The 56,041-nt window shown below is 34.4% G+C and carries 70 protein-coding genes, 3 pseudogenes and 1 riboswitch (1 of these 74 cut by a window edge); of the genes and pseudogenes, 46 read left to right on the forward strand and 27 right to left on the reverse strand.

Going from position 1 to position 56,041, the window contains the following annotated elements; genetic code table 11:
* Positions 1–81: 81 nt before the first annotated feature.
* Positions 82–210 carry a hypothetical protein gene (locus tag CWS20_RS29040; RefSeq protein WP_276328322.1) on the forward strand — a complete coding sequence of 43 codons (129 nt, stop codon included), beginning with the start codon at positions 82–84 and terminating at the stop codon, positions 208–210.
* A gap of 451 nt (positions 211–661) precedes the next feature.
* Here CWS20_RS29040 and CWS20_RS29045 read toward each other — a convergent pair whose 3' ends face one another.
* Positions 662–793, reverse strand: a complete 132-nt coding sequence (locus CWS20_RS29045; protein ID WP_276328323.1) for a hypothetical protein — start codon at positions 791–793, stop codon at positions 662–664.
* A gap of 122 nt (positions 794–915) precedes the next feature.
* Between CWS20_RS29045 and CWS20_RS18640 the strand changes: the two genes are divergently transcribed.
* Positions 916–1,203, forward strand: coding sequence for a hypothetical protein (locus CWS20_RS18640; protein ID WP_066197367.1), 288 nt, complete (start codon positions 916–918; stop codon positions 1,201–1,203).
* Here CWS20_RS18640 and CWS20_RS29050 read toward each other — a convergent pair.
* Complete coding sequence (locus tag CWS20_RS29050) at positions 1,182–1,313, reverse strand: hypothetical protein (RefSeq protein ID WP_276328324.1); 132 nt, start codon at positions 1,311–1,313, stop codon at positions 1,182–1,184. The two genes, CWS20_RS18640 and CWS20_RS29050, sit on opposite strands and share 22 nt — an antisense overlap.
* A 329-nt stretch (positions 1,314–1,642) precedes the next feature.
* On the opposite strand from CWS20_RS29050, the gene CWS20_RS28780 reads away from it, so the two are divergent.
* The 4 genes and pseudogenes from CWS20_RS28780 (at position 1,643) to CWS20_RS18660 (ending at position 3,479) form a co-directional block, all read left to right on the forward strand.
* Positions 1,643–1,816 carry a hypothetical protein gene (locus tag CWS20_RS28780; protein ID WP_241504218.1) on the forward strand — a complete coding sequence of 58 codons (174 nt, stop codon included), beginning with the start codon at positions 1,643–1,645 and terminating at the stop codon, positions 1,814–1,816.
* Positions 1,817–2,049: 233 nt separating this feature from the next.
* On the forward strand, positions 2,050–2,400 hold the full coding sequence (locus tag CWS20_RS18650; RefSeq protein ID WP_066197369.1) for a hypothetical protein: 351 nt from the start codon (positions 2,050–2,052) through the stop codon (positions 2,398–2,400).
* 46 nt (positions 2,401–2,446) lie between these two features.
* Positions 2,447–2,662, forward strand: a complete 216-nt coding sequence (locus CWS20_RS18655; protein ID WP_276328327.1) for a phage holin — start codon at positions 2,447–2,449, stop codon at positions 2,660–2,662.
* Between the two features lie 126 nt (positions 2,663–2,788).
* Positions 2,789–3,479, forward strand: a pseudogene (locus CWS20_RS18660) (N-acetylmuramoyl-L-alanine amidase).
* Between the two features lie 213 nt (positions 3,480–3,692).
* Here CWS20_RS18660 and CWS20_RS18665 read toward each other — a convergent pair.
* On the reverse strand, positions 3,693–4,061 hold the full coding sequence (locus CWS20_RS18665; RefSeq protein ID WP_066197375.1) for an S-Ena type endospore appendage: 369 nt from the start codon (positions 4,059–4,061) through the stop codon (positions 3,693–3,695).
* A 218-nt stretch (positions 4,062–4,279) separates the two neighbouring features.
* On the opposite strand from CWS20_RS18665, the gene CWS20_RS29345 reads away from it, so the two are divergent.
* The gene (locus CWS20_RS29345; RefSeq protein WP_206392680.1) at positions 4,280–4,702 is read left to right on the forward strand and encodes an S-Ena type endospore appendage; all 423 of its coding nucleotides are present in this window, start codon (positions 4,280–4,282) and stop codon (positions 4,700–4,702) included.
* Positions 4,703–4,882: 180 nt separating this feature from the next.
* Here CWS20_RS29345 and CWS20_RS18675 read toward each other — a convergent pair whose 3' ends face one another.
* The 5 genes from CWS20_RS18675 to CWS20_RS28105 all read right to left on the reverse strand — a co-directional run bounded on the left by CWS20_RS18675 (position 4,883) and on the right by CWS20_RS28105 (position 6,592).
* On the reverse strand, positions 4,883–5,080 hold the full coding sequence (locus CWS20_RS18675) for a hypothetical protein (protein ID WP_066197381.1): 198 nt from the start codon (positions 5,078–5,080) through the stop codon (positions 4,883–4,885).
* 200 nt (positions 5,081–5,280) lie between these two features.
* Positions 5,281–5,838: a cupin domain-containing protein gene (locus tag CWS20_RS18680; RefSeq protein ID WP_066197384.1), complete on the reverse strand. Its 558-nt coding sequence runs from the start codon at positions 5,836–5,838 to the stop codon at positions 5,281–5,283.
* Positions 5,839–5,950: 112 nt separating this feature from the next.
* Complete coding sequence (locus tag CWS20_RS18685; RefSeq protein WP_066197387.1) at positions 5,951–6,157, reverse strand: helix-turn-helix domain-containing protein; 207 nt, start codon at positions 6,155–6,157, stop codon at positions 5,951–5,953.
* 55 nt (positions 6,158–6,212) lie between these two features.
* Entirely contained in the window at positions 6,213–6,332 is a 120-nt protein-coding gene (locus CWS20_RS18690; RefSeq protein WP_326135195.1) for an anti-repressor SinI family protein, read from the reverse strand.
* An 83-nt stretch (positions 6,333–6,415) separates the two neighbouring features.
* Positions 6,416–6,592, reverse strand: a complete 177-nt coding sequence (locus CWS20_RS28105) for a hypothetical protein (protein WP_157090533.1) — start codon at positions 6,590–6,592, stop codon at positions 6,416–6,418.
* 586 nt (positions 6,593–7,178) lie between these two features.
* On the opposite strand from CWS20_RS28105, the gene CWS20_RS18700 reads away from it, so the two are divergent.
* On the forward strand, positions 7,179–8,612 hold the full coding sequence (locus CWS20_RS18700; RefSeq protein WP_066197390.1) for a spore germination protein: 1,434 nt from the start codon (positions 7,179–7,181) through the stop codon (positions 8,610–8,612).
* A gap of 105 nt (positions 8,613–8,717) precedes the next feature.
* On the opposite strand, the gene CWS20_RS18705 is transcribed toward CWS20_RS18700, so the two are convergent.
* Both CWS20_RS18705 and CWS20_RS29505 read right to left on the reverse strand, forming a co-directional pair.
* Positions 8,718–9,065: a hypothetical protein gene (locus CWS20_RS18705; protein WP_066197393.1), complete on the reverse strand. Its 348-nt coding sequence runs from the start codon at positions 9,063–9,065 to the stop codon at positions 8,718–8,720.
* Positions 9,066–9,096: 31 nt separating this feature from the next.
* On the reverse strand, positions 9,097–9,360 hold the full coding sequence (locus CWS20_RS29505; RefSeq protein WP_491523029.1) for a YqxI family protein: 264 nt from the start codon (positions 9,358–9,360) through the stop codon (positions 9,097–9,099).
* 37 nt (positions 9,361–9,397) lie between these two features.
* On the opposite strand from CWS20_RS29505, the gene CWS20_RS18710 reads away from it, so the two are divergent.
* From CWS20_RS18710 to CWS20_RS18725, 4 genes are all read left to right on the forward strand, one after another.
* Positions 9,398–9,853, forward strand: a complete 456-nt coding sequence (locus CWS20_RS18710) for a S8 family serine peptidase (protein WP_241504220.1) — start codon at positions 9,398–9,400, stop codon at positions 9,851–9,853.
* 128 nt (positions 9,854–9,981) lie between these two features.
* Positions 9,982–10,446, forward strand: coding sequence for a YxiG family protein (locus CWS20_RS18715; RefSeq protein WP_066197401.1), 465 nt, complete (start codon positions 9,982–9,984; stop codon positions 10,444–10,446).
* 19 nt (positions 10,447–10,465) lie between these two features.
* Positions 10,466–10,798, forward strand: coding sequence for an amidase domain-containing protein (locus tag CWS20_RS18720; RefSeq protein WP_158237018.1), 333 nt, complete (start codon positions 10,466–10,468; stop codon positions 10,796–10,798).
* A gap of 18 nt (positions 10,799–10,816) precedes the next feature.
* A complete protein-coding gene (locus tag CWS20_RS18725; RefSeq protein WP_066197410.1) occupies positions 10,817–11,167 on the forward strand; it encodes a hypothetical protein in 351 nt (116 codons plus the stop codon).
* Between the two features lie 125 nt (positions 11,168–11,292).
* On the opposite strand, the gene CWS20_RS18730 is transcribed toward CWS20_RS18725, so the two are convergent.
* Positions 11,293–11,499, reverse strand: a complete 207-nt coding sequence (locus CWS20_RS18730) for a helix-turn-helix domain-containing protein (protein ID WP_066197413.1) — start codon at positions 11,497–11,499, stop codon at positions 11,293–11,295.
* A gap of 104 nt (positions 11,500–11,603) precedes the next feature.
* Positions 11,604–12,026, reverse strand: a complete 423-nt coding sequence (locus tag CWS20_RS18735) for a hypothetical protein (RefSeq protein ID WP_066197418.1) — start codon at positions 12,024–12,026, stop codon at positions 11,604–11,606.
* Between the two features lie 522 nt (positions 12,027–12,548).
* Here CWS20_RS18735 and CWS20_RS18740 point away from each other — a divergent pair.
* The 3 genes from CWS20_RS18740 to CWS20_RS18750 all read left to right on the forward strand — a co-directional run bounded on the left by CWS20_RS18740 (position 12,549) and on the right by CWS20_RS18750 (position 15,135).
* The gene (locus CWS20_RS18740) at positions 12,549–13,244 is read left to right on the forward strand and encodes an ArsR/SmtB family transcription factor (RefSeq protein WP_066197421.1); all 696 of its coding nucleotides are present in this window, start codon (positions 12,549–12,551) and stop codon (positions 13,242–13,244) included.
* Between the two features lie 11 nt (positions 13,245–13,255).
* Complete coding sequence (locus CWS20_RS18745) at positions 13,256–14,491, forward strand: MFS transporter (RefSeq protein ID WP_066197424.1); 1,236 nt, start codon at positions 13,256–13,258, stop codon at positions 14,489–14,491.
* Between the two features lie 143 nt (positions 14,492–14,634).
* Positions 14,635–15,135, forward strand: coding sequence for a hypothetical protein (locus CWS20_RS18750; protein WP_066197427.1), 501 nt, complete (start codon positions 14,635–14,637; stop codon positions 15,133–15,135).
* 489 nt (positions 15,136–15,624) lie between these two features.
* Here CWS20_RS18750 and CWS20_RS28110 read toward each other — a convergent pair whose 3' ends face one another.
* A complete protein-coding gene (locus CWS20_RS28110; RefSeq protein ID WP_157090534.1) occupies positions 15,625–15,801 on the reverse strand; it encodes a hypothetical protein in 177 nt (58 codons plus the stop codon).
* A 365-nt stretch (positions 15,802–16,166) separates the two neighbouring features.
* Positions 16,167–16,361 carry a hypothetical protein gene (locus tag CWS20_RS18755; RefSeq protein ID WP_066197430.1) on the reverse strand — a complete coding sequence of 65 codons (195 nt, stop codon included), beginning with the start codon at positions 16,359–16,361 and terminating at the stop codon, positions 16,167–16,169.
* A gap of 798 nt (positions 16,362–17,159) precedes the next feature.
* Between CWS20_RS18755 and CWS20_RS18760 the strand changes: the two genes are divergently transcribed.
* Together CWS20_RS18760 and CWS20_RS18765 are read left to right on the forward strand one after the other, a co-directional pair.
* Positions 17,160–17,348: a hypothetical protein gene (locus tag CWS20_RS18760; protein WP_066197433.1), complete on the forward strand. Its 189-nt coding sequence runs from the start codon at positions 17,160–17,162 to the stop codon at positions 17,346–17,348.
* 15 nt (positions 17,349–17,363) lie between these two features.
* A complete protein-coding gene (locus tag CWS20_RS18765; RefSeq protein WP_066197435.1) occupies positions 17,364–17,603 on the forward strand; it encodes a hypothetical protein in 240 nt (79 codons plus the stop codon).
* 86 nt (positions 17,604–17,689) lie between these two features.
* Here the strand turns inward: CWS20_RS18765 and CWS20_RS29055 are convergent, their stop codons facing one another.
* Entirely contained in the window at positions 17,690–17,818 is a 129-nt protein-coding gene (locus CWS20_RS29055) for a hypothetical protein (protein WP_276328325.1), read from the reverse strand.
* Between the two features lie 385 nt (positions 17,819–18,203).
* Here CWS20_RS29055 and CWS20_RS29060 point away from each other — a divergent pair, with 385 nt between their 5' ends.
* Positions 18,204–18,338, forward strand: coding sequence for a DUF6678 family protein (locus tag CWS20_RS29060; RefSeq protein WP_276328326.1), 135 nt, complete (start codon positions 18,204–18,206; stop codon positions 18,336–18,338).
* A gap of 320 nt (positions 18,339–18,658) precedes the next feature.
* On the opposite strand, the gene CWS20_RS28115 is transcribed toward CWS20_RS29060, so the two are convergent.
* From CWS20_RS28115 to CWS20_RS18775, 3 genes are all read right to left on the reverse strand, one after another.
* On the reverse strand, positions 18,659–18,811 hold the full coding sequence (locus CWS20_RS28115) for a hypothetical protein (protein ID WP_157090535.1): 153 nt from the start codon (positions 18,809–18,811) through the stop codon (positions 18,659–18,661).
* Positions 18,812–18,946: 135 nt separating this feature from the next.
* The gene (locus tag CWS20_RS18770) at positions 18,947–19,120 is read right to left on the reverse strand and encodes a YjfB family protein (RefSeq protein WP_083957367.1); all 174 of its coding nucleotides are present in this window, start codon (positions 19,118–19,120) and stop codon (positions 18,947–18,949) included.
* Between the two features lie 787 nt (positions 19,121–19,907).
* On the reverse strand, positions 19,908–20,561 hold the full coding sequence (locus CWS20_RS18775) for a uridine kinase family protein (RefSeq protein ID WP_066197438.1): 654 nt from the start codon (positions 20,559–20,561) through the stop codon (positions 19,908–19,910).
* A 229-nt stretch (positions 20,562–20,790) separates the two neighbouring features.
* Here CWS20_RS18775 and CWS20_RS18780 point away from each other — a divergent pair, with 229 nt between their 5' ends.
* The 3 genes from CWS20_RS18780 (at position 20,791) to CWS20_RS18790 (ending at position 23,924) form a co-directional block, all read left to right on the forward strand.
* Positions 20,791–21,555, forward strand: coding sequence for a hypothetical protein (locus tag CWS20_RS18780; protein WP_083957368.1), 765 nt, complete (start codon positions 20,791–20,793; stop codon positions 21,553–21,555).
* A gap of 336 nt (positions 21,556–21,891) precedes the next feature.
* Entirely contained in the window at positions 21,892–22,671 is a 780-nt protein-coding gene (locus CWS20_RS18785; protein WP_066197440.1) for a hypothetical protein, read from the forward strand.
* A gap of 2 nt (positions 22,672–22,673) precedes the next feature.
* The gene (locus CWS20_RS18790) at positions 22,674–23,924 is read left to right on the forward strand and encodes a glycosyltransferase family 2 protein (protein WP_066201568.1); all 1,251 of its coding nucleotides are present in this window, start codon (positions 22,674–22,676) and stop codon (positions 23,922–23,924) included.
* 224 nt (positions 23,925–24,148) lie between these two features.
* Here the strand turns inward: CWS20_RS18790 and CWS20_RS18795 are convergent, their stop codons facing one another.
* Positions 24,149–24,577 carry a hypothetical protein gene (locus CWS20_RS18795; RefSeq protein WP_066197443.1) on the reverse strand — a complete coding sequence of 143 codons (429 nt, stop codon included), beginning with the start codon at positions 24,575–24,577 and terminating at the stop codon, positions 24,149–24,151.
* Positions 24,578–25,457: 880 nt separating this feature from the next.
* On the opposite strand from CWS20_RS18795, the gene CWS20_RS18800 reads away from it, so the two are divergent.
* Both CWS20_RS18800 and CWS20_RS18805 read left to right on the forward strand, forming a co-directional pair.
* Positions 25,458–25,889, forward strand: coding sequence for a hypothetical protein (locus tag CWS20_RS18800; RefSeq protein ID WP_142385403.1), 432 nt, complete (start codon positions 25,458–25,460; stop codon positions 25,887–25,889).
* Entirely contained in the window at positions 25,889–26,746 is an 858-nt protein-coding gene (locus CWS20_RS18805; RefSeq protein WP_066197451.1) for a M14 family zinc carboxypeptidase, read from the forward strand. The genes CWS20_RS18800 and CWS20_RS18805 overlap by 1 nt, the downstream gene beginning before the upstream one ends.
* 280 nt (positions 26,747–27,026) lie before the next feature.
* Here the strand turns inward: CWS20_RS18805 and CWS20_RS18810 are convergent, their stop codons facing one another.
* On the reverse strand, positions 27,027–27,407 hold the full coding sequence (locus CWS20_RS18810; protein WP_066197456.1) for a Na-translocating system protein MpsC family protein: 381 nt from the start codon (positions 27,405–27,407) through the stop codon (positions 27,027–27,029).
* Between the two features lie 234 nt (positions 27,408–27,641).
* A riboswitch (cyclic di-AMP (ydaO/yuaA leader) is annotated at positions 27,642–27,778 on the forward strand.
* A gap of 441 nt (positions 27,779–28,219) precedes the next feature.
* Here CWS20_RS18810 and CWS20_RS18815 point away from each other — a divergent pair.
* From CWS20_RS18815 to CWS20_RS18845, 7 genes and pseudogenes are all read left to right on the forward strand, one after another.
* A complete protein-coding gene (locus CWS20_RS18815) occupies positions 28,220–28,615 on the forward strand; it encodes a sporulation protein (protein WP_066197458.1) in 396 nt (131 codons plus the stop codon).
* Positions 28,616–29,083: 468 nt separating this feature from the next.
* Positions 29,084–29,164: a potassium-transporting ATPase subunit F gene (locus CWS20_RS29350; RefSeq protein WP_083957369.1), complete on the forward strand. Its 81-nt coding sequence runs from the start codon at positions 29,084–29,086 to the stop codon at positions 29,162–29,164.
* A gap of 44 nt (positions 29,165–29,208) precedes the next feature.
* Complete coding sequence (kdpA, locus tag CWS20_RS18825) at positions 29,209–30,861, forward strand: potassium-transporting ATPase subunit KdpA (RefSeq protein ID WP_066201572.1); 1,653 nt, start codon at positions 29,209–29,211, stop codon at positions 30,859–30,861.
* Between the two features lie 65 nt (positions 30,862–30,926).
* Positions 30,927–32,945 (forward strand): annotated as a pseudogene (kdpB, locus tag CWS20_RS18830) (potassium-transporting ATPase subunit KdpB); the annotation flags it as partial.
* 28 nt (positions 32,946–32,973) lie between these two features.
* Entirely contained in the window at positions 32,974–33,552 is a 579-nt protein-coding gene (kdpC, locus tag CWS20_RS18835; protein ID WP_066197460.1) for a potassium-transporting ATPase subunit KdpC, read from the forward strand.
* Between the two features lie 89 nt (positions 33,553–33,641).
* Positions 33,642–34,793 carry a KdpD-like non-kinase potassium sensor gene (gene kdpDN / locus CWS20_RS18840; RefSeq protein WP_066201574.1) on the forward strand — a complete coding sequence of 384 codons (1,152 nt, stop codon included), beginning with the start codon at positions 33,642–33,644 and terminating at the stop codon, positions 34,791–34,793.
* A 599-nt stretch (positions 34,794–35,392) separates the two neighbouring features.
* Entirely contained in the window at positions 35,393–35,857 is a 465-nt protein-coding gene (locus CWS20_RS18845; RefSeq protein WP_066197462.1) for an NUDIX domain-containing protein, read from the forward strand.
* 260 nt (positions 35,858–36,117) lie between these two features.
* Here the strand turns inward: CWS20_RS18845 and CWS20_RS28785 are convergent, their stop codons facing one another.
* The 3 genes from CWS20_RS28785 to lexA form a co-directional block, all read right to left on the reverse strand.
* Positions 36,118–36,345: a DinB family protein gene (locus tag CWS20_RS28785; protein ID WP_241198753.1), complete on the reverse strand. Its 228-nt coding sequence runs from the start codon at positions 36,343–36,345 to the stop codon at positions 36,118–36,120.
* 751 nt (positions 36,346–37,096) lie between these two features.
* Positions 37,097–37,375: a DUF4257 domain-containing protein gene (locus CWS20_RS18855; RefSeq protein ID WP_066197464.1), complete on the reverse strand. Its 279-nt coding sequence runs from the start codon at positions 37,373–37,375 to the stop codon at positions 37,097–37,099.
* A 173-nt stretch (positions 37,376–37,548) separates the two neighbouring features.
* Complete coding sequence (lexA, locus tag CWS20_RS18860) at positions 37,549–38,172, reverse strand: transcriptional repressor LexA (protein WP_066201577.1); 624 nt, start codon at positions 38,170–38,172, stop codon at positions 37,549–37,551.
* A 154-nt stretch (positions 38,173–38,326) separates the two neighbouring features.
* Between lexA and yneA the strand changes: the two genes are divergently transcribed.
* The 6 genes from yneA to CWS20_RS18890 all read left to right on the forward strand — a co-directional run bounded on the left by yneA (position 38,327) and on the right by CWS20_RS18890 (position 42,936).
* The gene (gene yneA / locus CWS20_RS18865) at positions 38,327–38,662 is read left to right on the forward strand and encodes a cell division suppressor protein YneA (protein ID WP_066197466.1); all 336 of its coding nucleotides are present in this window, start codon (positions 38,327–38,329) and stop codon (positions 38,660–38,662) included.
* 26 nt (positions 38,663–38,688) lie between these two features.
* The gene (locus CWS20_RS18870) at positions 38,689–39,339 is read left to right on the forward strand and encodes a YneB family resolvase-like protein (protein ID WP_066197469.1); all 651 of its coding nucleotides are present in this window, start codon (positions 38,689–38,691) and stop codon (positions 39,337–39,339) included.
* Positions 39,340–39,480: 141 nt separating this feature from the next.
* A complete protein-coding gene (locus tag CWS20_RS18875) occupies positions 39,481–39,711 on the forward strand; it encodes a DUF896 domain-containing protein (protein WP_066197472.1) in 231 nt (76 codons plus the stop codon).
* A gap of 323 nt (positions 39,712–40,034) precedes the next feature.
* On the forward strand, positions 40,035–42,041 hold the full coding sequence (gene tkt, locus CWS20_RS18880; RefSeq protein WP_066197475.1) for a transketolase: 2,007 nt from the start codon (positions 40,035–40,037) through the stop codon (positions 42,039–42,041).
* A gap of 157 nt (positions 42,042–42,198) precedes the next feature.
* Positions 42,199–42,633 carry a sporulation inhibitor of replication protein SirA gene (sirA, locus tag CWS20_RS18885; protein ID WP_066197478.1) on the forward strand — a complete coding sequence of 145 codons (435 nt, stop codon included), beginning with the start codon at positions 42,199–42,201 and terminating at the stop codon, positions 42,631–42,633.
* Between the two features lie 84 nt (positions 42,634–42,717).
* Entirely contained in the window at positions 42,718–42,936 is a 219-nt protein-coding gene (locus CWS20_RS18890) for a YneF family protein (protein ID WP_066197481.1), read from the forward strand.
* A 354-nt stretch (positions 42,937–43,290) separates the two neighbouring features.
* Here CWS20_RS18890 and CWS20_RS18895 read toward each other — a convergent pair whose 3' ends face one another.
* On the reverse strand, positions 43,291–43,407 hold the full coding sequence (locus tag CWS20_RS18895; RefSeq protein WP_101226362.1) for an anti-repressor SinI family protein: 117 nt from the start codon (positions 43,405–43,407) through the stop codon (positions 43,291–43,293).
* 454 nt (positions 43,408–43,861) lie between these two features.
* Between CWS20_RS18895 and CWS20_RS18900 the strand changes: the two genes are divergently transcribed.
* From CWS20_RS18900 to CWS20_RS18910, 3 genes and pseudogenes are all read left to right on the forward strand, one after another.
* Positions 43,862–44,584, forward strand: coding sequence for an alpha/beta fold hydrolase (locus CWS20_RS18900; RefSeq protein ID WP_066197484.1), 723 nt, complete (start codon positions 43,862–43,864; stop codon positions 44,582–44,584).
* 305 nt (positions 44,585–44,889) lie between these two features.
* Positions 44,890–46,632, forward strand: a complete 1,743-nt coding sequence (locus CWS20_RS18905) for an ABC transporter transmembrane domain-containing protein (RefSeq protein ID WP_066197488.1) — start codon at positions 44,890–44,892, stop codon at positions 46,630–46,632.
* Between the two features lie 6 nt (positions 46,633–46,638).
* Positions 46,639–48,450, forward strand: a pseudogene (locus tag CWS20_RS18910) (ABC transporter ATP-binding protein).
* Positions 48,451–48,532: 82 nt separating this feature from the next.
* Here CWS20_RS18910 and CWS20_RS18915 read toward each other — a convergent pair.
* On the reverse strand, positions 48,533–48,706 hold the full coding sequence (locus CWS20_RS18915; protein ID WP_066197490.1) for an aspartyl-phosphate phosphatase Spo0E family protein: 174 nt from the start codon (positions 48,704–48,706) through the stop codon (positions 48,533–48,535).
* A gap of 307 nt (positions 48,707–49,013) precedes the next feature.
* Between CWS20_RS18915 and CWS20_RS18920 the strand changes: the two genes are divergently transcribed.
* From CWS20_RS18920 to CWS20_RS18930, 3 genes are all read left to right on the forward strand, one after another.
* Positions 49,014–49,721, forward strand: a complete 708-nt coding sequence (locus tag CWS20_RS18920; RefSeq protein WP_066197493.1) for a cytochrome c biogenesis CcdA family protein — start codon at positions 49,014–49,016, stop codon at positions 49,719–49,721.
* Between the two features lie 238 nt (positions 49,722–49,959).
* A complete protein-coding gene (locus CWS20_RS18925; RefSeq protein ID WP_066197496.1) occupies positions 49,960–50,319 on the forward strand; it encodes a response regulator in 360 nt (119 codons plus the stop codon).
* Positions 50,320–50,415: 96 nt separating this feature from the next.
* Entirely contained in the window at positions 50,416–50,907 is a 492-nt protein-coding gene (locus CWS20_RS18930) for a CcdC family protein (protein ID WP_066197499.1), read from the forward strand.
* A 70-nt stretch (positions 50,908–50,977) separates the two neighbouring features.
* Here the strand turns inward: CWS20_RS18930 and CWS20_RS18935 are convergent, their stop codons facing one another.
* Together CWS20_RS18935 and CWS20_RS18940 are read right to left on the reverse strand one after the other, a co-directional pair.
* Positions 50,978–51,403 carry a DUF2621 domain-containing protein gene (locus tag CWS20_RS18935; RefSeq protein ID WP_066197502.1) on the reverse strand — a complete coding sequence of 142 codons (426 nt, stop codon included), beginning with the start codon at positions 51,401–51,403 and terminating at the stop codon, positions 50,978–50,980.
* 80 nt (positions 51,404–51,483) lie between these two features.
* Complete coding sequence (locus CWS20_RS18940) at positions 51,484–51,666, reverse strand: hypothetical protein (RefSeq protein WP_066197506.1); 183 nt, start codon at positions 51,664–51,666, stop codon at positions 51,484–51,486.
* Between the two features lie 337 nt (positions 51,667–52,003).
* On the opposite strand from CWS20_RS18940, the gene CWS20_RS18945 reads away from it, so the two are divergent.
* The 4 genes from CWS20_RS18945 to CWS20_RS18960 all read left to right on the forward strand — a co-directional run.
* Positions 52,004–52,354, forward strand: coding sequence for a DUF485 domain-containing protein (locus tag CWS20_RS18945; RefSeq protein WP_066197508.1), 351 nt, complete (start codon positions 52,004–52,006; stop codon positions 52,352–52,354).
* The gene (locus CWS20_RS18950; protein WP_066197511.1) at positions 52,351–53,877 is read left to right on the forward strand and encodes a solute symporter family protein; all 1,527 of its coding nucleotides are present in this window, start codon (positions 52,351–52,353) and stop codon (positions 53,875–53,877) included. The genes CWS20_RS18945 and CWS20_RS18950 overlap by 4 nt, the downstream gene beginning before the upstream one ends.
* Positions 53,878–54,043: 166 nt before the next feature.
* Positions 54,044–55,216, forward strand: coding sequence for an alanine racemase (locus CWS20_RS18955; protein WP_066197513.1), 1,173 nt, complete (start codon positions 54,044–54,046; stop codon positions 55,214–55,216).
* Positions 55,213–56,041, forward strand: partial view of a D-arabinono-1,4-lactone oxidase gene (locus tag CWS20_RS18960; RefSeq protein WP_066197516.1) — the 5' portion only. Its footprint extends 506 nt past the window's final position; 829 of the gene's 1,335 nt are visible here — the first part of the coding sequence; the start codon lies at positions 55,213–55,215; its stop codon lies off the right edge, out of view. The genes CWS20_RS18955 and CWS20_RS18960 overlap by 4 nt, the downstream gene beginning before the upstream one ends.

Raw genomic sequence — 56,041 nt, forward strand, 5'->3', positions numbered from 1 at the left:
TTTAAAGAAACAAATTGATAGATCAGTTGTATTAAAGTCTTTAATGTTCTTTTAGAATTGTTTTGAAAGGTGGTTGTTGGAATGGAGACAATTTGCTTGATTAAAAAAATAATTGAAGATATTTGGTTAAATGAAATAAAGGATGATTACAATAATGACTTTATTACAAATGAAGATTCATTAAAAAACTTCATTTTACTTTCATCTTAGGAAAAATTAACTGATTCATTTTTAATCGAAAAAAATATACGAATCATTACAGAGCTAAGAGTACCTAAGTTTAAAGAAAGCAGAGTAGACAATGCAATTGCCTATTAAATATAATGGTGTTCAATTATTACTTAGAAATGAAGATATAAAGTTACTTGATAAAGATTTATTTAAGCTCAATTAATATGGAGATATTCATAATGACACTTTACTTGCAGTGCTTTTATTCACGAACATTACTATAATAACAGGTCTGGAATGAAGCGATTATCCGATGTTTCACAATTCCTACATAGTGAGGTATTAGAAAGGTTGTTAGAAATTGATGGTTTTAATTATGAATACACCGACGAGTTTATTACTTTAGTAAACAAAGGTAGGAGGAGTTAATTTGAAGAAGGCTGACAAAAGGGAAAGTAATTTACAAGGTTGAAGTCAGCCTTGAGAGAAATTATTTGTCAAACTCGCATAAATTTGTACCTATAGAACAACCTTGCGGGTCAACCTTTGCAGCGGAAACAGTAGTTGTCAAAGCAAAGGATAAAACTGTTATTAAGCCTAGTCTTATCAATAACTTTTTCATAATTTCACCTCCTTATAGTTATTCGATAATATATTAGCAGTTATTGGAAGAATCATAAACATATTTTTGTATTTTTCTGGTAAAATAGTTACTTATAACTATAAGTAAAGCGAGGGGTAAACTTGAAATTCACAAAACGATTTAATCAGATTAAAGATAGGATTGAGCGGTTAGAGGAGCACAGTGTTAATGGATATGTAAAATTAAATGTATTTACTTTGACCAATGATATAGAGTGGCTTTGCCATGTAGTTCATCTTCAACAAGAGGAGATAGAAAGGCTAGAAAAAGAAAATTCAAGATATTTTCAAGCTCTAAATCAAATAGAACCTATTCATAATAGTGGAAAGGTTAAGCAAATAGCAAGAGAAGCTTTAGGAAGGTTACATCAAAAAAATTCCCAGCAATAAATATTTGGTGCTGAGCAAGCATTTGTTCCAACTGTTGTTGCAGAAGCCGTAGACGAAACGGATGCAATTATTAATAATGCAAGGCCAATTCTTATAATACCTTTCTTCATATACTCACCTCCTTTAGTTATTCGATAATATATTAACAGTTATTGGAAGTTTGTGAAATATATATTTTGGACTTTCTAACCGTTATTTCTTACTAAAAGTAATAAAAGGGGGCAAATCATGGCTATTCCATGGGATAAGCGAATTTATGCGCTCTACAAAGGAGAAGAAAACATCACAGATGGCACGATATAAATTTACATCGAGCTATTTCAGCTATGTATATAAATTATAATTTAGATTCTGCTTTTGAAGAAGCTAAGGAGTCCTATGAAAAATATAAATAACGGTACCTGATAAAGGTGCTTTTTATGTTGCAGGGGAGAGTGCCATGGAGGTAAGTCAAATGGATATTTGGCAGCAGAAAATCCAGAGTGATATTGAAGAAATTAAAAAACACGAAAAGAAACTAGATGAAAAAATTGAACAATTGACCAAAAGAACTGACGATCATGAAAGAGATATCAAATATATTAAAGTCAACCTTGGCAGAAATAAAAGATGATACTAAATGGTTACGGAGATCAATTACCAATGCGCTTATCGTTGGAATAATTGGTGGAGCCGTAGCTTTTTTTTATACAGCATTTAAGGTAGGAGGATGATTAAAATGAAAATGGAGAAAGGGAACCAAAATTAATAAAATATGATAGCTTGTATATTTTATAAATTCCTCTTATCCTCGAATGTTTGAAAAGGTTGAAGCTTTAGAATCAAAATGAAAAGGAGAAATGAATAATGAACAGTATGGTTTTATCAAAAGAAGTAACTTATGTTTTTAAATATGCAGGTGACACTGGATATTCTCACCACTTTATCGACAACATTGAAGGAAGAAGATATATTTCAGAAGATCTACAGGACCCAAGAATGGCACAACCGCAACAATTCAAGGGAACTGGCAAATCTGAATCGACTATTGAAGCTGTTCTTGTTGCTGAAAGGATAATGAGGGAGATTCCTGATTCCGATGGCGGTGTCGAAACGTATTTATTATATTTTCTTCCTGATATTAATATTTATGTTTCTGCTCTGCATTCAACTTGGTATGATACAGCTGGGTTAAACGTTTTACGTTTTCTTGACTAAATAAATGTAAGGAGGAAGTAAAATAATTAAAGATGTAGTAGCTCAAATCGTAGGGTTTATGTCAGCAATAATGTTGTTTTTAGGTACATTAAATATTCAATTTCAGTGGCTTACCGAGGCTAGTATTAACGCTTTTGGTGTAGTTTTATCAGCTGGTATTTTCCTTGGTGTAAATCTGTACACAATCTATAAAAACCATTATGGATTCACAGGTAAGGCTAAACAACAAAAAGCTTGGTTAAAAAGAGCTGATAAATTTTAAGTGCTGTCCACATGGACGGCCTTTTCTATTCCCAATAAAGGGGGTGGTCTAATGTGAATCTAGTAAAAGTGTACAAACGTTACTTTTTCCATTGGAATACTTATATATTAAAGGAGAGGTTTTATTATGGTTAAAATTTATATTGATCCAGGTCACGGCGGTACTGATCCGGGTGCGGTAGGAAACGGTTTACAGGAGAAAGCTTTAATACTTCAAATTTCAAATAGAATCCGTGATTTGTTAGCTGGATATAGCAATGCAGAAGTTAAAATGAGCCGCACTGGTGATCAAACTGTATCACTTGCACAAAGAACTACTGATGCAAATAATTTGGGAGCTGATTTCTTTCTTTCTATCCATCCACATCAATGCTGGAGGCGGTACAGGCTATGTGGATTATATTTATCCGGGATTAGGAGCTCCAACAACGACTTATCAAAACCATATTCATGAAGAAATTATGAAAGTAGTCGATTTCCGTGATCGCGGTAAAAAGCAAGCCAATTTCCATGTATTAAGAGAAACAAGAATGCCGGCCATTTTTACAGAGAATGGATTTATCGATACAGTAGCTGATGCAAACAAATTAAAACAGGCTTCATTCCTTCAAACTATTGCTCAGGGCCATATGAACGGCTTAGTCCGTGCTTTTAATCTAACACCATCTGGCGGATCAGTTTATCATACTGTAGTTTCGGGTGATACGGTTTATGCGTTGTCCCGCAGATATGGCAGTACAATTCAACAAATTCGTAATTGGAATGGGGTGGGTGCTATCTATACTATTTTTACTGGACAAGTGATAAGAGTGAAGTAATAATAAAAAGCCCTTCTCTATAGTGAAGGGTCGTTTTTTAACTTGAGTATCCATCAGTGAAATAAAGTTAGTGAATATTTAAGATTTATTTGTACTAACAACACAAAACCTTTTAAGAAATCAATAATCGAGTTAAATGAAAAAAGAAAAAACAAGAATGTTGATATAACCTTATTCTTGTTTTTTCTATTGGTAATTCACCCGGTAAGATTACTAAGGTAAAATACGTTTGTACAAAGTTATGCAAAATCTACCGGTATCACCAGGGTTAACATCATTTAGAACTAAACTAGTTGGAACAGCAGCCGAGCGTACTTGTGTATTACCTTCATCGATTTGGTCAAATAGAACTTGCCCACCAGTAGCTTGAGTGATAATAGACGAACCTTGTGCTAACGTTCCTGATGAAACAAAGATTTCAAATGTTCCTTGAATATAATCAGTAACACCATCTGCTGACCATACTACGTTCTCCCCTACAGTCCCATCTAGTGGACCTGTAAAATTTCCACAGATTTTCTCTTGGAAAAATTGTGGTAAAGGACAACAAGCATTGTTTCCACAATTATTTGAACCACACATATTAATTCCTCCTTTTAAATATAGAAGCTTTTGTTTACATTACTATTAAATGAATATAGAGAACATCTTGTACAGGACAAGCGTGGATATTCAAAAAAAAAAATCTCTCTCAAAATTCAACATGTGTCCAAGCTAAAAATATTTCAAAGCATATGATGTAATGAAATATTTCGCGGAAAGTAGGGTGAAGGATGGTCTTTAATCGAAAAAGAACGATGATGTATGAAGATGAATTTGATAACAGAAATTGTGACCGATGTAGAAAAATCGAATGTATCTGTCACAAACCCAAGCCAGAAAAGGAGGAAAAGAAATCTAAATGTCATAAGGTTTGCGGAAACATATTATTAAATGATAGAACATCAATTGTTGAGATATGGAACAATAGGAGTAGTTTTGACACCATAGTGACTGCTTCTATATTCAATAGTGCAGCAAGCACAAGTTCAATTAAAGTTGTATTTTTTTTATGTAATGGAGATACTGCTGAAATTATTGTTCCAGTAGGGAATACAATTTCTACATCGATTGAGGAAGTTTGCTTCATACAAGTTTCTCGTGTTGATGGTAGTAAAGTTGATGGAAGATTTTGTCTAGATATTTGTTTTTTAAATGCATACCTGAATGGACACAACGACTAAGAGACAAAAGTAATATTTGTTAAGCAGAATCTCAAAAATTTTAACCTCTTAAAAGATTTCTTTATCAATTAGAGTGTTTCCCATAAGTAAATAAGATGTGAAAATTCATAGTATATGGAATTTCTTCTATATTACTATATTGACACTATATAAAAGGCCTTCTCACTTGAGAGGGGCTTTCTATTTTTTATAATTGAGAATTTCTATCCTTTTAACCTTAGAATTATTAATATGAATGACGGTGTAGTTTTTATCTTCATCGTTTAGGCTAACTTGAATTGTTTGTTTCAACTTCCACAATGCCATCTCTTTAGCTGATTTTTCTGTACTTCCATAACAATTTAAAACTGTGATTTTTCCATTTGATGCCGTTGCCATATAGGTATCACCGACTCAAAAACATGATATTTAATTTTTCCCCTTCAGTAATACCATAACCAATCCCAGATTGCTGTTATCCTCCACATTAATACCACTCCTTTTATGTGATATTTCTATGTGTAATTCCGATGTCCTTCCTTTAAGATGTGAAAAAGCCCATCTCATTCGAGAGGGGCCATCTAGCTTAAACAAACACATTAAAAGCTTTTTTCTGCAGCTATTGCATCTAATTTAGTCATATGAACTGTACCAAATGGATGATGCGGCGGTGCATATATAGAATAAAGTTTCAACGGACCATTACCTATATTGCTTATGTTATGCCATGTTCCAGCCGGAATCATTATTGCTGAATCATCATAAATTTTACTGGCAAAATTAAAATTATCTTTTGTCACCCCCATTCGAACAATCCCTTGCCCCTGTTCAACCCTTAGGAATTGGTCTACATCAGGATGAATTTCTAAGCCTATATCTTCGTCAACTTTAATACTCATCAGTGTTACTTGCAGGTGTTTTCCTGTCCATAACGTAGTTCGATAGTTATTGTTTAGCTTTGTAGCTTCATTAATATTTACTACAAATGGTTTAGATCCATAATCTTTTAGCTTTTGATATCCATAAGATGATTGAAAATTACCAAGGTTAACATCACTATTCAAGTAAGTGGGCTGCCTTATATATGGATACATTTGCACATTATTGTAATAAGGGTTTTGATAGTGATAAGGATTTAAATCATAAAAATAATACATTCTTCTCAACTCCAAAATCGGGTTTGAAATATCCTATGCATTAGGTTAAGGTAATGTACTTATTGATGATTTAAGATCCTAAATGAGAACATAATTTGATTTTGAGCGATTTTCATAAATCTTCTTCGATTAGTTGTTTTACATTCACACAATAGAAATTAGCGATTTTAATTAATTTCACTGTAGAAGTAACCTCTAAATCTCTTTCATAATAGGATAATTCTTTAGCCGTTATTCCTAAACTTTCTGCTACTTTGTATTGGGGTAAATTCAATTTGAAACGTAATATTCTTAAGTTTAATCCCAAGCTACCAATCAATGTTATCACCCATAATTACATCGGGTAGTTTTATGCAATTTAAATGTAAAATTAATTATTTATTATTTTCTTTTGATTTTTTCATATCTTTTAAGAACGTTTTAATGTCTTCTAATGAAATCCCAAGTCTTTTTGCCTCATTAATAAGTTGAATCCATTCAGTATCCAGCTTCATAAGTAACATTCCTCTCGTAACAGGCCTAAATTCATGTTTATGGGTAAAAAAATAACCCTTCTCAAAGAGATAGGATTACGATTTCAAATAGTTTTCTTCATTAATTTTTTCTTTGCTTCTGAGATAGTACCTTTAAAGGTATTGCCGGTATAATTGATAATTAAATCTCCTTTTTTTGCAACTACAGTAACCATTTTATCCGTGGCAGAAATATGATAAGTAATGCCATTTTCAATAAAGCCTAAAGGCTCGTATTTCACGAATCTCCCTCCTTTCTAACTATTTAGTTGCGACGATAAAGTTCAAAAGTCCTTCTTGAATCCTTCGGGAATTTCAAAATATATCTATATTTCTCACGTACATGGATTTTTTTTTATTGATAGCTGAATATTCATCTGTATTTAATGTAGATAAAGGAGATGATTAACGTTGTTAAATTGGGTTTGGGTAGAAAGTCTTCGTTAAGAGCAGTTTTATTTTGATTTTGATACTTCTTGTGAAATGCTAAATCGTTTGCAAGTGATTGACTATTTAACTCCATCTGGTGGTGCAGTTTTCCATACTGTAGTTTCTGGTAATACGGTTTATGCATTATCACTCAGATATGGTAGCACTATTCAACAAATTCGTAGTTGGAATGGTTTGGAAGCTAACTATACAATTCGTGTTGGGCAAGTATTAAGGGTAAAGTATTAATTAAAAGCCTCCTTTTTTTGGTGGAGGGGGCTATTTTCAACTTGTGTTAGATTGTTAATGCCAATATATCTCCAACTATAGTACAAGAATAAATAAATAAAGCTACTCACATAATAGGTCTAGATACTTTATCTTGAGGTGAGTACTGAAGTGGAAAATATAGATAGAAATCTTGATGATAATATCCAGTACATTAAGGGCATATTTAATAATACATCTGATTTAGTAGTGAGAAAGTTTAAGGTTGGTAATGAAAAGAAAGAATATGCAGCAATGATATATATTGATGGTATTATTGACTCGGACATAATACAGGATTTTGTGGTTAAACCATTACTTAATACAAAAACTTCTGAAAAAAAGCAAATAATAAATTCAATTAGTGAAGTAATTGAATCAACAAATGTCGATATGTGTACTAAACGTAATGAAATAACAGATGCCATTGTTAATGGTAAAACCACTATTTTATTTGAAAATCATGACACTGGAATCATTATAGATGCTCCAATGTGGCGAGAAAGAAGTCTTGAAGAAGCTCAAGGTGAACGTGTAACACAAGGGCCAATTATTGGTTTAACAGAAAAACTTAAAACTAATATAAATATTTTACGGTCAATTATTAAATCACCCAATCTATGTGTAGAAAATAAAGAAATTGGAGTAATTTCAAAAACACAAATATCAGTTGTTTATATGAATGGAATCGTCGATAAAGGAATACTGGAGAAAGTTCAAACTCGTATAAGTAATCTCTCAGTTAAATACATAGTAGAAGCACACATTATTGACGAGGTAATTGAAGAAAAGAAAAGTATTTTTTCCTTAAACAAGTCAACAGAACGCCCAGATGTTCTTGCATCCGCTTTGTATGAAGGAAAGGTAGGAGTAATAGTAGATGGTACTCCCTTTGCTATTATAACTCCTACATTATTTATAGATTCCTTTCAAACACCTGATGATTATTATTTAAAAACAGGGCGTTTTACAACTCGATTAATTCGTTTTTTTTGTTTTTTCTTATCTATATATTTGCCTGCAATATACATAACCTTAGAAAAATTCCATCAAGATGAATTTTCTAAAAAAGTAGTAAAGTCATTATTCTCTGATGGCGAATTATTACCTGCATTTTGGGAAATGTGCTTTTTAATGTTTGTAATAAGAGTTCTTACAGATGCTTCTTTTCGAATTCCTAAAAGTGCAATTATTCTTGTATCATTGGTTGCAACTATTGTTATTGGTGAAACAGCCGTAACAGCTAAACTTATTCATCCGGCAAGCCTAGTTACTATAGGAATTACTTTTTTAGCAAGTTATGTTATTGTGTATAGAGGGTTAGGTAATTCAATGGAAACATTACGTTTCCTTTTTTTACTCATTTCTCTTTTCTTTGGGTTCAATGGTCTAATAGTTGGAACAACAATTCTCATTTTGTATATGATAAATCTTAAGTCTGCAGGAGTTCCATATTTATCGCCATTAATCCCTTTTAGGTATGAAGAGTTAAAAGATACTTTTTATAGAGGAGATTTACAGTCGTTAATTAATAGTAAGCACTCATATCCTGACAGTAAAAGTTGAAAAAATGTACCTTGATATTAGATAAAATATATTATTATTTGAATGCCATAAAAATAAAAGCCCTTCTCATTTTTGGAGAGGAGCTTTTGTGTATCAGTATCAATATCAATCTAAATAATATTGTAATCTTCTATACGGTGTCATTTTAACTGCTTTATTTAATAACAGTTTCACTGCATCATCATCATTTGGGCAATCGGCTGTTTTTAATACTTCTTTTAAATCTCTTGAAACTTCCTCAAACGGTATTGTTTTGAGTTCATCATTCATAAGGCATAGGACACTGTTCTTAAGTATTTGTTGAATACTATGTAACTGTTGGTTATTTAATTGATTGACCATAGCCCAGTCCCATAAACTGTATTCTTCTTGGTCAATTACTAGTTGTCGTAAAAGGTGAACATATAATTCAAGACGATCAATACGTTCTTCTTGTGTTTCTAAAGTATTCAAAAATATTACCCCTTTCAATGTTCAGTTGATTTTACAAAATAACTAATACATTCGCTATAGTATAAGCAACTGAGCTCGGTGCCCCTGTTGCCATTATAGCTTGGACTATAACATTTTGCACATACTCTTCTCCAGCATCTCCCTTTGCAGCTAAAGCTCGTAAGTTCTTAGCAATACCCTTTTGACTTTTGTTGAAAGTATCACGTAATTTTTTATTGGGTAATTCAGCTATACTGTTATCTGCGTATTTACCGTCAACTTTATCTGCTAATGCTTCAATTGCTTCTATTGCTATTTTAACTTTTCACATAGGCTGAACTTTATTGTTATTAGTGTTTTCATTCTCAACTCCAGGAAACGGTGCTGTCGCAGGAATAATTGCGGCTAAAGGTGAAGTAATTAAAGACGTTGTCAATAAGCCAATTATTTATGATGTAAAGGTACTTAACAAAAAAGGTGAAGGTAAAATTGAATCAGTAGTTGATGGTATTAATTGGAGCATTAAAAATAATGTAGACGTAATAAACATTAGCTTTGGATTCTCTAGTGACAGGGAAGGTTTAAAGAAAGCAATAAACAAGGCATATGACAATGGAATTATAATTATTGCTGCATCAGGAAATACAATGGGATTATCTGTAGATCACCCTGCAAATTACGAGAATGTTTTATCTAAATCTTTATTAAATGAAGATTTACAAATTGATACATACGCTGCTACCGGTAAGATTGATTATTCTGCACCTGGTGTTGATGTATATTCAACTGATCAAGATGGAGGATACTGAGGTAAATCATTAAATAGAGCAGGTAATTATTCTAGTAATGCAACAGAAACTCATATTACACTTTAGGAGTCCTCTCCAGCAACTATTATTAAACTGATTAAAAAATTTAAGAAATAGAAGGTGAAATTATGGATAAGCATGCAGATCGAATCAATCAGTTCTTTGTAGAAAAAGCTGAATATTGGAGTATCAGTGATTTACAAATTGATTATCTTTCTGAAAAAATACATTTAAAATTGGAAAGTGTTCTTCAACAGGAAATCCTGAAAACATACATTTCTTTTAAAGAAGTTATGTCTTTTTATGTTTACCAAGAAGCTCAAATAGAAACATTTCGTCTCAATGACCGAGAGTACAATGATTCCAGTCAAGTGAGCGAGATTAGTTATCATCCAAATGGGTTTGGACATATAAAGATAGAAAGCTTAGAAAAAGATCTAAAGGAAATCGAAACTATAAGCTCAAAAACAAACTTTTATTTTCAGGTGAATAATAAAGATTGTTTCTTCATTGAAGCTAATGCTATAAGTATAGATGATGAAGAATTTAATCATTTGATTGCGGATAGTACAGAGTTGAAATATCCTTCTTGATAAGCAAATATTTACTAGCTTGAAATTAGCAACATATTGGTTTATTAAAAAACGTCCTGATGGTAGTTGGAGTAGAAGTTCTTCATGGACTGTTGTGACAGATTTATATAGCCATTTAACAAGAACACAATCGGCTTACTCTAGTACGAGTAAAACGAATATTAAAAATAATGAAAAATCAGGTGATGTTATTCAGTTTAAGAAGGATGGAGCTGATAGGTATAGTCATGCTATGTGGATTCATACAAAAACAAGCTCTGATTTACAATTATCTGGACACACTAGTGATTATTTAAAAAGAAGCTTTGATGCGATTAAGGGATATAAAACCTATCGTATTGTGAAGATGTAAAACTGGAGGAGGGAATGTATGAAGATAAAGATCACCGTGGGAGTTTTGGCAATTGTTTTGATAGGAGGTTTAATCTTCTACTTTACTACATTTTTTGTCTATCAGCAGTCTGAAAAGTTCTTCGGCTTCCCTATCCCTAAAAATGCGGAATTAGTAAGTGAAAAAGGGCTTATAAACATTTATGATTGGTCAAGGGCTTCAGAAGAAAATGGGATACCATTTGATTATGAGTTAGTTATTAAAGCAAAAGGATGGAAGTTTGTTGATCGTGAAGGTGCTTCTACTTATTATGAAAAAGAAGGATATAGGATTGATTTAATTTCTACAACTGATCATTTAGAAATAAGGGTATTAGAGAGTAAGAATTAAAAATTCCTTTTTAAGAGGTTGGATAGAAATATGTTATCTAAAGAAAAAACCTCATGCGAAATTCTGATTTAGAGTTTCGTAATAGTACGGTTTTTTCATTGGCTGAGATAATCTTGTCCTAGCCACTATAAATCTTCTTCAGTTAATTGCTGAACAGTAACTCCATAAAAATCAGCAAGCTCCTTTAACATTTCTTCATTGGGAACGGTTATATTTCTTTCATACCACGACAACTTAGCTTCACTGATACCTAATTTTTTAGCTACTTCTTTTTGTGTTAAGTTCTTTGTATGTCTCAAAATGCATAAGTTTGTCGCTAAGTTACCAATCATCTAATCATCCTATGTTATTATCGTAATTAATATTTTTAATAAAGTATTTCCGAGTAGGTTCTTATTTATGTATTCATTGTCAGTATTGAACAGTGTAAGAGAATCTACCGAATATAGGTATCTATAATAGCATTTAGACTTATGTTTGCCGTATGTGTATAAGTATAATTGTAAGCAATTGAGAAAGTATTAGCTCCAGGACCAGGATTTTCGTGTATTTTGCTAGCTCGTTTACCTGTTATTCTTGCTTCTCTATTACTCGACTCTTTGTAGATGTGGCTCCAAGTAGGACCAAGAGGAGTAATTTCCCCTTTTTCATCTAAATTAAATTCATCTTGAACTGTTTCGTCATCAATTCCTTCGTCAGGAATATCAAAGAATTCTTCTACAGCGATTTGTTTTACTACATTTCCATCCTCAACAAGGAATACTTCGCTAATATATTCTTCTTCTCTAGTATCGTAATACTCTTCGGTGTCTGGATTGAATAAAATGTAATCACTCTCAGTTTGTTCAAATTTGTCCAAATCAATTTCGTTTTCAGATGCTGATGCTGATATTCCAAAGGTTAAGCTAAAAATTGTGAGTAGACCGAAAAATGCTAGCTAAGATAATTTGTAAATTCTGGAATTAATGTATTATAATATTATTATGGATAAGGAGTTGAAAAACTACTATGAATAAAATTACTATGCAGAGTTTTACAATAGCGTCAATATTAATAGCTGCTCAATATGTTACATCTGCAGTCTTGACCTGAAATACGGGAGTAAATAATTTAGATAATTTCTACAAGAACTTTTAATGATACTGGTTACATACTAGTTATTCTAAGTCTTGTATTCTTTGTTATTGGATTCTTAAATGTCGTAAAGCATTTTGCTGAAAAGTAATTAAGCTCTGATTTTGAACAGAGCTACTTTGGTCTTACCTTAGTTCATAGGTTATTTTATAGTGGTAAACTAAATGATTTTAGTGAGTTAATAAAACTAATAGAAAGTATGTCCTTTAAAGAACTTTTCCTTACTTTTTTCAAAAGTGGATATGATTTGTCTACAAAGGAACTTAATTTTAATGATCCAAATAATGTGTTTATATATATTGAAAACTCTATACTATCCAGTAGCGAAAAACATAAGTTATTATATTTATATTTTCTAAAAGATAAAACGAAAGAATCTTTAGTAACTCTTTTAACAGATACTTACGAAAAATACTTTAAGAGAATTTCATCTTATATATCTCTTATTCATAAGGATTCTAAAGAAAGAATATGTAATTTAAATAAAAATGAAATATTATTTCTTCTAGGTAATTTTCAAAATCCAAACTGTAATAAGCCAAGTAAAGTAATCCTTATACCATCATACTTTTATTATAAAAGCTCTCTCTTTTCTTATGACCATGAAAAAGATACCGCTATATATTTGATTGGAACAGAACGTTTAAACGAGAAAAGAGAAATAGTAGATGTAGAAGAAAATACATTAAATATGATAAAAGCTATATCTGATCGTACAAAATTAAAGATCATAAAGACTTTATATCAAAACCCATCTTATGGCTTTGAATTAGCTAAAAAATTGAATCTTTCAAGTCCAACAATATCCCATCATCTTTCAAAGTTAGAACAATTAAAAATAGTTTCTTCCTCAAGGCATGAAAACAAAGTTTATTATAATGTGAATCCAGATGAATTACAAAAAGCAGCTGAGTTGATGTCGAAAATGTTTAAACCAGATTGAGGTGCTAATTAATGAAGAGTTTATTGAAAAATAGAAATTTTATGATTCTGTGGGCTGGATTATCTGTTTCTAGATTCGGCTATAGATTTTTTAACTTAGCAATAATGTGGTTTGTGATGCAAGAGACAGGATCTCCATTAGCTCTAGGAATGACAGTCCTTTGTTTTACCATTCCTTCTATTATAGTTGAACCGATTGGTGGGGTATTAGCAGATAAATTAAATAAAAAAAGTATCATCGTTTTAACTGATTTTGGAAACGGTATAATAATGTGCATAATTGGCTTAATGATGATTAATAACTATATAACATTAACTGTACTGCTTTTCTTGTTGGTTTGTACTTCTATATTAAGTTCACTATTTAATCCATCAGCTAATTCAAGTATCCCACTACTTGTTGACGAAGAGCATTTATCTAAGGCTAATTCAATGAATCAATTTAGTACTCAATGTAGTAATATAATCGGGCCAGCCTTAGCAGGGGTTCTCATTGCATATATAGACAATATTGGTTATTTACTTATTATTAGTAGTGTTGCATATATAATTTCTGCAATTACCGAAATTTGGTTACATGTGCCTTCAATTGTAAATGATGATGATGATGTTGAAGGGAATGGATTCATCCATAATTTTATTGAGGGCTTAAAGTACGTGATTAGTGATAAATATTTAGTATTTTTAATAATGGTTGGTGGTGTAATCATTAATTTCTTTTTAGCACCACTTAGCATCTTTTTTACATTCTTAAGTGATAATTCATTTGATGTCGGTTCTACTGGTCTCGGATTTATTAATTCAACCTTAGCAGTAGGTGCCTTAGTAGGTACTATAATAATCTTTAGTAACCTTATTAAAGATAAATATAAAATGGCTATTTTGGGCTTATCTCTTGAAGGTGTTGCTCTTTTATTAATGGGATTTATTTTTTCTTATACCGGAACCTTAATATCTGTATTTATATTAGGTATAGGGGTTTGTTTTGCAGGAGTAGGTATAAATACTCTCTATCAAACTATGATACCGAGAGATAAATTAGGTAGAGTGTTAAGTTTGGTATCCATGTTACTAAGTACATCAGTACCTCTTGGGCAATTATTTGGATCAATAGTCATTGGAAAATTATCAATTTCATATGTTTTGATAGTGTTTGGAGTTATCGTAACAATTTCCGCTTTATCATTATTTAAAATAACTAACAAAGAAGAGTATACTGGCAGAAATAAAAAAAGTGTAGGGCTATGATACATCACTGATATTATTTAAAGGAAGATAATAATATCATTAAATCAAATTTCAATCTTGGATTGATGAAAAATTTGTATCTACTAAGTTCATTTCCGTTTTAGGAATTTTAAAAAAAGAGTTTACGTTAAAGGAAGTAATATATGAGTAAATGTAAAAGTATGAGTTCTTTCGATAGGATGCAGCAATTAATTAAAAGAATTCGAAAAGAAAGCATACATGACTATGTATTATTTGAAATTAATAAAAGAGTATTTGACTGGATATTAATAGGTTTAATGGTAATCTATATTGCAATAGCAATATTTGTTATTCTTAACCGAGAATATTACTTGTGGGGGAAGTATCATCTTGGCTTTGGATTCGTTTATTTTACTAGTCTACTTATAATTCTTTTACTGTTTACTTGGGAAGACAGTAATTATGGATTGAGAGCGTATATGATGTCTTTATCTATTTTTGGTATGATTTCATGGGATTATTCAATTTTTGAATTTCGCATTTTTGCCCTGCTTTTAATTTTTATTTTTTTGGCATTTCATGTTATTCGACCATATGTACAGAAAAAGAAAAGGAATCGATTAGAAAATGAGAGAAAATTGAAGTATGAGCAAAAAAGGAGGAGAAATAGGAAAAAGAGGTGAGTTAGAAATTTTAAGTAAATAAATATAAGTAGGATAGTTGATTTAACCTGAAAGAGAGTTTGATATTAAATTAATAATTATAATGTTTTTACCGCCATCATTAAGATGGCGGTTTTTTACTCATATTATGATCTATCTTGTTAATAAAAGAAGGATTTTAATGGATAGTTTAAAATAAATTACAATATTATGATAAAAAAATTAAAGAGTCATACTTCAATATAATGTAGCAAGGCTCTTAAAAAGTTTTTTGCTGAGGGTAATTTTATATGAAATTAATTGGTTGGTGTTGTACAGATTGTGTAGAAATTTTTTTCTAGAAGAGACCAAGATAAGTTCTGAAGCTTTAGGAGATACTAAATGTCCACATTGTGGTGAATTCGATTTTACTGTTATGAATACATTCTAAAAAACAAATTAGTTATGAAACAGTAGCTTGATAGAAAAAAAGAACTATCCCTCCTAAGAGAGATAGCAGATTATTCAATGTTAATAAATTTCATCTTCTTCGAAGCATCTGAGCACAACTTTCTTTTTACAGCAACAGTCATGTTTATTATGCTTTTCATCTTCTTCGAAGCAAATTAAACGTTTTTTCTTGTGACGGCGACAGCAACAGCAACAATGCTTCTTTTTTTCAGAATGATAGTCATCTTTCCACATCATATTAACACCTCCTATTTTTGATATTTCATAGTATGCAAGAGGTGTACTAGCAGTAACGGCATCTATCAATGGAAAAAAGACTGTTTTAGAAGATTGAAAAATAGATGATATTGATGAGCGTCGGGTGCTGGCATTTTCTGAGGGATTTAAAATCATTAGCAAATACAAGGATAAAAGAGTTTTTTTAAAGAACTTTTAAGTTAACTGAAATTTGGAGGGATAAAAAGAGCCTTTACAAGCTCTAATCTATGATGGGTGTCGGATATCGGAAGTGTATACTTTCCAAAATTTATATGTTGTCCAGTTATCTTGAAAATATAATCTGAAATTTACTGTTATAGGAAAGTTAAGATGGTTCATTAGTTTCAATATGAAAGGTCACTCGCGGCTATAGTTAATAAAATGAATGAAATTCTTTGTATCGAATCCTTTGTAACAGCTTTTAATAAAATAAGAAACACAATAAAAATTAACGGATCATCCTTAAGTAAAATAATTACAAAAATATCTAATATTGAAATAATTGACTCGGTGGCAGTATTTTCAATTCGATTATTCATTGAAATCCCCTTCATTTTTTTGTTTTAGTATATTTCGCAATTTGAATAATGTGTGTTTAAAAAATATTTGTATTAAGTAATTCGAAGATTGTATAAAACAAAATGAATAAGGAATTACCTAAAAAAAGAAGAGCCCGTACAAAGGCTCTTTAAGTAGAGGTATAAAGTTTGGAATAAACAATCATCCATGTATCGTATGATTGATTGCTTCAGAAGATTGGACGATTGCCTGTTTTAAAAGAGAAAAGCCTTTTCAGGCTCCCATCCTAGCATGGAGAAAAACAAATGTTCTCACTTTATATTATGTGGTTTTATTAAGAAGGTTTGGGCTGGTGTTGGAGCAAGGTATTATCCAAGAGGTCGTTCCAAAGGTGAGCAGTACCTTGCCCAACAATTTTATTATACGTCTGGAAAATAAAAGCATCCATTTTAATTAACAGGATGATAGAACATTTTCCTTGAAGGAAACTCATTGTGTAAATTTTGTAGCGAAAAAAGAGCCATAGAGGCTCAAAAGCAAACTGGTTAGGTAAAGGATATTCAGGTCGATTAATTATTTACTCTCATAATGGGCAGCTTTTATTACTTCAACTTTTTTATCAGCATGTGCAAGTGAGGACATACCTAAAATAAGTGCAGAAGTTAAAAATGCTATAGCAATCCATTTTTTCATTTTTTCACCCCCATTTGTATGTATTCGTTAGGATATTAACACAATGAATATAGAAAAAATGTCGAAATATGAAAAGTCAGACAATTATATTTATTAATAAACACAAGGTAGGATGTGATTCGTAAATGACAATCAGAGAATTAAGCATATTAAAAGCAGCACTAGAAGGGGATATACAAAGGCAAGAAAAAAGCCCAAATGCTCATAGAAAAGATTTTAAAAAGTGGCTGGACGATTCAAAGAAACTTCTGAGAAAAGTAACACTTAAATTGTCAGAGGAAGAAGCAAAACGCTTTTTGAAGAAAACAGAATAGGTAGGAGGAGTTAATTTGGAGGATAAATTACAATATATCAAAGATCGATTGGAAAGAAATATGAAGTGGAAAACGTACTTTGATGGTAAATGGGTTGACAGTGTTGTTGGAGAGTACACTCATAAAGACGTTAAGTGGATAATTGATAAAATTGAGCAACAGCAGCAGGAAATTGAACGGCTGGAAAGACAAATAGAAAAATCTCTGGAATACGGAAATCACGACTTTACGCCAGATGACATTCAACCACTTTAAGTAAACACAAGATAGAAGGACTTAAACAAGGCGATGATGAAGAAGAATTTTGATGATCTTCGCCTCGTGAATTGAGTTAATAATACTTACCTGGCCATTTCTACTGGACAGTTTGCTCCTACGCATAAAGTTTGCCCTGTGGATGCGAAAGCAGGAGCAACTAATGTGAATGTCAAGAGTGTAACAATGCCCAAGCTACTTAGTATCTTTTTCATTTGTATCCCCTCCTTTTGGATTAATCTGTAAATATATTAATAAAAAAAGGAAATTGATAATTTTTGTTAATTGTTAAAAATGGTAATTTATTACTAACAGCAAACACAAGATTCAAGGAGTGGATTTGTTGAATAACGAGACATTAAAAATGCTTTGCCAAGGTATATAGATGGTTTTAATGGTGATAGCCGGATGTAAATCAGTAGTAATTTTCATTGGATATATAAAAGGAGATATTATTGTTTCGGAATTTCAAATCGCGCTTGCTTTATATCTTTTGGCTATGTTTTTCTTTCAGACTGCAATAAAGAAAGATAAATGAATATAGATTTAAGATAAAAGATGACTTTTATTAGAAAATAGGCATTTATTTTAGGGGTTAATATGGACGAAAAGCAAAAGATCCTTGCAGTTGTAAATAATAAACAATTAGCTTCGATTATGAATAATACGAAATGGCAGCAGCTGCAAAAATTAGTGATTGACACATTTTCATTCATCCCCGCCTACCAAGTTTAGTATGTATGAACATGGTATTTTTCAGCAGCTTCACGTTGATAAATGCGTATTATTACTGCGAACCAGTCCTATTTCAGCTACTTCACGTAGATAAAATGCGTTCTATCACTATGTAGAATAATCCCTTAGTAGCAGTTAAATCTTCAGCAAGAAAGGTGTAGGAATTTTGTACTTACAAAAAGAATTTTGTGAGGGAATTGCTATTTAGGAGGGAGTATTTGGCAGCCTAAACGAGATTCATTGTTAATCAATTTTTGAATTTTGTTTATAACAGAGAAAGAGCATAGTGCCCCTTCAACCATCTTTGTTAATCAATTCCTTTAGAAGTTCATTTGTTTCTCTTTTATCTTATTTGATTCTTTAAATAGCTTGTAAAACTTAATTATCACAAAAATGATAAGTACTGCAGGGACTATGTAAGAAATAATTGCCCATATAGGCATCACAATGTTTAACCACATATCAGTAGACATAAAATACCTCCTTAGAAAATGACTTATTAGTAAATTTCACCTTTTGCAGAGAGGATAGTAAACAATTTTTTAAACTGTGAAATACATTTCTATAAAAAAAGAAAAAGCACTCTTAGTCGAATGCGTTTTCTAATCTTAAGCCTTTAAATCTATTGAATTACCTAAGGCTGGATGTGGAGCTTCTAACATTTTAATTAATTCAGCGCTATTTTGCTCTGTAGATTCTAAAACTTTTTTGGTTAGAGCAACACTGACACTTTGGCTAAGTGAAGCTCTGTTCATTGCAATTGATAATGCTGCGATATCCATAATGCTCACCTCTAATTTATGTATCGGATTGTTTTTCGGAAAGTTAATAAGCAGGTGGTTAATTAATGATTAAGAGGAATGGATTACCAAACAATGGGCTGAGTATAAACATTCCAATTAAAACACCAACAATAAAGAAAAGTGAATAGTTTAGAAATTTTTTATTCATATCCTTTTTTTACACATCCTCACTTTATAGCTATTTAATATATTCTTATACACAAATCATCCTTTGTTTATACGAAAATGCGGAAAATTAAATTAAGATTTTGATAGAAGGAAAAATGACTTTTCAGTGATTATTATCATTTAGCCTATATATTCTCAAAAGAGGTAATATCCTAGCCGAGAAAGAGAAGAATTATTGAATGTGTAATTTTTAGCTACAAAACTGTTCAGTCTTTCTCGTAAATACCTAGTCCTCAGCTAATAGCTTCCTCAAGTTGACAACTCCTTTAACCTAACCAATTTAATGTAAATTAAGATTTTAGGTAACCGGAACAGGGCAAATGTGTGATGACACTTAATTAATTCTACCTTACTCCTTTCTTAATATTTTTTAAATTTTCCACAACTCTTCGTTTCAATTGCAGCAAAAGTAGATGTTGAAACAGTAAAAGTTAATAAAGTAATTAATCCAAGCTTTAATAGTGTTTTTCTCACAACGGCACTTTATTTTGTATGAATATGTAAATATATTAGCAGAAAATGTAAGAATGGTAGATGGGAATGGAGTTAAAATTTAATATGTGCCACCTTTTACTTCTTGTTACATATTCATGCCCTTTTAATATTCACTGTTAAAATTACTTTTTTCTATTAAAAATTCTTCATTTGAGCTTTTTAAAACTATATCAAAATTTCGATGATAAGGATGCATAAACAACTCATATTGAATTCTTCGCTCTTCATGAGATTGTTTTAGATAATGAATATCTGTGTCTCTTTCAGAGACATCTCGAACAGACCTTCTATCAAACTCTGTTTCTCCATCAGTATACAAGTAAATTTTTAAATCAAATAAATTTGGATTAATAAATGCAACGCTCATGCCTTCTACAATATTCACCTTATTTTGTGAAGAAATTAAAGTGCTCTTATTATAGTGCGTACCGATTGTATAAAAGTTCAAACCATATTTAATCATAGATATGTCTCTCTCTAAGGCTGATAAATTATGGGCAGATGGATGACAAGCTGTCATTTTATAATGATGGTTTTTATTCTTATATTTATAATTTAACACCGTGTATTTCCTTAAATTAGATCCAATAATATATGGATCAGTATTAATATAATTCACTTCTTTATGTCCGATGAGCTTAGCAAGCTTATTTGCAAATGTTGTCTTGCCAGACGCTCCATGGCCAGAGATGCCAATGATAATTTTTCTATCTTCAGTTTTTATTAAATTGGCTATATCATTGAATATCTTATCCATATATCATTCCCACTTCCGTTAAATAGTTAGTAATCATCTTTCTTATTATGGCCTAACTAATTATTTCAAGATGTACAATATAAATTCCTCCAAACTCTACAATCTGCCTGGCAAAGTTCAGAAATAAAGTGATTGCTACTATAATAGAATTTTGAAATAATTGTGATTAAAGGGGGAGTATTATTGATAATCAGTTACCCTTTACATTTCACATAGAAAGGAAAATCACATGATATTTACTTCGCAGTACCGTGATCATCTACGTTCTGAACTAATAGAAATTGCCCAAAACGACCCCCGTATTAGTGGTGCAGCGCTTACGGGTTCGGCATCAGTAGGTAAGGAGGATCGATGGTCTGATATTGATCTCTTCTTTGGAATTAACGAAAAAATGTTGCAACAGACTTTAACTGATTGGACGGAAATGATGTATCGTAAACATGATGTAGTACATCACCTTGATGTGATTTCAGGGGCAACGATCTACAGAGTATTCCTTCTCCGGAACACGCTGCAGGTTGATCTTGCTTTCTCTCCTTCTTCGGAATTCGGTGCTCGGGGATCTACCTTTAAGTTGCTATTTGGAGATCCAGTCGAGGAAGTTCATCCTACCTCTAATCAAACGGTGGAGTATTTGATGGGGTTAGGTTTTATTTATGCACTGCATGTGAGAGCATGCATCCGGCGAGAACAGTGGTGGAGAGCGGAATATTTTATTAGAGGTGTCCGTGATACAGTACTAACTTTGGCTTGCATGAGATACAACCTTCCTCTATCTGAAGCACGGGGGATAGATCGTCTGCCGAAGGAAGTCATCGCTCCACTTGAAAAGGCTTTTGTTAAAGAATTAAACGCCAATGAAGTCTTGCGTGCATTTAGGGCAACCATAAATGCTTTCCTCATTGAACTCCAAACGATCGATGTAGCGTTAAGTAACCGGATTGCGGAAACTTTAATGGAAGTGGTAGAAACGACTGTGACAAACAAGGCGTAGCCCCGGCAAACTATCTGAAGTCATCTGGTTCATTCAAGCCGTTTAACAAATTAATTGGCAGCCTCGGATAACAATAACTGGGTGAGCAAAGATTTTGAAAAATCCTTTTTAAAAAAGAGATATTATAAGGATAAGCATAATTCCCAAAGAGCGATAGAGGCTCTTTTTTTATAAGTTCCTAAAAATCTTTAATCTTTAATACAACAGACTTAAAAAAGATCATTGGTTGTAAAGATGCTTTTTAATGAACACTACCAAATTTTATCTAGTGCAAAAAGCATGGATAACATTTATGATAGGATCGGGAGAATAACAACTTATGAACGGGGGTCTTCAATGACATTTAAGAAAGCAAACTTTTCTCTACTATTAATTCTCTTTACTATCGGAAACTTTGTTCAAATCTTCACAGCCCTACAATCTTCGAATTCATCCTACTTTATGTGGCATTGGAGTTTACTAACGGTCAGTGTGATTTTAATATTATTATTATCACCAAAATGGTCATTTATTAGCATTACCATGCTGGCTTTGTTATACGGTTTATATTTATGCCTTTTAGGTTATGCACAAACAACCGATGTGAATCAGCTTTCTCTGATTTTACTTTATATCTCCTATTTATTATTTGTCATTCCTCTTATCTTAATTAGACATATTTTCTTTCATACGAAAAATGAATTATCTAATTTAAAAAAGGAAATTGAGTCATTAAAAAAGTACATTGATCCGAATGGAAAAATGCTGACAAAACAAGAGTTTGTTGAGCGTAGCACAATCGTATTAAGAGGAATGAAAAGGAGAGAAGAACAAGGATATTTATTAAAGGTTTCTTTAAAGGTAAATGGTATAACAGATCAAGCTTGGAATGAGTTGATTCAAAGAGTGATTGAGGATACGATTCGAAGCGATTATGATTTTTTTATGGGTTTTGAAAACAGTGTGATTGTATTTTTACAAAACACACATAATCAAGGTGTTTTGAAATTTCAACAAAGACTGATTGAAAACTTAAGAAAAAATATTAATTTTATTCAGCCTCCACTTCAATTTCAGCATAAGCTGATTGAACAATTTGATGAGGATTTACAAGTATTCATTCAGGAGGAGACTTAATGATGAATTTTCTACTAATCGTCATTATGACTTTTTTTTGGTTATTACTTGTTTATTATTCTATTCTACTGTTAGCTGGTGTTATCCATCGAAAAAAGGAAAATCAAAGGACGAGAGCTAAGCTGACTTATTATCCTTCTGTCGCTGTGCTCATTCCAGCTCATAACGAAGGTCTGATTATCAAAGATACACTAAATGCAATGATGAGGTTGAATTATCCTGGGAAAATAGATGTTTATTTACTTGATGATCAATCAGAGGATCGAACAAGTGAAATTGGAAAAAGCTACGCCGAGATGTTTTCGCGAATTCATTATATTTGCGTACCTCGTGGAGAGCCTAAGGGAAAATCACGGGTGCTTAACTATGGCTTGAGCATAACTGAGTCAGAGTATTTTATTGTTTATGATGCAGATAATCAGCCAGAGCCCGACGCCATTATGAAGCTAATGGAGATCTCTGAGCAGACTGATCGAGCAGCAGGTGCAGTAGGTTATGTAAGGACCATTAATCAGAATAAGAACCTACTCACTAGAATGATTTCTATCGAGTTTCAAGTATTCCAGCTAACGATGCAAAGCGGAAGATGGAATCTATTTAAGCTTGGTTCGCTGCCGGGTACAAATATGTTGTTAAAGCGGTCTATTATTGAAGAGCTAGACGGCTATGACCCGTACGCGCTTGCCGAAGATGCGGAATTAACGATAAGAATTACTCAACGTGGATACTTGCTACCAATAGTTCCAAATGCACAAACATGGGAACAGGAACCGGAAGATTTAAAAACCTTCTTAAAACAGCGAACGAGATGGCTGATTGGGAATATTTATTTGTTAGAGAAAAGCTTGAAGAGTATTCAGTTTTGGAAGGGAAAAACTTTCTTTCACAGCATGCAGCACCTATTAACATACTTCGTCTTTGTATTCTTTTTAATAACATCTAATGCATTATTTATACTAAGTATATTCGGTATGGATGTACCGATAATGGCAGCACCGTTACTAATGATATGGTTTATGAGTTATATAGTATATTCAATGCAAGTTATTAGTAGTTTAGTAATGAATCAGCAAACGAATTTATACAGCTTATTTGTAGGTGCGATTATGTATTTCACTTATGCACAATTATTTATCATTTTGCTTGTTAGGTCATTTTCTATATATGTATGGAACCGTATAAAAGGATCGACCATTGGCTGGGACAAAACAAAACGATTTAAGGATGCCGACAAGAAAGAAGAGGCGGCGTAAGAGAAATGCGAAAAGAACATGGCATATAAAACCTGAAAAAATCTTATAGAATGTTAAAAGCTATCTAAAATAAATAGATAGCTTTTAAAGGTTACTTCTTATTGTCCCAGGTGTATATTTATGAGCATGCCTGCTGTTAACTGCCTTGGCACTTCTAATGCCGAGGCATTTTTATTGATGTAGAAAAAGTGTTTGTGAATCAAAGTAACTGTAAAAAAAGCTTACTAGGTATTTAACGTTTGTGCATAGGCTATTTGAATGATCTCTTTCATCGTTTCAATATTTAAATCTTCTATTTTCTTGAAGCTAATGCTGCTAGCGCCAATTCTCACTTTGCCCAATTTACCAGCATATTTTTTTACAAGATATTGTTTGCCATCAATCGCGTTAATGTAATAGCTGTAATAATTTTTTTGTAATGCTACTCCAACCATAAACCATTCGACCTGTTTTTTATCGGACCTTTTATATTTGAAATCTCCATAGCCAATTATCGTTTGTTCAGAGCCACCCCAAAAAGTGCCTTCCCATATTGATCGTTCACTTTCTCCGAAAATATCTACAACAATTTGATTTAATGTTTGTATCGTCGCTCGTGATTGTTCAGGGATCTGCTGTAAGTAATCATCAAAGCGTTTATTCGTTCTTTCCATTTTGGATCTCCTCTTATTCTTAATAACTGTTACTATAGCATATAAATTCAAATGCTACCTCAGCACCGGTTTTTTTGTCAAAGATGTAATACCTTCCAATGGAGCACCTCTCATTTAACTATGTAAAAACGTCTCAGAATTCGTTCATTTAATTGACTAGAACGATAGCTAGTCAAGAATATAATAATTTGATACAAAGAACATATTACATAACTATATTCAGCATCACCATCAACAATAAAGCTAAACCAATCAGATGGTCGATTGAAAAAAATGGTAATCAAAAAGCCGTCGGGATTGACGCAAAAAAAGTGAAGAGGCACAAAAAGTGATCAAACTGACGCAAAAAAAGAGAGAGAAGGCGCAAAAAGTGATCGGACTGACGCAAAAAAGAGAGAGAAGGCGCAAAAAGTGATCAGACTGACGCAAAAAAGAGAGAGAAGGCGCAAAAAGTGATCGGACTGACGCAAAAAAGAGAAGAGGCGCAAAAAGTGATCAAACTGACTCAAAAAAGAGAGAGAAAGCGCAAAAAGTGATCGGACTGACGCAAAAAAGAGAAGAGGCGCAAAAAATGATCAAACTGACGCAAAAAAGAGAGAGAAGGCGCAAAAAGTGATCGGACTGACGCAAAAAAGAGAAGAGGCGCAAAAAGTGGTCGGACTGACGCAAAAAAGTGAGAAGAGGCGCAAAAAGTGATTAAACTGACGCAAAAAAGAGAGAGAAGGCGCAAAAAGTGATCGGACTGACGCAAAAAAGAGAAGAGGCGCAAAAACGGATCAAACTGACGCAAAAAAACAGAAGAAGCGAAAAAAGGGTTTATTCATGCGGCTGTGATGGAATAAGAGTATCAATAGGCATTTAAATACATCTAGGAGGATTGATGATGGAACAGATGAAGATGGTAAACAACTTAGCGCAAGAGGTTCTACCCAATACTGATATTGTAGTATTTGATGAATTAAACAAAAGGATGACATTAGATAGTTTTGAATTTGTTGTCACTGGCAGCAGCTCTACAACGTTTCCTGTATTGCATTTTACTAGTAATAATTCTAACAACTTTACGAACCAAATTTTTCATACCATTAACCCATCAGGAACTAGATGGTATGCAACGCCTACTAGATTATCTAATGATGGCAGCGCCTATTTTGAAACAATGGCATATGATACTGGAGCAGGCTTATATAAATTCAATTTGAAAACGCCTGTCATTTTACCAAATGGGGGCAGATTAGCTTTTAGAGCAGCTTCAGGCTATGGAGGCGGAGATATGGTATTATATAAAGCCATCTATCGGGTGGAGCAATAATGGCAATGATTAAATTTCCATATCAGTTAGAAGGAGAGGTAAGGTTTGAAAGTTATCCTCAAGTATTAAAGAGGATAAACAGCTTCTCAAACGTCAGGAATATCGGAAAAGATGAGAGCGGTCAGTACGATATGAAAGTGATCGAAATGGGGAATGCGATTAAACCAACGCTTTTAGTGATTGCTAGTATGCACCCTCCTGAATGGGCTGGAACTCAATACAGTCTTTCATTCTTTGAAATGTTACGTGATAGAACTTTTCCAGATAAACAATTTAGAGATAAGCTGCTAAGGAAATTTCATCTTGTCTATATACCAATTGTTAATCCATACGGCTACAACCGTTTACCAAGCCCGCTTTCTAGAACAAAAGGAAGATATAATGTTAATGGAATCGACCTGAATCGAGATTTTGAACACTTTACTCAAGCTGAAACAAGAAATGTAAAAAGTGTAATGGATGAATTTAGACCGTTTGCGTTTCTGGACATACATCTTTTTGGTATTGAAATGGAGGGTACCAATAATAAAAATCTAATCATAGGAAATGGTCAGAACTCTACAAATATATTAAGAAAAACAATTGCTGATTCATGGAGAGTTGGTAGCGATAATGAAGCAGTAACAGAATGGCCTGGTACTTCTACATTAGGAAAAGGATTGGCTAGAACGTATATGCGTGACTTATCGAATCCATATACAAACACTACACTATCATACATTACTGAGATGATAAGGCCAACTGATACTCATCCAGACAATCCATTATCATACAAACAAATGTATCAGTATGGAATATTGAGTATATACTTGTTTTTTAAATCATCTATGGATTATTTCTACAGAAGAAGACAATAAAATGACATTTTACAAGTTTACGCAATTAAGACAAACCTTCATGTCTTAATTGCGTCTATTAGTTAAACAAAAACCGGTAAAGTAAAGGCTCCCAAAATCCTTACACAGATCATATCAACTGCTTTATATTTTTTTATAGTTTACAAGAGTAGAACAATAATTTTTTATCATAACTATTTAAAAAATTAATTGGATGAAGCTCTACAAATTTTTTGTCCAATCAAAGGGTTAAAATCAAATTCGGGATGATGATAGCTTTTCAAAGCAATGCTTAACACCTTTATTTCAGTTCACCTTTTTCCAGACACTTTTCTAAATCCCTATTGACAACAAAGACTTCTATCCGTTCGCCCATCTTTGTACTGATATCACTGTGACTAGATAGCACTTGGCATTTTGTGTATTTTTCTACAATTTCTTCAAAGGTTTTGCTGTAAATCTCACGGAGAACTTGACGCATTTGTTTTACAACCCTTTTTCCTGTTTCATGCTCTACTAAATGTTTTTCTTCCACGGTTAAAACCCCTTTAAATCGAACGATGACCATGTCGTGAACGATATAGGTTTTTGTTTCCTGTGGCCCTCTGCCGATTAAATCCCTTTGCTGTTTTATGAAAGCTTCACTTATTTCAGCCTCTAATTTTTTTTTATAAATAGTCATCTTATTCTCCCTCACAATCTTCAATTCTGAATTATCTTACTTTGAAGTGTTTATTTTTGTCAAATTCAAATGTGATTATTTTGAAAAAGTTAGAAAAACAAAGAAATAGTAAGTATATATTATAAAAACATATAATTATCGGAGAATTCAACTGTATATTAGCTTAAATCGGTCTATTTGAGGATTTGCATTTAATTTTATAAGGAAGTACAATAATGCTCATAATAAACAAACTAAATATGACGGCCTAATCTCAAATGAGAACGGAGGACCCAATTTTATGGGGTTAATTCTACTATGTAGAAGGGATGAAATCACTCTTTCGCCATCCTACCCGCCAGCTAACTTCGTCGGCTAAAGCGAAGGAGGTCATAAGACCACCTTTAATCTAGGAGGTTTTTTTGTTGTGTCGCAGCAAAAATACAGCCTGGTAGGTAGAGTAGGTCTTTTTATTATGCCTATTTTTGAAAAGTAACATGGAAGACGGAAAGCAAAGGGAGCATCGCGCTTGCTGGGCTTTAAGTAGACCACTGTATACTTTTTCTCCAAAAAGGAAAAGAGTGTTGATTTTGATTTGTTTTTTAGTCAAAATGCTGCTTTTGCATTTTCGGGGATTTAGTAAACATTGGTCTATTTTTTTTAATGGGATTTGTGTTTGGAGGAAATAGGATGTAATTCAATGAATGAACCCAACATCATAAATTTAGAAGGAAATGATTGGCTCAATTTCATCGTTTGAAGTTTAGCTTTAGTACTGGAAAAAGCACTGTATTGATATTTAACAATTTAAAAGAGGTTCAGGTGAATTTGCTATGATGCTTAGAAAATATGCGCTTAAAATGGGAATCGGAATGATTAAATTAAAGGTTGTTGTAGAGGACAAAGAATTTTATCCTGGCAATATTATAGGAGGTCATTTTGAGCTTGAAGGCGGAATATTTCCGATAAAAATAAAAAGATATGATATTGATTTAGTGGTTAATCATTTTAGCAATATGAAAGAGGATATAATTAATTCACATTCTGTGATTTGCTCATCTATTCTAAATGCAAATGAAAAAAAAGAAGTACCCTTTCTACTAGAGATACCTTTGCAAGCTGAAACAATCTCTGGAAATAAAAAATATAGTGTAATTGCCAAGGTTTTATTGGAATATGATCAAGTTCTAACCGAAGTAAAACCAATTATAATAAAAGAAAACTGCTAAACAAAAATAAATAGGGCTCTACTTTTGAAAAAAAGTTACTCGGGGGACAGAATGCAGAGAAAACAGAAATGAGCTGTTTGCTAGGCATTACGTAGACCAATGTGTACTTTTTCTCCTAAAAAGTTGAATTTAACAGAGCATTGCTTTTTGCATACGTGATATGCGGAAAACATGCAAATCGTTCATTCAACATGGGGAAAGAGGATGCATTGGTCTATTTTTTTTATTATTAGGAGGTGATTAAGAGTGTTAATTAATTCGGTTGATCAATGAATGCACAAGGCAATTAAAGGTACCGTGTTCATTGCTAAAAAGTTGCTTTAATTGAATACCATTTAATCGTTAATTATAGGGGGTAAACAGAATGTTGGATTTTATTATGGCAGGGTTATTCATCGTACTGGTTATATTTCTTGCGGGACTTGTAAAGTGGTCTTCTTGCCACGTTGACCAAGGAAGTGAAGACCAATGATAACAGTGCTCATAGGAATCGTAATAATTATTAGTATTTATTTATTATATGCATTAGTGAATCCAGAGAAATTTTAAATTATTTTTGGAGGTAAAAACAGGTGTTTACGACTATCTTATCAATGATTATAACGCTGTTCATAGCATTGCTTTTGGCAATACCAATGGGAATCTATCTGGCTAAGGCATTTGATTATAATATCACGGGTTTAGATAAAATTTATGAACCTATTGAGAAATGCCTTTTTAAAATTGGAGGTATTAAAAAGCAGAATCAGACGTGGAAGCAATATGCCATATCTTTAGTATTGGCAAACTCCTTTATGATTGTGATTGTTTACATGATATTTAGATTGCAAGGGATATTGCCATTAAATCCAAGTAATATAGCCGGAATGGAACCTACACTTGCATTCAATACAGCGATTAGCTTCATGACTAATACTAACCTTCAGCATTATAGCGGTGAAAGCGGGTTATCCTACTTATCTCAGATGATAGGGATTCTATTTATGATGTTTGCAGCGCCAGCGACTGCGCTTGCAGTGGTAATTGCTTTTATTAGAGGGTTAGCAGGTAAAAAAATCGGGAACTTCTTTATTGATTTTATTCGAGCAATGACCCGAGTACTACTGCCCATCTCATTTGTTGCAGGCTTAATCTTTATTGGATTAGGAGTACCACAGACATTAGATCCTTCGATTACCGCTCAAACGATTGAAGGTACTGAGCAAAATATCGCACGTGGGCCTGTTGCTTCTTTTTTATCAATTAAAGAGCTTGGTAATAATGGGGGAGGATATTTTGGCGTTAATTCTGCGCATCCATTCGAAAATCCAAATGCACTGTCCAATCTTATTCAAATTCTATTAATGCTTTTGCTGCCAACAGCCATGCCATTCACGTACGGTCGAATGGTAGGAAGTGCTAAACAAGGAAGAACATTATTTATTTCAATGGCTATGATTCTCGTCGTATTCCTAGGAATAACTTTAACTAGTGAGTATCAAGGGAATCCAGTTTTACATGATATGGGTCTTCAGCAAGGACAAGGCAGTATGGAAGGTAAAGAAGTAAGGTTTGGTGTCGGTCAGTCTGTACTTTATGCGGTAGTGACAACAGCATCTGAGACCGGTGCTGTTAACACCATGCATGATACGATGACTCCCATTGGAGGCATGCTCGTATTATCAAATATGCTATTAAATACAGTTTTCGGTGGAGTTGGTGCTGGCTTTATTAACGTAATGATGTACACGATGATCGCTGTGTTTCTGTCAGCCTTAATGGTAGGTCGTACACCAGAGTTTTTAGGAAAAAAGATTGAAGTAAAAGAAATGAAGCTAATTGCGGTAACGATGCTCATTCACCCGTTACTCATTTTAGGTGCATCAGCAGTTGCTTTAATTTTGCCACAAGGAACGGAAGCAATCTCTAACCCTGGATTTCATGGCTTAACCCAGATAGTCTATGAATATACGTCATCAGCAGCAAACAACGGGTCTGGATTTGAAGGATTAGGAGATGCGACACCATTTTGGAATGTGTCTACAGCGATTGTTATGTTCCTCGGGCGTTACTTCGGTCTCGTAACGATGATGGCAGTAGCCGGTTCACTAGCAGCTAAGAGTCTTGTTCCGCAAACAGTAGGGACTTTGAGGACGGATACCGCCCTATTTGGCACCATTCTGCTAGGAACAATCTTTATTGTGGGAGCACTTACTTTCTTTCCTATCTTAGTCCTAGGGCCTGTAGCAGAATATTTAACATTGTAGTGTGGAAATGTTTAGAAACAATTATCCGAAAATATACTATAAAACCTTAATTAGGAAGGGAATAAAAAATGAAGGATAAAGCATTGATAACAAGAGCTCTATTGGATTCTATCATTAAGTTGAATCCGTTAGTAATGGTAAAGAACCCTATTATGTTTGTTGTAGAAATAGGTTTTGTCATCACTTTAATTTTGTCTTTTTTACCACAATTGTTTGGAAATAGTGGAGTTGAACCTTGGTTTAATATTACAGTTTCTCTTATTTTATTATTTACTGTATTATTTGCAAACTTTGCTGAAGCTCTAGCGGAGGGACGTGGAAAGGCACAAGCGAACTCATTAAAACAAACAAAAGAGGAAGTTATCGCGAATGTTTTAAAGGAAAATGGAAAGGTTGAAAAATTATCATCTAGCCAACTAAGAAAAGGTGATATCGTCGTAATTACTCAAGGTGAAATGGTTCCTGGTGACGGGGAAGTTATTGAAGGGTTAGCTTCGGTTGATGAGTCTGCCATCACAGGAGAATCAGCCCCAGTGATAAAAGAAGCAGGAGGAGACTTTAACTCAGTAACAGGAGGAACACTCGTAATTAGTGATGAAATTAAAGTTAGGATTACGAGAGATCCCGGTGAATCATTTCTAGACAAGATGATTTCACTTGTGGAAGGAGCAGAGCGACAGAAGACACCGAATGAAATGGCATTGAGTACTGTATTAACCAGTTTAACTTTAATTTTTATGATTGTGGTTGTTACATTACCATTTTTCACGAACTATTTAGGTTTTCAAATAGATATACCGATATTAATCGCTTTGCTTGTCTGTTTAATTCCAACAACAATTGGCGCGTTGCTTTCTGCAATTGGAATAGCTGGAATGGACCGAGTGACCCAGTTTAATGTTTTGGCGATGTCAGGGAAAGCGGTGGAGGCAGCAGGTGATATTAATACAATTATTTTGGATAAAACGGGTACAATTACGTTTGGTAATCGGATGGCAAGCGAATTTATCCCGGTAGGTGAAGCGAAAAGTGAGGAGCTTTCCTATTGGGCGGCATTAAGTTCTTTAAGTGATGAAACACCTGAAGGGCGATCGGTCATAAAATTATTAAAAGAACGAGGTACTAAGATTGATGAAATAATGACAGATGGTGGAAAAATTATTGAATTCAGAGCTGAAACAAGGATGAGCGGTATTGATTTAGCTAACGGTCGAAAGGTTAGAAAAGGGGCAGTTGATGCCATAAAAAATTGGGTAAGGTTACAAGGAGGACATATCCCGACTGAATTGGCCGAGGAAACAAAGGCAATTTCTAAGAAGGGCGGTACACCGTTAGCTGTTGCTGTTGACGATAAGGTTTATGGATTAATTTATTTGAAGGACACTGTCAAACCAGGTATGAAAGAACGATTTGAACAACTGCGCAAGATGGGGATAAAAACGATGATGTGCACTGGCGATAATCCATTAACTGCTGCGACAATTGCTAAAGAAGCTGGTGTGGACGAATTTATAGCTGAATGTAAGCCTGAGGACAAAATTGATGTAATAAAATATGAACAACAGCAAGGGAAACTCGTTGCGATGACTGGAGATGGAACAAATGATGCGCCTGCACTTGCTCAAGCAGATGTAGGGCTGGCAATGAATAGCGGTACAGCAGCTGCGAAGGAGGCAGCAAACATGGTTGATTTGGATTCTAATCCTACTAAAATTATAGAAGTTGTCTCTATTGGAAAACAGCTGTTGATGACAAGAGGTGCATTAACTACTTTTAGTATCGCCAACGATATTGCAAAATACTTTGCCATTATTCCTGCCATATTTATGATGGCGATTCCGGAAATGACAATGTTAAATATAATGAGATTAGATTCACCATTGTCAGCCATCCTTTCTGCTTTAATTTTCAACGCAGTAATTATCCCATTGCTAATTCCATTGGCTATGAAAGGCGTCACCTACAAACCAATGAATTCGAATGAATTGCTGCGTAAAAACTTAACTATATATGGATTAGGTGGCATTATTGTCCCGTTTATAGGAATTAAAATGATAGATATGCTCATTACATTCTTTATATAAATAATTGTAGAAAGCAGGTATAGATTCCATGGAACGAGTAAAAAGGTTGATGGGACCAATTATAAGAACCAGTTTTTTAATCATGATAATAGGCGGCGTACTTTACCCGGCGGCCATAACGGTGATTGCACAGGTGATTATTCCAGATCGAGCAAATGGGAGTTTAATTTATAATGGTGAAAATGAGGTAATCGGTTCAGAATTGATCGGTCAAAATTTTACAAGCGCTAAGTTTTTTCACGGTAGGGTATCGAGTATTAAATATGATGCTTCAGGATCCGGATCTAATAACTACGCGCCCTCTAATCAAGAAATGATTGAACGCTTAAAAGAATCGGCTGCAGCATGGGAGAAAGATAACCCTAATACGCCACTCAATAAAGTTCCGCTTGATTTAGTAACAAACTCTGGTTCGGGATTGGATCCGCATATTAGCCCTGATGCTGCTTACGCACAGGTAAGCAGAGTTTCTGAAATGACCGGAATCAATCAGCAAAATTTAATAGAGTTAATTAGTAAGAATACACAAGGAAAGGAATTAGGCATATTTGGAGAAGAGCGTGTTAATGTCCTAAAACTGAATCTTGATTTAGTTGAATTATTATAACGATGTTAGGCATTCGAGTAGAATAGTGTGCCTACTGAAATCTATTTTGTCTCTTACGGATCGTTGTCCGCAAGACTTCTGGGGTGATTATATTGGGAAATGACCATCCCCACTTTCGGAGAAAAACCCCTGATGAGTTTCTTGAAGAAATTAATCAGGCGAAACGGGGTAAATTTAAATTGTATGTTGGTGCAGCACCTGGTGTTGGGAAATCGTATAGAATGCTGCAGGATGCCCATGAATTGAAAAGTGATGGAGTTGATATTGTTATTGGTCTCATTGAGAGCCATGGCAGAATCGAGACGGAAGCACAAATAAAGGGGTTAGAAAGTGTCCCTTTAAAAGAAATAATTTACAAAGGGAAGAAGTTTTATGAATTAAATGTGAATGAAATTTTTATAAGAAAACCGGAAATTGTAATTGTGGATGAACTAGCACACACGAACATAAAAGGTTCCCTGCATCCTAAACGGTATCTGGATGTGGAGGATTTGCTTGAGGCTGGCATTAGTGTATTTTCTGCTGTAAATATTCAGCATCTTGAAAGTGTATATGATATTATTCAGCAAATTTGTGGCATTAAGGTAAGAGAACGATTGCCTGATAAAATTTTCCATATTGCCGATGAAATTCAGTTAATTGATGTAACTCCAGAAACATTAAGAAAAAGATTGTCGGAAGGAAAGATCTATTCATCCAGGAAAATTGAACAGAGCCTGAATAACTTCTTTACAACAGAGAAATTGTCTGCATTAAGGGAGCTTACACTTCGTGAAGTAGCGAATGATGTGGACGAAAGAATAGAAAGAATTACTATGGAAGGTGAATATGGTTCCATTGGAATACTTGAGAAAATACTAGTTTGCATTCATTATGGACCAACAGCTGAAAAGCTTATCCGAAGGGGATGGCGAATGGCTCAGCGCCTAAAGGCAGAGTTATTTATTCTAAATGTTTTGCCTGATGAAAATCACATTGTTCACTTAGAAAGAGAAAAAAAACTACGAGAATGGAAGATCCTTGCTGAACAATTTAATGCCACTTTTATCATTGAGAAGCAGGGAAGGTGCAGTCCGGCAGAGATAATAATTTTAACAGCTAAAAGCTTTCATATTACTCAAATTTTACTTGGCCAATCAGCCAGAACAAGATGGGAAGAGATATGCAAGGGGTCTATTGTGAATACGATAATGAGGAAAACTTCTAATATTGATATTCACATTGTGGCGGACAGCAGATAAGTGTACTATCTAACTGCTTTAAAATAAAAATACTAAAAAATGCGAAAAATATGTATTAATAGCCCTTATTGCCTGTGCAAAACCTCCATGCAATCTAGCATGTTGTGGAATTAGGAGGTGATTTTATAGGTTACGAATAAGAAAACAGTAACTATTACAGAGGTTACAATGAAGATTCCGGATAAGATGATAACGGTTATGGCCGCAGACGTGGCTGTGGATGCTTTGGTTTCGGATTTTGTGGGTGTAATAGAAGAAGAAATCGTGACAAGAAATTTTTCTAAGTTGTTATGAAAATAACTCCAGAAATGAAGGCAATTCTAATTACGACAACGTTTATTAATTAATAAATGATAGAAAGGGAAGCGATGTGCTTCTCTTTCTCGTTATCGGTTGTTAAGCAATTGATGCAGCTCGACATTTTCTTATGTAACAAGCAAAGCAATATGATAAAATTGGAAAAGCTTTTATAACGAGGTATTTAGGTTTAAAGCAAGAAAAAAGATGCAAATCTATACTGCATCTACAAGAATTATATTTGAATTTTGAATGAGCAACGGTTTTAAAGCTAATGTCAAAGGTAGAACAGGTGGGTATTTATGACGATTCGGAACTCCGCAAAAGCGATAATAATTAACGAAAACAGGCTATTACTAACAAAAAATAAAGATAATGAGGGTGTTTTTTATCTTTTTCCTGGCGGTGGGCAAGAGAAAGGCGAAACAATTCATGAAGCTTTAAAAAGAGAATGCATTGAAGAGGTTGGAATACAAGTAGAAATAGGAGAGCTTCTCCATATTCGAGAGTATATCGGTAAAAATCACGAACATTCTTCATTTGACTATGATGCTCACCAAGTTGAATACTACTTTGTTTGTCATCGTAAAAATGGGTCAGATCATATTGAAGTACCTACTAACCCTGATAGTCACCAGGTTGGAGTAGAATGGATACATATGAACGATTTATTTGAATATAGAATTTATCCGAAAAAACTAATAAAGTATATAATAAAGTATTGTAGTAATGAAAAGTCTCCAGTTTATTTAGGAGATATAAACTAGCGATTTTCTAAATGATGAGGCATTTCTTTTTTTATGTCTTTTAAAATTTGATTTATATGCGTTAAATCATGGACTACCACGCAGAAATTAGCTCTCTCAATTTAACAGCACCGAACTCAGGGTGCATGCCTGTCAATTCAAGCTGTGTTTCAGAATCAACAAGAATTTTAAGGTTGTTTATATTTTGAATTCTTATTGATTTGAATGCAGATAACATTGGGTCAAGCATTCTATCTGGCTTGTTTAAGTGCGCGTATCGATTAAAAAGATGGAAAGATTGATTTTTTGTCTTCCAGAATTGCCTCTATTCTTGGGATCCAATTATTTTTTTCACACTCTATTAGATGCGCAATCACTTCAATGGCATTCCAACTTTCCTCTCCTTCATTGCCATTTATCCATTCATCTGATAAGCCCGTTAAAAAATATTCAATCGTATTAGAAGTCCGATCTAAAATTTCTATCGCTTCTTTCAAGTTAAAATTCATATAATTTCACCTCTTCAACAAGTTTGTTAAATATATTCTTTAGAAATCTCAAAAAGCCTTTTTAAAGAAGAAGGAAAAGAAACTACAATCTAACCATTTGTAGAAAGGCCATCACAATTACGTAAGGCTGTTAATGTGGCAAGAATAGTGTTTCGTCAATAAAAACCGTCAAATGACGCAATTAATGTTTACCGATGGTATAAGTAATATGAGAAAATGATTTGATAAATAGATTTCAATGGAATTTTTGTGTTTTTTCATCTATACATAGAAACCAGAAAACAACCGGAGCTATTGATCAATGAAGCATACTAAGTAAGGAGGGTATTTTATATTTCTAGAAGGGAAAAGAGCAATGGATGTGATAAACAGAGCATGATGAAAGTCGTGGATATGGTTACCGAAACCGGGAGCAGTGAACCTAATGGAAGAAGCGGAAGACGCAGAGGCGACTGTGTCTGTTTGGGGGATCGAGACTACTGTAAGTAGGCGAAATGTAAAACAAGTTCATCCTAATTATTAATGTTTACAAAAATATTGTGGGTAATCAACAGTTCTTCCCTGTAAAAAAATGTTGAAGAATCGATTGTAGAAAATGTGAAGGATGGTATTGACCGTTTTGATGACAAGGTTTTTTTAGCATATTCATTTAGATAATAACCTATTTATAAAGCAATTCCTTTTCAATTTCTTTATGGAATCACTTAAATAAAAATCCGTTCAATTTGAACGGATACGAAAGCAGAACTCTTTAATTTTTAATCTTTAATAAATCCAGAAACCTTAAAATCGCTTCACCACCCATTCCCGCAAATAGCGAAAGAATAAAAATGGCTGTAGGGGAATCTGGATTTGTAGTGGCGACTAAAAAAATAGAAGCCAGTCCCCCCATTAGAATATCTTCTAAGAAACCGAGATAAATAAACTTCTTTGTAACCCGTGGCTTTACAAGTTTCCCAACTCTTTTAATATGCCCTGCGACACCGACAAGTCCACCAATCAAAGCAGCGAAGGTAATGTTCATTAACATTTCAACTCCACACTCCTAAAGTCGAGATTTTTGAAAAGCGACCTTAGGTTGATTCTTGGTGTATCTTCTATTATATAACGCCTGTTAACAAAAAAGAATGATTCGAATATACCGAATTTTCAGAAATGACGACAAAAACAGGAGGTTTTCTCCTGCTTTTGCTAGATACATAATTAATGAATCTGACGATAAACACCGATGACTTTACCAAGAATAGAAACGTTTCTAAGAATAATTGGTTCCATTGTAGAATTCTCGGGCTGAAGTCTAACAAAATCTTTCTCTTTGAAAAACCTTTTCACTGTTGCCTCATCTTCCTCTGTCATAGCAACGACAATTTCACCATTATTTGCAGTGCTTTGCTGTTTGACAATGACGTAGTCTCCATCCAGGATACCAGCTTCAATCATACTTTCACCCATAATTTCTAACATGAAAACATGTTCATCTGCTGGAGCAAGCCTCTCGGGTAATGGAAAATACTCTTCAACATTTTCAATTGCAGTGATGGGTTGTCCAGCAGTAACTTTCCCAATAATCGGTACATTGACGGTACTTACTTTTGGAACGCTGGCTGCTCCTTCTAAATCCAAAATTTCAATAGCACGGGGTTTAGTCGGGTCTCTTCTAATTAATCCTTTGCTTTCTAAGCGGGCAAGGTGACCGTGTACGGTTGAGCTGGAAGCAAGGCCGACAGCTTCACCAATTTCACGTACAGAAGGCGGATAACCTTTTGCTTTTACTTCGTCTTTTATGAATTCAAGTATATCCTGCTGTCTTTTTGATAATTTCATTATCTCACGCACCTTTTTTTACATCTTTGTGTATATTATAGCATTTTTAATTTTAGTATACAAACATAAGTTCGAATTTTCATTGACAGAAACAAATGTTCGCATTATAATAAATTTATCAAATGCGAACGTATATTCTTAATTAGGGGTGCTTCAGTTGAAAAAATTGTGGGAATCTTATTCATATGCTATTATTCTAGTCGTTTTAAGTTTTGGGATGGTTATCGTGTTTGCTGCTAATACAGAGACAGCAGATGGAGCGGGATTTGTGAAAATCGTTGTTAAAGAGGGAGATTCTATTTGGAAAATAGCGAGTAAATATAGTGAAGAGCACGATATGTCCGAATCAGATTTTGTAAAATGGGTGGAGAGACAAAATGGTATTTCTTTAGGTCAAATCTACCCAGGGGATGAAATTATTATTCCAGTTAAAGATGGTATGGATTATTATGAAACGAACTTAGCAAGCTCCTATAATGAAAAGGAAGATTAATTTAGAAGTGAAGTGAGAAAAACAGTATGAGAGCAGTTATATATTGTAGAGTCAGCACAACAAAGGAAGAGCAGGAGACTTCTCTTGCAAGGCAGGAGGAGGAATTGCTGGATCTTGCCAATAGTCAGGGGATGGATGTAGTAAAGGTAATAAGGGAGCAGGCAAGCGGATTCGATCTTGATCGAGATGGGATTATTGATCTGTTAGCAACTATTAAAGATGAAAAAATAGATGCTTTGCTCATTCAGGATGAAACAAGATTAGGGAGGGGCAATGCTAAGATTGCATTATTACATTGTATCTTAAAAGAAGGTGTTCAACTGTACAGCATCTCCCACTATGGTGAATTGCAACTATCTGAGTCAGATTCAATGGTACTCCAAATTGTGGGCATGGTTGAAGAGTACCAACGGAAATTACATAACGTAAAAATTAAAAGGGGCATGAGGAAGGCAGTTGAGAATGGCTATCGCCCTGAAAAAAACTTATCAAATCAAGGAAACATGGCAGGTCGTGACCGCATTGAAGTGCCTATTGCAGAAATAGTCCGTTTAAGGAATAACCAGCTGACTTTTTCGGACATAGCTGCTACATTAAGAGGTTTTGGATACACAATATCAAAAGCAACTGTTAATAGAAGATATAAAGAGTATATTGATTCTCAAGAATCTGATTAATTTGGAATTCTTGTCAAAGCCCTCTTTTTTTAGTAATATGACACATATCATTGAATTTATGAAGTGTGAAAATAAACTTCAAATGTATAAATGTGCTTAATAAAGCGATATGGATTTGAAGTAAAAAAGGGGCTTTTTAATATGCTTTCGAAAGAAAAACTTGCTCGCATTAATGAACTTGCAAATAAATCTAAAACTGAAGGCTTATCAGAATTAGAAGCGAAAGAACAAACAGCTCTTAGAAAAGAGTATTTAGAAACGTTCCGTGCTTCAATGTTTAATACGCTTAAAGGAGTTACAATTATTGATCCTGAAGGGAATGATGTAACTCCAGAAAAATTGAAGAAAGAAAAAAATAAGCCGCTTCATTAATTTTTTTGGGGAAACTGGTGTATCTAGTTTCCCTTTTTCAATATTCACTATGTTAAAGCACATTGTTGATTCTGTTCTGTGTTAAAGCTGAAGATACTATTTATAGCTGCTATTTCGGAAGAAAGCCTTCGCCTGGAGAAGAAAATCAACAGCCGCATTTAACAGAGCTATAATATGAATAATATATATTGTAAATAAAATTATTGATAAAAAAATATTTCGTAATATTGCTTAAATATAATTTTTCTACCATTACGGTTGTATAAACGTAAGCAACTCTATTATATTTAATGTGTACGATTATTTTTGAAAGGATGTCATACATGTTTAACAAAACGGATGCACTATCAATTCAATCGATTAGAACTTTATCTATTGATGCAATAGAAAAAGCAAACTCTGGTCACCCAGGTATGCCTATGGGCGCTGCACCAATGGCTTACACTTTATGGACGCGTTATATGAATCATAATCCTAATAACCCATCATGGTTTAATCGTGATCGTTTTGTATTATCAGCAGGTCATGGCTCAATGTTGCTATATAGCTTGCTGCATTTATCAGGATATGATTTATCAATGGATGATATAAAACAATTCCGCCAATGGGATAGCAAAACACCAGGTCACCCTGAATATGGACATACTCCAGGGGTCGATGCAACGACTGGTCCTCTTGGACAAGGAATCGCGATGGCAGTTGGTATGGCAATGGCTGAAAAACACTTATCTGCTGTTTATAATAAAGATGATTTTAATATCGTTGATCATTATACATACAGTATTTGCGGTGATGGTGATTTAATGGAAGGCGTCTCTGCAGAAGCTGCTTCCTTAGCAGGACACTTGCAACTAGGTAAACTAGTTGTACTTTATGATTCAAATGATATTTCGCTTGATGGAGATTTAGATCGTTCTTTCTCTGAAAGTGTTGAGCAACGTTTTAAATCTTATGGTTGGCAATATATCCGGGTGGAAGATGGCAATAATTTAGATGAGATTGCAAAAGCCCTCGAGGAAGCACGAAAAGTTGACAATCGTCCTACAATGATTGAAGTCAAGACTGTTATCGGATTCGGCTCACCTAATAAATCTGGTAAATCTGCTTCTCATGGTTCACCTCTTGGAGCTGATGAGCTGAAATTAACGAAGGAAGCGTATGAATGGGAATTTGAAGAAGATTTCCATGTGCCAGACGAAGTATACGCACACTTCAAAAATGAAGTCGTGGAAAAAGGCCAAAAGGTAGAAGCTGAGTGGACGCAACTTTTAAGTAAATATAAAGAAAAGTTTCCTGAACTTGGTTTACAATTGGAATTGGCCATCGATGGGAAATTGCCTCAAGGATGGGATAAAGATATCCCAGTCTATGAAGAAGGCTCAAGTTTGGCGACGAGAGCATCTTCAGGTGAAGTACTAAATGCAATCGCGAACAATCTTCCTTCATTCTTTGGAGGATCTGCTGATTTAGCTGGTTCAAATAAAACGATGATTAAAGATGCTGCTGATTTTACTGCGGAATCATATAGTGGAAGAAATATTTGGTTCGGTGTACGTGAATTTGCTATGGGTGCAGCACTTAATGGAATGGCGCTACATGGCGGATTAAATGTCTTTGGAGGTACATTCTTTGTTTTCTCTGATTACTTACGTCCGGCTATTCGTTTAGCAGCCTTAATGAAGCTTCCTGTCACATACGTATTTACACATGACAGTATTGCTGTTGGGGAAGATGGCCCAACACATGAGCCGGTAGAACAGCTTGCGGCATTAAGAGCGATGCCAAATCTTTCAGTCATACGACCAGCTGATGGAAATGAAACAGCAGCTGCATGGAAACTGGCAATAGAGGCTGCTGACCATCCGACAGCACTCGTGCTTACTAGACAAAATCTAGCAACAATTAAAGGCACTGCAGCAACGGCTTATGAAGGCGTATCTAAAGGGGCATACACAGTATCTGCTGGCAAGAAAGAAGACGTGGATGCATTGTTATTAGCTTCTGGTTCAGAAGTGGAATTAGCGATAAAAGCTCAAGCTGCTCTTGCTGCAGAAGGTATTGATGTTACTGTAGTAAGCATGCCTGATTGGAGCCGCTTTGAAAAACAAAGTAAAGAGTACAAAGAGCAAGTTTTACCTAAGGGAATTACGAAGCGATTAGCAATTGAAATGGGTAGCTCTTTAGGCTGGCACAAATACACAGGTTTTGAAGGGGACGTCCTTGCAATCGATCAATTTGGTGCATCAGCACCAGGAAATAAAATTATCGAAGAGTATGGCTTCACTGTTGAAAATGTTGTCGCAAAAGTAAAAGCTTTAATCGAAAATTAATCATTTTTTTGCCGGGAAGAATGGAAATCATTCTTCCCTTTTTTGCTTTTGCTATTTTTCGACAAAAATAGTGGTTTTTTATCACATTAAAAGACAGAAAATTATATATCTTTCCTGTATACTTGAAGAAATAGGTTGTCCCGAAAGGAGAAGTTGAATGAGAACGTATCAGTTATATTTAATTGAAGAGCAATTCGCGTCTCATTATTTCGGCAGGGAACAAATGTTTTTTCGCTTGTTTCAGGAATATGAGCGTTCATCAGGTGATCTTTACTCAATACTTCAAAGACAAATTTATTTTATTACAAAAGAAATTCCTAAATATAAAGTGCAACAGGATATGTTTCAGGAATTATTAATAAAACAAGACATGGTATTTGATGAGCATGCTTATTACATATCTCAAAAAAGAAGCAACGCAAAGCTTGAAGTAGGTGATCGATTTATTACGCTGGAAGCATCGGGGAATTTTGAAGCAGAAACAATTTTTTTCGAAGTATTGCGAAAAAGTGAGTCTTCTTACTTAGCGATTGATCTTTCACATAATAGATTTGGCTGGCTTAAGCCAATAAAAGAAAGAAAATTTGTCTAAATAAGAGAAATTACGAAGCAAATATTGTATAGTATCCTTTGGTCTAGTACACTGTATGATAGACAACATGAAGGAGGAAGTAGTATGTGGATGTATATACTAGTTGGTATATTAGCATTGCTTGCTGGTGTAGCACTAGGATTTTTCATTGCTCGTAAGTATATGATGAATTACTTAAAGAAAAATCCGCCAATTAATGAACAAATGTTAAAAATGATGATGATGCAAATGGGAATGAAGCCATCCCAAAAGAAAATCAATCAAATGATGAACGCAATGAACAAGCAGCAACCAGGCAAATAACAGCAAAGCAAGTTGGATATAGCATGGTTTCGTCATTATAGTTAAAGCGATTGTGTTAATAAAATTCACAAACATCTATTTGGAAAGTGAATTTTCTCCGATTAATATTATCATAATTGCTTTAGTTTTCTTATTGCTATTCAAAAGACTATCTTTACTGGGGAAATAAACCAGTAAAGATGGTCTTTTTTATTGAGTGAAGTTTATAGACTGCAGAATTTAAAAACGTTATTATTCCATTGCAAGCTAAACTTTAGATTTCCTCCAGTTCACTCTATAAGAGAAACATTGTCAATTGGAAATGGTGACTCTAAGGCACGTGGATGTAATGGAATAAAAACTATTTAAAGCCCCTCATATAAAGGACTTTTTACTATCTAAAAATACTTTAATTTCTTTAATAGACAAACCTAATTTCTTTGCTTCAATAATTAGCTGAATCCACTCTTCATCTAGTTTAATGTTTACCACTCTCCTTTTTACAAATATTCAACAAATAGGTAAAAAGTCCTCTTTTTTAAAATGAGAAATTTTATTGTGATATAGCAAGTAGTTTAGGGTGTTAATTTTGTCTTATAACATCGTACTTTATCGAAAATCGAAGAATTGATAGATCGTAAAAAAATAGAGGTTTCTAAGCGCGGCAGTATTAATCTATGTCAATAGGAAATCGATATAAAACAACAATAAAAGAAGCGCGAGTATCCATTCGCATAATGAAACCAAAAAACAAAGTAAAGAAGCAAAAAGTGGTACAAACCGCGAAATGAAACCAAAAGGACAAAGTAAAGAAGCAAAAAGTAGCATCATATTGTAAAATGAAATCAATAAACGAAGTGAAGCAGCAAAAAGTGGTATCAGTTAGAGAGGCTAGCACAGGAATTGGCATCACTTCGCTATAATAGACATCTTATGGAGGGCTGACATGAAGAAAATAATAAAATATCTACTAATGTGTATTGTTTCACTCATAATGATTGTGCTAATAAGTTTTTTTATCTGGACTCAACAAACCTATGAGCCATCTAAAAAGCTAGATAATTTAGTTAAAGAAATTAATTACGAAGAAGACTGGGTAGTCTTTAACCCTAGAGAAAGTAAGGGTGTCGGGGTTATTTTATATCCGGGTGCAAAAGTAGAGCCTGAAGCTTACAGTTACATTGCTCAACAACTCTCTGATCAAGGTTACTTCGTTGGAATCCCAAAGGTAAGGTTGAATTTGCCAATGTTTGATAGAAATAAAGCGGCAGAATTAATAAACAAATCCGACTCAATTGAGAAATGGTATGTCGGTGGCCATTCGTTGGGCGGAGTTACCGCTGCTGCTTTTGCATCTGAACATCCAGATGTGGTGAGTGGTCTAATTTTATTAGCTTCTTATCCGAGCAGCAGTAATAATTTCTCTCAAACTAACGTACCAACTTTATCTATATATGCTGAGAATGATGGTCTGTCAACTATTGACAAGATCGAAAAAAACCGACATCTATTATCACAACAAACAGAGCTCTATGAAATAAAAGGAGGTAATCATGCTCAATTTGGTATTTATGGTCCTCAAAAAGGCGATCATAAAGCGGCAATATCAGTTAAAGAGCAACAAGATATAATAGGTAATGAGATGTTAAAATGGTTTGAAGGCCGCTAATTGCTCTCAAGTTAACCACTATTAAGGAGACTCAATATCATAATAATCAAAAATATGGAAACTTCTTTTAGGTTGCATTAGAAATGCAGGCGAAACGAATAGAAACATCGGATGAGGGCTGATTGGGCTCTCATTTTTTATTTTGAGAAAGTAGGTTAATAAGCAGGCACCATAGTTTGGTTAACACATAAAATCAAAATCAGTCCATTTCTGCTCGAAAATATCCTTCCTTGTTTTTGGAATTTTTGATAAACTATTTAAGCTAACATATGTTTGGGTGGTTATACAGATGTGGGGGTCAAAGGATGAAGGTTTTTCTGGATTTAATGTGGTTTTTTAAGCAAGAAAAACGGTCTTATTTGACGGGAATTATTTTATTGCTTTTTGTTGCGCTGCTGCAATTAGTTCCGCCAAAGGTCGTTGGAATTTTCGTTGATCATATGAAGGATGGGACGCTTACTCAATCGATCCTTATTTATTGGCTGGTAACATTAGTTATTGTGGCATTACTTATGTATGGCTTGCGCTATTATTGGCGAATTATGATCTTTGGGTCAGCTGTTAAATTATCAAGATTGCTAAGAAACAGGCTATACGGTCATTTTACAAAAATGTCGCAAGCGTTTTATCAGCGAAAAAGAGTAGGGGATTTAATGGCTCATGCGACAAATGATTTAAATGCAATTCAGCAAACAGCTGGTTCAGGCGTATTAACACTTGTAGATTCATTGGCTACCGGTGGGTTCGTTGTTATTGCAATGGCTACAACCATTAGCTGGAAGCTTACCCTTATCGCACTTCTTCCAATGCCATTAATGGCTATATTAACTAGCTGGTACGGCTCGTTACTCCATAAACGCTTTCATAAGGCACAGGAATCTTTTTCAGAATTAAATGACAAAACACAGGAGAGTGTGTCAGGAATTAAAGTGATTAAAACATTCGGACAGGAAAAAGAAGAGCTCGAAGCATTTACAAGTAAAACAAATGAAGTAGTGAAGAAAAATGTTTCAGTCGTAAAAGTGGATGCATTATATGATCCGACTATTTCCGTTATAGCAGGTATCTCATATTTTCTCTCTATCGTTTTTGGAGCAAGATTTGTGATAGCAGGGGAAATGACGATTGGTGAACTCGTTTCCTTTACCACATATTTAAGTCTATTAATTTGGCCGATGCTCGCCTTTGGCTGGCTGTTTAATATTGTTGAACGCGGTCGTGCTTCTTATGATAGAATTTCGAGCATCTTAAATGAGGAAATTGACATTGATAATAATAAAGATGCGCTGGACAATGTTCCGAGTGGCAATATCACTTATTCAATCGAATCTTTTTCCTATCCTAGCACAACGGCTCCCGTCTTAAAAAATATCCACTTCACATTAAATAAAGGCGAGACATTAGGTATAGTCGGTAAAACAGGATCAGGGAAAACAACACTGTTAAAACTTCTGCTCCGAGAATTTGATGGTGAGCATATCTATTTCGGTGGAAGAGCGTTGGCAGGCTATCAACTGGATGAACTTAGAAAAGCGTTTGGTTATGTCCCGCAGGAACATTTCCTGTTCTCAGCAACGATTGCTGAAAATATTTCATTTGCGAAAGGAATATGTACAATCGAAGAAATCTATCATGCAGCCAAGCTTGCTGCTATCCATGAAGATATTAAGGTATTTACTGATGGCTATGAGACGGTTGTAGGAGAAAGAGGCGTTTCCTTGTCAGGTGGTCAAAAACAGAGGATTTCCATTGCGAGAGCACTTATTCTGAATCCAGAAGTGCTTCTATTAGATGACTCGCTTTCAGCCGTTGATGCAAAAACGGAAGAAACGATTCTCTCATCCTTGCGCAAGGAAAGGGCAGGGAAAACAACCGTGATTACTGCTCATCGATTAAGTGCAATCCAGCATGCTAATCAAATTCTTGTGCTCGATGAAGGACAGATTATACAAAGAGGTACACACGAGGAATTGATGAATCAAAGCGGCTGGTATAAAAATATGTATTTACGGCAGCAGCTGGAACAACTCGTGGAGCATGGGGGGTAAGAAGCGATGGAACAAATGCCAGTAATTAACGGAAAGGAGCAGCACAAAATTTTGGTGCGGTTGCTTACCTATACAAAACCTCATAAAAAAGCGATAATCTTTGCATTTAGTCTGCTTCTATTAACAACGATTGGTGATATAGTGGCTCCGATTTTAGTAGGTAAGTTTATTGACGACTATTTAACGCCAAGGAATCTTGCATTTGAACCGTTATTAATTTTAGGGGCTATTTACATCTCAATACAAATAATGAACTTTTTTCTTTCCTATTTACATTTATATAAATTTCAGGAGATTGCATTGAAAATCATTCAGCGGCTAAGAATTGATTCGTTTGCAAAAGTACAATCATTAGGACTCAAGTATTTCGATAAAACACCCGCAGGAGGCATTGTTTCGAGAGTCACAAATGATACAGAGGCAATTCTTGATATGTTTATCAGTGTTCTTGTCACTTTTATTCAAGGAAGCTTTCTATTAATTGGGATATTTATTGCGATGTTTATTCTTAATGTTCAGCTTGCAGCATTTTGTTTATTCATCCTACCGCTGCTTTTCTTGATTATGTATATATACAGAAAGTACAGCTCTATATTCTATCAAGACTTAAGAGAAAGGCTAAGCCAGTTGAATGCAAAACTTAGTGAATCCCTTCAAGGCATGGCAATTATCCAAGTGTTCAGGCAGGAAAAACGGTTGCGCAGTGAGTTTGAGGAGATCAATGAAAAACATTATATGGCAGGCATGAGAAATATTAAAATTGAAGGACTACTTCTTCGTCCTGCTATTGATTTAGTCTATGTATTTGCTTTAATTGTTGTCTTAAGTTTTTTTGGTATAAGCTCATTTGATCATCCTGTAGAAATTGGTGTCGTTTTTATATTTGTCAGCTATTTAGATCGTTTCTTTGAACCAGTTAATAATATTATGCAGCGGCTATCGATGTTCCAGCAGGCAATTGTTGCTGCATCAAGGGTATTTAAATTGATGGATGAAACGGAGCTGGCACCGGCACAAAATGAAACAGTGCAAAATATAATTAACGAGGGTGAAATAGAATTTAACAATGTTAGCTTTTCATATGATGGAAGAAGAGATGTACTGAAAAATATTAGCTTTAAAGCGAAACCAGGTGAAACTGTCGCATTAGTCGGGCATACAGGCAGCGGGAAAAGCTCAATCATTAATTTAATGATGCGCTTTTATGAGTTTGGAAGAGGAGACATCATGATAGACGGAAAGTCGATCAAGGATTATTCCAAAGGAGAGCTTCGCAAGAAAATGGGCCTCGTCCTACAAGATCCATTTTTATTCTATGGCACGATTAATGATAATATAAAGCTTCATAATCATGCAATGACTGACGATGAGATAAGAGCTGCTGCAGAGTTTGTTCAGGCGAATCGATTTATTGAAAACCTTAATGATCAATATCAACATTTAGTTGTTGAGAGAGGCGCAGCTTTTTCAAGCGGGCAAAGATAACTTGTGGCATTCGCAAGAACGATAGCTGCCGATCCAAAAATACTTGTCCTTGATGAGGCAACAGCCAATATTGATACGGAAACAGAGGAAGCCATACAACTTGCATTATCAAAAATGAGAAAAGGCCGTACGACCATAGCCATTGCACATAGACTTTCCACTATTCAAGATGCAGAGCTGATTCTAGTACTTCATCAAGGAGAGATAGTCGAAAGGGGGACTCATCAGGAGCTTCTCACCCAAAAAGGGCTATACTATAAAATGTATTTATTGCAAAATGGTTCAGGTGAGGCGTTAAAGCAAGTGGTCGATCAACCATCAATAGAAGTTTGAAATCGTGCTAATATGAAAAAAGCTCCTTTTTCTTTTTCAGAAGAAGGAGCTTTTTCATATTAGCATAAGGCAGTGCATCTATTTATTGGTTTAACTGAAGCCTATTTTCGAACATTCTATTATATTCATTTAACAATACATCCAGTTCCTGACTGTATTCGATAGCAGCAGCTGAATTGAGGCCGTTTCGCATGGCAATCTGAATTAACTCTCTTCTCTTTTGTTCGATTCGTAAAAGCAATTCTTGTTTGTTCACGCACCTTAAACCCCTCTGCCTAATTGTATAGTCATCATTTTCATGATATATGGTTACTTCCGAAAAGATATTATCATCTATTATAGCGAATAATGGTAATTAATTCAAAAGAAACTTATGTCAAACAATAGAAATGATTATAGCATATCATATGAAACAAAGAATATGCATAAGCTTACAAATTTGGAGGACAAGTTATGAATTGGAAAAACACGGACACAAATTGTTCACATAGTTCAATATCTTTTATCATAATGTTTTGATAGAATGAGTATGGAAAAAAGAATGAATCTCGGGAGTTGTTGAAATGACAGATTTGAATGTGTTCATCGCCTTAGGTGCGGGGTTTCTAAGCTTCATTTCACCTTGCTGCCTGCCATTATATCCCGCATTTTTATCATACATAACCGGGATGTCAGTCGGAGAGTTAAAAAATGAAAATGCAATGCTGCAAAAGCGCAGTCTTCTCCATACTTTGGCATTTTTGCTTGGGTTTTCACTTATATTTATCGCAATTGGTTTTGGGTCTTCATTTATTGGTGGATTTGTAAGGGAGTATGCTGATTTAATTCGTCAGATAGGTGCAATTTTCATTGTTCTATTTGGTTTGATGATTATTGGAGTTTTTAAACCAGAATTTCTAATGAAAGATAAACGGTTTGAATTTAAAAATCGACCATCAGGATATTTTGGTTCAGTTCTAATTGGGCTTGCTTTTGCTGCTGGTTGGACACCTTGTTCAGGACCTATATTAGCCTCTGTAATTTTATTAGCAGCGACTAATCCGGGTTCGGGCTTGATTTATATGTTAGCTTATATTCTAGGTTTTGCGATTCCTTTTCTTATCCTCTCTTTCTTTATTGGAAAAATGAAATGGATCCGCAAACATAATGTTAAAATTATGAAAATAGGCGGCGTGGTAATGATAGTGATGGGAATTGTTCTATTCTTCGATTGGATGACTGTCATTATTTCCTACTTAACAATGCTGACTGGCGGCTTTACAGGATTTTAATGTGTGAGAAAGCGGGAGAACATCCCGCTTTTTTGATGCAGATAATTAATTTTTCACCCTTTATAAATAGTAGAAAATGCGAAATTTGTCGTTGATTTTAAATTGAATTTTCATGAAAAATTAGATATATTGAAATATGTGTTCTTCTAAAAAGAGAGAGTATTCTTGCAAAATACAATGAACTAAAAATATATGAAACCAAAATAATCGACGGTGCAAGGTTAAGGGGGAGACTTCCGTGGCAAAAATATTAATAGTAGATGATGCAAAGTTTATGAGGTTGACATTAACAAATATATTAAAGAAGGCTAATCATGAAGTCGTTGGGGAAGCTGAAAATGGCAAACAGGCTATTCAATTATTTCGCGAACTTAATCCAGATTTAGTAACGATGGATATAACGATGCCGGAAATGAGCGGTTTGGAAGCGATGAAAATTATTCGTCAAGATACGCCGGCTGCCAAAATAATTATGTGTTCAGCAATGGGACAGCAAAGGATGGTTGTTGAAGCCATCGAAGCAGGGGCGAAGGATTTTATCGTGAAGCCATTTGATGAAGTCCGGGTGATTGATGCGGTTACTAGAGTATTAAATTGAATATCTCTACATAAAACTTACGTTAAACGAAGGTTTAAGTTATAATAATGAATGATACGATGATAGAAATTATTTAAGATAAAGGATGTTTGTTTTATGGACATGGTGTTATGGACATCAATAGGGGCTATCTTCATGGCGGTTTTCGCTATGTTCATCCGGATGAAAGCTGCAAAACAACCTACCTCAGCTAAGAAGATTATTCTACCTCCATTATTTATGAGCACAGGTGCTTTCATGTTTGTATTTCCATATTTTAGAGTCACTCCTTTGGAAATTCTTGAAGCCGTTTTAGTAGGGATGCTTTTTTCAATTTTATTAATAAAAACAACTAAGTTCGAAATAAGAGAAAATGATATTTATTTAAAACGATCAAAAGCTTTTATCTTTATACTAATTGGTTTATTGCTCATTCGGATTATTGCCAAATCAATATTAAGTACATCAATTGATGTCGGCGAATTAGGAGGTATGTTCTGGATTCTCGCTTTTTCAATGATTGTACCATGGAGAATTGCCATGTATTTCAGTTTCCGTAAAATGCAACAGGTGCATTTTGGCGATATGAGTTCAAAACCAACTATTTAATAAGTCTGCCGAGGCAGGCTTATTCTTTTTGTCAAAAACGTCGAAATTAAAGCCCTTCAAAATCGAAGGGCTAAAATAGGTGCTCATATGGTTTCATACTAATGTTCTTTTGTGTCAATTTCTTTCTTAAGAACTTATGATCTTTCTTAGGTGTGGCAATGATATAGCCGCGAATGAGTATATCCTGATCAATTTGCTTCGCTTTCTCACTTAAGGCTAATTCTCCAATTTTCCCGGCTATCTTTTGCTTAGCCACATCTCTGAATAATTCGGGAACCGGGCTGACTAAGTCATCCAATAAGCGCTTTTCCTCATCTCTCCATAAGTGCTTTGTTTCATCAACATAGTATTCTTCCCAGTCCATATCAGACTTTCCATCTTCCTTAGGCATTCTTTTTAAGAATTTGCGGAACATAAAAAAACCACCAATTGACATGAAAACGATTAATACGACGACCCAAAATAAAATAAACCACAAAAACCAGCCTTCTAGCATACCTTTCACCTTCACACTTTAAATTCTGTCTTTATTATAAAACTTCTAGCAACATCAGACAAGAATAGAAGAATATTCTATCATTTAATTCGATTGAAATATTTATTCAATTCGGATTCGGAAATGACCAATCTTTCTGAGAAGTCCTCTGTTCTTAGCACGAACTCTTTAACCCCTATAAATTCCGATTCTGTAATCATATTAAATTTTGTTCCTTTTTTATATTCACCTTTAAAGTTCTTTCGCAATTGATATCTTTTCATAAATTAACCTCAAGTTTGTAGCATATCTAATCGAGTATATCATTTTTTTAGCATGCATTTAGCTTTATTTCCGTATTTTTTACTCTTGCAATGAACAAATTGCAAAGGCTTGTGATGAAAAACAAGAAAAAAGTGACTAAATATGTCCATTCCAACAGTTTAAATAGGAAGATAAGATAAGGTTTTACTTCGTAAGCATAGTAGCTTAGAATGAGAATTTGTCGTTATTTGTCGTAAACTATTTCCCTTTTTTGTAAATTTTTCGTTGCTTATCCTTTTTGTATTTTTTAGAATATACTTATATTTCAGAAAAAATATAAAAAGGGGAGGTAATAGGTTGGATAATTTAGCAAAGGCACATGAAAGCGAGAAGAACAATTACGATTACGAAAAAATTGCGAGCAGTAATGAGTTTAAAGGGCTATTGTCTGCAAAAAAGAAATTTTTAATCCCGACAGTCATCTTTTTTATGGTATTTTACTTTACGCTGCCAATCCTTACGTCATTTACAACAATCCTAAATAAGCCTGCTATTGGGGCGATTACTTGGACTTGGTTGTATGCGTTTGCACAATTCATAATGACATGGACGCTCTGCATGATTTATGTGAGAAAAGCTGCCAGATTCGATCAGTCAGCAGATGATATTATCGAAAATCATAAAGGCCAAGGAGACCAATCATTATGAGCATAATTGGATTATCATTATTTGTATTAATCGTTGCTATGACTTTAGTTGTTACATATTGGGCCGCAAAACGAACAAATACAACCAGTGAATTTTATACAGCTGGCGGAGGGCTGACCGGCTGGCAAAATGGTCTCGCCATTGCAGGTGATTATTTATCAGCAGCTTCGTTTTTAGGGATAGCGGGTGCCATTGCACTATTTGGCTTTGATGGATTTTTCTATTCAATTGGCTATCTTGTTGCATATTTAGTCGTGCTTTATATTGTTGCTGAACCGTTAAGAAATCTAGGGAAATACACGATTGCTGACATGATTAACGCGAGGTTTGAACAAAAGAAGGTACGCGGGGTTGCAGCAATTAGTACAATTACAATCGTTATTTTCTATATGATTGCCCAGTTAGTAGGGGCAGGTGCACTTATTCAGCTATTATTAGGAATTGATTATTGGATTGCTGTTTTACTCGTCGGAATAATGATGACCACTTATGTCTTATTTGGCGGTATGACAGCAACGAGCTGGGTACAGATTATAAAAGCAGTGTTACTGATGCTTGGTACGGTCATTATTTCATTTTTAGTATTGAAAGAATTTAACTTCAATATATTTAAAATGTTTGAGGAAATGAAAACGTTAACACCTCATGGAGAAGCATTTTTAAATCCAGGTGTTAAGTATACAAATGGAATAGATACATTGTCGATGATGGCAGCGCTTGTTCTAGGAACTGCTGGTTTACCTCATATTTTAATGCGATTCTTTACAGTTAAAGATGCTAAGACTGCAAGAAGCTCTGTTGTAACAGCTACTTGGATTGTAGGGATCTTCTACATTTTAACAATTTTCCTAGGTTTCGGAGCTGCGGCATTCGTTGGTTCGCAATCAATTGTTGAAGCAAATGCGGCCGGAAACATGGCTGCGCCGCTATTAGCGCAAGCTTTAGGAGGAGACTTCCTTATGTCCTTCGTTTCAGCCGTAGCATTTGCAACGATTTTAGCAGTAGTTGCTGGGCTGGTATTATCTGGAGCATCCGCTTTTGCCCATGATATTTATGGTCAGATTATTAAAAAAGGCAAAATTTCAGAGAGAGAGCAAATGCTGGCTGCTAGATATGCATCCATCGGTGTATCTGCCCTTTCAATTATATTGGCATTGTTCGCGCAAACACTCAATGTAGCGTTCTTAGTTTCTTTAGCATTTTGTGTTGCTGCCAGCGCCAATTTGCCGGTAATTATTTACACTATCTATTGGAAGAAGTTTAATACAGCAGGAGCGATATCAGGAATGGTTACAGGATTAGTTACTGCTCTAGTGCTTGTTGCGATTAGCCCAAGTGTGTTAAACCCAGTGGAAGGAGCAGCTATTCTTGTAGGCGACCCAATCTTCCCGCTAACTAACCCGGCGATCGTCTCTATACCTGCTGGCTTCCTAGCAGCATACATTGGCGCGGTTGTATCGAATAAACGCGATGAGAAGAAATTTGCAGAAGTTGCTGTTAAAGCGAATACCGGAATAAAATAAGAAAGTTTAAAAAGCTGCTGACTACTGATGGTAGACAGCAGCTTTATTACATTTTATATTGGTAAATTATTCATAAAAATTGTTAGAAAATTAAATATTTTATTTATCTGTCGGAAATGATGAATTATACTTGTGAATATAAAAATGTCATTAGGCAGGTGATGAAATGCATACGTTCGATTGGTTAAAGAATGAACATTTGCCGAATCTTCTTCTTGATTTAGATGCGCTTGATAACAACTGCAGCGAAATAGCAAAAAAGGCAAATGGCAAAAAGATAAGAGTGGCAACAAAGTCGATTCGTTCTGTGAAGGTTTTAGAGCGAATACTCTCATCAGATCCAATTTATCAAGGGGTCATGTGCTTTACTGCGGATGAAGCAATCTTTCTTGCTGAGAAAGGTTTTAAAGATATCTTGATAGGCTATCCATCCTGGGATGAGGATTCTTTGGCACAAATATCAAAATTAAGCGATGACTTAAAAGTGATTACAGTAATGGTTGATTGCCTTCAACACGTTGAATTTTTAGCACAGATTGCTGTTAAAACATCAGGCACCTTTAATTTATGTATTGATGTAGATATGAGTTCGACTTTTGCAGGATTTCATTTTGGTGTGCGCAGATCGCCATTAAAGACAGCGGATGAAGTACTGAAAGTCGTTGAACGAATTAATCAGTACGGCAATCTAAAATTCAAAGGTATGATGGGCTATGAAGCTCAAATTGCTGGAGTCGGCGATGATGCGCCATCAAAATATATAAAGAATAAGCTTGTATCAATAATGAAGCAGAAGTCAATTAGCGAAGTGGAAAATAGAAGAACGACGATTATCTCGGCTTTAAAAAAACACGGCTTTCCTCCTGAATTAGTAAATGGTGGCGGGACTGGAAGTATCACTACTACTGTGATAGAAAATGAGATTACTGAAGTGACTGTCGGTTCAGGGTTTTATGCCCCATTATTATTTGATTATTATCGTGATATGCAGTATGAACCTGCTTTATTTTTTGCATTGCCAATTGTTCGCAAGCCAGGAGATCATATTTATACTTGTCTTGGCGGAGGATATGTAGCCTCTGGTGCGGTTGATAAAGATAAACTCCCTATGCCTATCTTCCCAAAAGGGGCTAAGCTTTTGCCAATGGAAGGTGCAGGTGAAGTGCAAACACCCATCTATTACGATTTGGATGAATTGAAAATAGGCGACGCTATTATTTTTAGAGCGGCAAAGGCGGGAGAAGTGTGTGAAAGGTTTACTGATATATTATGTTTCACAGAGAATCAAATAGTTGATTGCTATAAAACCTATCGTGGAGATGGAGTGTGTTTTCTATGAGAATTCAATTTGGGAAAACATGGCGGAATTGGGCTGCGACGAGTGAAAGTAAGCCAGCTCAAATAATGTATCCAGAAACCATTAATGAAGTCCAAGAAATAGTAAGGGAAGCGAAGCTGAATAATAATAAAATTAGAGTTGTTGGAGCGGGACATTCATTTACACATTTGGCAAATACAAACGATTGCCTCATATCTTTAGATCGTCTGAGTGGGTTAGAGGCGATTGATGATGAAAACGGAACAGCAACAGTCTTTGCCGGTACGAGGTTATATGAAATCGCCGCGTATTTAGGCAATCAAGGCTATGCACAAGAAAATCTTGGAGACATCAATGTTCAGAGTATTGCTGGAGCTATATCTACAGGCACGCACGGAACAGGAAGGCAATTTGGGAATATTTCTACACAGGTGATAGAACTGCAGCTCGTCACAGCAAACGGTGAAATACTAACCTTATCAGAAAAGGAGTCACCACAATTATTTAAGGCAAGCTTAGTATCACTAGGAACGTTCGGAATAATTGTGAAAGTATCATTGAAGATAATTAAAAGTCCAATCTACTTATATAGAAGCGATAAGCTTCAGTTTCAAGAATTAGAACATCAATTAGAATCGCTTATGAAAAAAAATCGCCATTTTGAATTTTTCTTATTCCCATATTCTGATACAGTGCAAGTGAAGACGATGAATGCTGTTTCGGGAAAATCGCAAAACTTATCATGGCATAAACTAAAAACGTTGGTCATGGAAAATTATTTATTTTTTCTAATATCAGAAATATGCAGACTGTATCCAAAAAGCAGCAGCTTTTTTAGCAAAATTT

This window comes from Cytobacillus horneckiae (assembly GCF_002835735.1).
Lineage (GTDB): Bacteria > Bacillota > Bacilli > Bacillales > Cytobacillaceae > Cytobacillus > Cytobacillus horneckiae.

Bases quoted from the DNA above. Each gene is read 5' to 3' on its own strand.
- CWS20_RS28785 (WP_241198753.1), bottom strand. From the start codon at position 36,345: ATGAATTTTAACTTGAAAGAAGCGATAGAAATTTTAGATCGGACTTCT.
- CWS20_RS18650 (WP_066197369.1), top strand. From the start codon at position 2,050: ATGAACAGTATGGTTTTATCAAAAGAAGTAACTTATGTTTTTAAATAT.
- CWS20_RS18950 (WP_066197511.1), top strand. From the start codon at position 52,351: ATGAGCATAATTGGATTATCATTATTTGTATTAATCGTTGCTATGACT.
- CWS20_RS29060 (WP_276328326.1), top strand. From the start codon at position 18,204: ATGGACGAAAAGCAAAAGATCCTTGCAGTTGTAAATAATAAACAATTA.
- CWS20_RS18690 (WP_326135195.1), bottom strand. From the start codon at position 6,332: ATGAAGCTGGATACTGAATGGATTCAACTTATTAATGAGGCAAAAAGA.
- CWS20_RS29045 (WP_276328323.1), bottom strand. From the start codon at position 793: ATGAAAAAGTTATTGATAAGACTAGGCTTAATAACAGTTTTATCCTTT.
- CWS20_RS18795 (WP_066197443.1), bottom strand. From the start codon at position 24,577: ATGGAAAGAACGAATAAACGCTTTGATGATTACTTACAGCAGATCCCT.
- CWS20_RS18790 (WP_066201568.1), top strand. From the start codon at position 22,674: ATGAATTTTCTACTAATCGTCATTATGACTTTTTTTTGGTTATTACTT.
- CWS20_RS18770 (WP_083957367.1), bottom strand. From the start codon at position 19,120: ATGGATATCGCAGCATTATCAATTGCAATGAACAGAGCTTCACTTAGC.
- CWS20_RS18930 (WP_066197499.1), top strand. From the start codon at position 50,416: ATGGACATGGTGTTATGGACATCAATAGGGGCTATCTTCATGGCGGTT.
- CWS20_RS18805 (WP_066197451.1), top strand. From the start codon at position 25,889: ATGGCAATGATTAAATTTCCATATCAGTTAGAAGGAGAGGTAAGGTTT.
- CWS20_RS18920 (WP_066197493.1), top strand. From the start codon at position 49,014: ATGACAGATTTGAATGTGTTCATCGCCTTAGGTGCGGGGTTTCTAAGC.
- CWS20_RS18785 (WP_066197440.1), top strand. From the start codon at position 21,892: ATGACATTTAAGAAAGCAAACTTTTCTCTACTATTAATTCTCTTTACT.
- CWS20_RS29350 (WP_083957369.1), top strand. From the start codon at position 29,084: ATGATAACAGTGCTCATAGGAATCGTAATAATTATTAGTATTTATTTA.
- CWS20_RS18780 (WP_083957368.1), top strand. From the start codon at position 20,791: ATGATATTTACTTCGCAGTACCGTGATCATCTACGTTCTGAACTAATA.
- CWS20_RS18665 (WP_066197375.1), bottom strand. From the start codon at position 4,061: ATGTGTGGTTCAAATAATTGTGGAAACAATGCTTGTTGTCCTTTACCA.
- CWS20_RS18855 (WP_066197464.1), bottom strand. From the start codon at position 37,375: ATGTTAATGAACATTACCTTCGCTGCTTTGATTGGTGGACTTGTCGGT.
- CWS20_RS18890 (WP_066197481.1), top strand. From the start codon at position 42,718: ATGTGGATGTATATACTAGTTGGTATATTAGCATTGCTTGCTGGTGTA.
- CWS20_RS18845 (WP_066197462.1), top strand. From the start codon at position 35,393: ATGACGATTCGGAACTCCGCAAAAGCGATAATAATTAACGAAAACAGG.
- CWS20_RS18905 (WP_066197488.1), top strand. From the start codon at position 44,890: ATGAAGGTTTTTCTGGATTTAATGTGGTTTTTTAAGCAAGAAAAACGG.
- sirA (WP_066197478.1), top strand. From the start codon at position 42,199: ATGAGAACGTATCAGTTATATTTAATTGAAGAGCAATTCGCGTCTCAT.
- CWS20_RS29050 (WP_276328324.1), bottom strand. From the start codon at position 1,313: ATGAAGAAAGGTATTATAAGAATTGGCCTTGCATTATTAATAATTGCA.
- CWS20_RS28780 (WP_241504218.1), top strand. From the start codon at position 1,643: ATGGAGGTAAGTCAAATGGATATTTGGCAGCAGAAAATCCAGAGTGAT.
- CWS20_RS18760 (WP_066197433.1), top strand. From the start codon at position 17,160: ATGACAATCAGAGAATTAAGCATATTAAAAGCAGCACTAGAAGGGGAT.
- CWS20_RS18940 (WP_066197506.1), bottom strand. From the start codon at position 51,666: ATGAAAAGATATCAATTGCGAAAGAACTTTAAAGGTGAATATAAAAAA.
- CWS20_RS18730 (WP_066197413.1), bottom strand. From the start codon at position 11,499: ATGATTGGTAACTTAGCGACAAACTTATGCATTTTGAGACATACAAAG.
- tkt (WP_066197475.1), top strand. From the start codon at position 40,035: ATGTTTAACAAAACGGATGCACTATCAATTCAATCGATTAGAACTTTA.
- CWS20_RS29345 (WP_206392680.1), top strand. From the start codon at position 4,280: ATGTATGAAGATGAATTTGATAACAGAAATTGTGACCGATGTAGAAAA.
- CWS20_RS28110 (WP_157090534.1), bottom strand. From the start codon at position 15,801: ATGATGTGGAAAGATGACTATCATTCTGAAAAAAAGAAGCATTGTTGC.
- CWS20_RS18680 (WP_066197384.1), bottom strand. From the start codon at position 5,838: ATGTATTATTTTTATGATTTAAATCCTTATCACTATCAAAACCCTTAT.
- CWS20_RS18800 (WP_142385403.1), top strand. From the start codon at position 25,458: ATGATGGAACAGATGAAGATGGTAAACAACTTAGCGCAAGAGGTTCTA.
- kdpA (WP_066201572.1), top strand. From the start codon at position 29,209: ATGATTATAACGCTGTTCATAGCATTGCTTTTGGCAATACCAATGGGA.
- kdpC (WP_066197460.1), top strand. From the start codon at position 32,974: ATGGAACGAGTAAAAAGGTTGATGGGACCAATTATAAGAACCAGTTTT.
- CWS20_RS29040 (WP_276328322.1), top strand. From the start codon at position 82: ATGGAGACAATTTGCTTGATTAAAAAAATAATTGAAGATATTTGGTTA.
- CWS20_RS18725 (WP_066197410.1), top strand. From the start codon at position 10,817: ATGAAGATAAAGATCACCGTGGGAGTTTTGGCAATTGTTTTGATAGGA.
- CWS20_RS18935 (WP_066197502.1), bottom strand. From the start codon at position 51,403: ATGCTAGAAGGCTGGTTTTTGTGGTTTATTTTATTTTGGGTCGTCGTA.
- CWS20_RS18750 (WP_066197427.1), top strand. From the start codon at position 14,635: ATGAGTAAATGTAAAAGTATGAGTTCTTTCGATAGGATGCAGCAATTA.
- CWS20_RS18875 (WP_066197472.1), top strand. From the start codon at position 39,481: ATGCTTTCGAAAGAAAAACTTGCTCGCATTAATGAACTTGCAAATAAA.
- CWS20_RS29055 (WP_276328325.1), bottom strand. From the start codon at position 17,818: ATGAAAAAGATACTAAGTAGCTTGGGCATTGTTACACTCTTGACATTC.
- CWS20_RS18675 (WP_066197381.1), bottom strand. From the start codon at position 5,080: ATGGCAACGGCATCAAATGGAAAAATCACAGTTTTAAATTGTTATGGA.
- CWS20_RS18755 (WP_066197430.1), bottom strand. From the start codon at position 16,361: ATGAATAATCGAATTGAAAATACTGCCACCGAGTCAATTATTTCAATA.
- CWS20_RS18715 (WP_066197401.1), top strand. From the start codon at position 9,982: ATGGATAAGCATGCAGATCGAATCAATCAGTTCTTTGTAGAAAAAGCT.
- CWS20_RS18815 (WP_066197458.1), top strand. From the start codon at position 28,220: ATGATGCTTAGAAAATATGCGCTTAAAATGGGAATCGGAATGATTAAA.
- CWS20_RS18810 (WP_066197456.1), bottom strand. From the start codon at position 27,407: ATGACTATTTATAAAAAAAAATTAGAGGCTGAAATAAGTGAAGCTTTC.
- CWS20_RS18900 (WP_066197484.1), top strand. From the start codon at position 43,862: ATGAAGAAAATAATAAAATATCTACTAATGTGTATTGTTTCACTCATA.
- CWS20_RS18775 (WP_066197438.1), bottom strand. From the start codon at position 20,561: ATGGATAAGATATTCAATGATATAGCCAATTTAATAAAAACTGAAGAT.
- CWS20_RS18745 (WP_066197424.1), top strand. From the start codon at position 13,256: ATGAAGAGTTTATTGAAAAATAGAAATTTTATGATTCTGTGGGCTGGA.
- CWS20_RS28115 (WP_157090535.1), bottom strand. From the start codon at position 18,811: ATGTCTACTGATATGTGGTTAAACATTGTGATGCCTATATGGGCAATT.
- CWS20_RS18870 (WP_066197469.1), top strand. From the start codon at position 38,689: ATGAGAGCAGTTATATATTGTAGAGTCAGCACAACAAAGGAAGAGCAG.
- CWS20_RS18955 (WP_066197513.1), top strand. From the start codon at position 54,044: ATGCATACGTTCGATTGGTTAAAGAATGAACATTTGCCGAATCTTCTT.